At 39.2% G+C, this 57,671-nt stretch carries 57 protein-coding genes and 1 pseudogene (1 of these 58 running past the window's edge); 9 read left to right on the plus strand and 49 right to left on the minus strand.

The genetic code is table 11. The features are described 5' to 3' along the window. Positions 1 to 161 precede the first annotated feature (161 nt). From LRL21_RS34045 to LRL21_RS34080, 8 genes are all read right to left on the minus strand, one after another. Positions 162 to 833 (minus strand): RHS repeat-associated core domain-containing protein, encoded by a 672-nt coding sequence (locus tag LRL21_RS34045; protein WP_240420264.1) that lies wholly within the window; start codon positions 831 to 833, stop codon positions 162 to 164. 53 nt (positions 834 to 886) lie between these two features. Continuing rightward, positions 887 to 1,915, minus strand: a complete 1,029-nt coding sequence (locus tag LRL21_RS34050; protein WP_240420265.1) for a hypothetical protein — start codon at positions 1,913 to 1,915, stop codon at positions 887 to 889. A 36-nt stretch (positions 1,916 to 1,951) separates the two neighbouring features. Next, complete coding sequence (locus LRL21_RS34055; RefSeq protein ID WP_240420266.1) at positions 1,952 to 2,653, minus strand: transposase; 702 nt, start codon at positions 2,651 to 2,653, stop codon at positions 1,952 to 1,954. A 92-nt stretch (positions 2,654 to 2,745) separates the two neighbouring features. After that, positions 2,746 to 3,003 (minus strand): hypothetical protein, encoded by a 258-nt coding sequence (locus LRL21_RS34060; RefSeq protein WP_240420267.1) that lies wholly within the window; start codon positions 3,001 to 3,003, stop codon positions 2,746 to 2,748. 515 nt (positions 3,004 to 3,518) lie between these two features. Beyond that, on the minus strand, positions 3,519 to 4,439 hold the full coding sequence (locus LRL21_RS34065; protein WP_240420268.1) for a hypothetical protein: 921 nt from the start codon (positions 4,437 to 4,439) through the stop codon (positions 3,519 to 3,521). Between the two features lie 498 nt (positions 4,440 to 4,937). Next, positions 4,938 to 5,885 carry a MerR family transcriptional regulator gene (locus LRL21_RS34070; protein ID WP_240420269.1) on the minus strand — a complete coding sequence of 316 codons (948 nt, stop codon included), beginning with the start codon at positions 5,883 to 5,885 and terminating at the stop codon, positions 4,938 to 4,940. Positions 5,886 to 6,052: 167 nt separating this feature from the next. After that, positions 6,053 to 7,360, minus strand: a complete 1,308-nt coding sequence (locus LRL21_RS34075) for a copper amine oxidase N-terminal domain-containing protein (protein ID WP_240420270.1) — start codon at positions 7,358 to 7,360, stop codon at positions 6,053 to 6,055. Between the two features lie 236 nt (positions 7,361 to 7,596). Further along, complete coding sequence (locus tag LRL21_RS34080) at positions 7,597 to 8,712, minus strand: GGDEF domain-containing protein (protein ID WP_240420271.1); 1,116 nt, start codon at positions 8,710 to 8,712, stop codon at positions 7,597 to 7,599. Between the two features lie 274 nt (positions 8,713 to 8,986). Between LRL21_RS34080 and LRL21_RS34085 the strand changes: the two genes are divergently transcribed. Further along, positions 8,987 to 9,196: a hypothetical protein gene (locus LRL21_RS34085; protein WP_240420272.1), complete on the plus strand. Its 210-nt coding sequence runs from the start codon at positions 8,987 to 8,989 to the stop codon at positions 9,194 to 9,196. A gap of 441 nt (positions 9,197 to 9,637) precedes the next feature. Here LRL21_RS34085 and LRL21_RS34090 read toward each other — a convergent pair whose 3' ends face one another. Both LRL21_RS34090 and LRL21_RS34095 read right to left on the minus strand, forming a co-directional pair. Continuing rightward, a complete protein-coding gene (locus LRL21_RS34090) occupies positions 9,638 to 9,919 on the minus strand; it encodes a hypothetical protein (protein WP_240420273.1) in 282 nt (93 codons plus the stop codon). A 443-nt stretch (positions 9,920 to 10,362) separates the two neighbouring features. Next, positions 10,363 to 10,635, minus strand: a complete 273-nt coding sequence (locus LRL21_RS34095; RefSeq protein WP_240420274.1) for a hypothetical protein — start codon at positions 10,633 to 10,635, stop codon at positions 10,363 to 10,365. A gap of 157 nt (positions 10,636 to 10,792) precedes the next feature. Between LRL21_RS34095 and LRL21_RS34100 the strand changes: the two genes are divergently transcribed. Beyond that, a complete protein-coding gene (locus LRL21_RS34100; RefSeq protein ID WP_240420275.1) occupies positions 10,793 to 11,518 on the plus strand; it encodes a geobacillin-26 family protein in 726 nt (241 codons plus the stop codon). Between the two features lie 225 nt (positions 11,519 to 11,743). Here LRL21_RS34100 and LRL21_RS34105 read toward each other — a convergent pair whose 3' ends face one another. Next, a complete protein-coding gene (locus tag LRL21_RS34105; RefSeq protein ID WP_240420276.1) occupies positions 11,744 to 12,226 on the minus strand; it encodes a YhjD family protein in 483 nt (160 codons plus the stop codon). Then, positions 12,223 to 12,474: pseudogene (polYB, locus tag LRL21_RS34110) on the minus strand (DNA polymerase IV); the annotation flags it as partial. The gene LRL21_RS34105 and the pseudogene polYB, both read right to left, overlap by 4 nt. 70 nt (positions 12,475 to 12,544) lie before the next feature. Between polYB and LRL21_RS34115 the strand changes: the two are divergent. Together LRL21_RS34115 and LRL21_RS34120 are read left to right on the plus strand one after the other, a co-directional pair. Next, positions 12,545 to 12,748 (plus strand): hypothetical protein, encoded by a 204-nt coding sequence (locus LRL21_RS34115; protein ID WP_240420277.1) that lies wholly within the window; start codon positions 12,545 to 12,547, stop codon positions 12,746 to 12,748. Between the two features lie 105 nt (positions 12,749 to 12,853). Beyond that, positions 12,854 to 13,234 (plus strand): HIT family protein, encoded by a 381-nt coding sequence (locus LRL21_RS34120; RefSeq protein WP_240420278.1) that lies wholly within the window; start codon positions 12,854 to 12,856, stop codon positions 13,232 to 13,234. 88 nt (positions 13,235 to 13,322) lie between these two features. Here LRL21_RS34120 and LRL21_RS34125 read toward each other — a convergent pair whose 3' ends face one another. The 4 genes from LRL21_RS34125 to LRL21_RS34135 all read right to left on the minus strand — a co-directional run bounded on the left by LRL21_RS34125 (position 13,323) and on the right by LRL21_RS34135 (position 16,744). Then, the gene (locus LRL21_RS34125) at positions 13,323 to 13,958 is read right to left on the minus strand and encodes a phospholipase D family nuclease (protein ID WP_240420279.1); all 636 of its coding nucleotides are present in this window, start codon (positions 13,956 to 13,958) and stop codon (positions 13,323 to 13,325) included. 583 nt (positions 13,959 to 14,541) lie between these two features. Next, positions 14,542 to 15,345 (minus strand): IS4 family transposase, encoded by an 804-nt coding sequence (locus LRL21_RS34130; protein ID WP_240420280.1) that lies wholly within the window; start codon positions 15,343 to 15,345, stop codon positions 14,542 to 14,544. Positions 15,346 to 15,580: 235 nt separating this feature from the next. Continuing rightward, positions 15,581 to 15,934 carry a zinc-ribbon domain-containing protein gene (locus LRL21_RS46990; RefSeq protein WP_420832524.1) on the minus strand — a complete coding sequence of 118 codons (354 nt, stop codon included), beginning with the start codon at positions 15,932 to 15,934 and terminating at the stop codon, positions 15,581 to 15,583. 84 nt (positions 15,935 to 16,018) lie between these two features. Continuing rightward, a complete protein-coding gene (locus LRL21_RS34135) occupies positions 16,019 to 16,744 on the minus strand; it encodes a restriction endonuclease (RefSeq protein WP_240420281.1) in 726 nt (241 codons plus the stop codon). A gap of 164 nt (positions 16,745 to 16,908) precedes the next feature. On the opposite strand from LRL21_RS34135, the gene LRL21_RS34140 reads away from it, so the two are divergent. Further along, positions 16,909 to 18,183 carry a WG repeat-containing protein gene (locus LRL21_RS34140; RefSeq protein WP_240420282.1) on the plus strand — a complete coding sequence of 425 codons (1,275 nt, stop codon included), beginning with the start codon at positions 16,909 to 16,911 and terminating at the stop codon, positions 18,181 to 18,183. 390 nt (positions 18,184 to 18,573) lie between these two features. On the opposite strand, the gene LRL21_RS34145 is transcribed toward LRL21_RS34140, so the two are convergent. After that, positions 18,574 to 19,389: a helix-turn-helix transcriptional regulator gene (locus LRL21_RS34145; protein WP_240420283.1), complete on the minus strand. Its 816-nt coding sequence runs from the start codon at positions 19,387 to 19,389 to the stop codon at positions 18,574 to 18,576. Positions 19,390 to 19,652: 263 nt separating this feature from the next. Between LRL21_RS34145 and LRL21_RS34150 the strand changes: the two genes are divergently transcribed. Continuing rightward, positions 19,653 to 20,390 (plus strand): SDR family oxidoreductase, encoded by a 738-nt coding sequence (locus tag LRL21_RS34150; RefSeq protein ID WP_240420391.1) that lies wholly within the window; start codon positions 19,653 to 19,655, stop codon positions 20,388 to 20,390. Here LRL21_RS34150 and LRL21_RS34155 read toward each other — a convergent pair. Together LRL21_RS34155 and LRL21_RS34160 are read right to left on the minus strand one after the other, a co-directional pair. Further along, on the minus strand, positions 20,325 to 21,191 hold the full coding sequence (locus LRL21_RS34155) for a hypothetical protein (RefSeq protein ID WP_240420284.1): 867 nt from the start codon (positions 21,189 to 21,191) through the stop codon (positions 20,325 to 20,327). The two genes, LRL21_RS34150 and LRL21_RS34155, sit on opposite strands and share 66 nt — an antisense overlap. A 414-nt stretch (positions 21,192 to 21,605) precedes the next feature. Next, positions 21,606 to 21,902, minus strand: a complete 297-nt coding sequence (locus LRL21_RS34160; RefSeq protein WP_240420285.1) for a type II toxin-antitoxin system RelE family toxin — start codon at positions 21,900 to 21,902, stop codon at positions 21,606 to 21,608. Positions 21,903 to 22,192: 290 nt separating this feature from the next. Between LRL21_RS34160 and LRL21_RS34165 the strand changes: the two genes are divergently transcribed. Continuing rightward, complete coding sequence (locus LRL21_RS34165; RefSeq protein WP_240420286.1) at positions 22,193 to 23,227, plus strand: tyrosine-type recombinase/integrase; 1,035 nt, start codon at positions 22,193 to 22,195, stop codon at positions 23,225 to 23,227. 610 nt (positions 23,228 to 23,837) lie between these two features. Here LRL21_RS34165 and LRL21_RS34170 read toward each other — a convergent pair. Beyond that, a complete protein-coding gene (locus LRL21_RS34170) occupies positions 23,838 to 24,668 on the minus strand; it encodes a stalk domain-containing protein (RefSeq protein WP_240420287.1) in 831 nt (276 codons plus the stop codon). Between the two features lie 120 nt (positions 24,669 to 24,788). Then, entirely contained in the window at positions 24,789 to 25,019 is a 231-nt protein-coding gene (locus LRL21_RS34175) for a hypothetical protein (RefSeq protein ID WP_240420288.1), read from the minus strand. A gap of 489 nt (positions 25,020 to 25,508) precedes the next feature. On the opposite strand from LRL21_RS34175, the gene LRL21_RS34180 reads away from it, so the two are divergent. Then, positions 25,509 to 25,766, plus strand: coding sequence for a hypothetical protein (locus LRL21_RS34180; RefSeq protein ID WP_240420289.1), 258 nt, complete (start codon positions 25,509 to 25,511; stop codon positions 25,764 to 25,766). Between the two features lie 60 nt (positions 25,767 to 25,826). Here the strand turns inward: LRL21_RS34180 and LRL21_RS34185 are convergent, their stop codons facing one another. The 28 genes from LRL21_RS34185 to LRL21_RS34320 all read right to left on the minus strand — a co-directional run bounded on the left by LRL21_RS34185 (position 25,827) and on the right by LRL21_RS34320 (position 56,799). Continuing rightward, positions 25,827 to 26,147: a hypothetical protein gene (locus tag LRL21_RS34185; protein WP_240420290.1), complete on the minus strand. Its 321-nt coding sequence runs from the start codon at positions 26,145 to 26,147 to the stop codon at positions 25,827 to 25,829. 153 nt (positions 26,148 to 26,300) lie between these two features. Continuing rightward, entirely contained in the window at positions 26,301 to 26,564 is a 264-nt protein-coding gene (locus tag LRL21_RS34190) for a DUF6440 family protein (RefSeq protein ID WP_240420291.1), read from the minus strand. 687 nt (positions 26,565 to 27,251) lie between these two features. Continuing rightward, entirely contained in the window at positions 27,252 to 27,911 is a 660-nt protein-coding gene (locus LRL21_RS34195) for an RloB domain-containing protein (protein ID WP_240420292.1), read from the minus strand. Next, positions 27,889 to 29,226 (minus strand): AAA family ATPase, encoded by a 1,338-nt coding sequence (locus tag LRL21_RS34200; protein ID WP_240420293.1) that lies wholly within the window; start codon positions 29,224 to 29,226, stop codon positions 27,889 to 27,891. The genes LRL21_RS34195 and LRL21_RS34200 overlap by 23 nt, the downstream gene beginning before the upstream one ends. A gap of 138 nt (positions 29,227 to 29,364) precedes the next feature. Beyond that, complete coding sequence (locus LRL21_RS34205) at positions 29,365 to 30,033, minus strand: class B sortase (RefSeq protein WP_240420294.1); 669 nt, start codon at positions 30,031 to 30,033, stop codon at positions 29,365 to 29,367. Positions 30,034 to 30,106: 73 nt separating this feature from the next. Beyond that, positions 30,107 to 30,967, minus strand: coding sequence for a hypothetical protein (locus LRL21_RS34210; protein WP_240420295.1), 861 nt, complete (start codon positions 30,965 to 30,967; stop codon positions 30,107 to 30,109). Positions 30,968 to 31,061: 94 nt separating this feature from the next. Next, positions 31,062 to 31,553 carry a hypothetical protein gene (locus LRL21_RS34215; protein ID WP_240420296.1) on the minus strand — a complete coding sequence of 164 codons (492 nt, stop codon included), beginning with the start codon at positions 31,551 to 31,553 and terminating at the stop codon, positions 31,062 to 31,064. Positions 31,554 to 31,893: 340 nt separating this feature from the next. Next, complete coding sequence (locus tag LRL21_RS34220) at positions 31,894 to 32,274, minus strand: hypothetical protein (RefSeq protein ID WP_240420297.1); 381 nt, start codon at positions 32,272 to 32,274, stop codon at positions 31,894 to 31,896. 254 nt (positions 32,275 to 32,528) lie between these two features. Next, positions 32,529 to 33,221 (minus strand): hypothetical protein, encoded by a 693-nt coding sequence (locus LRL21_RS34225; RefSeq protein WP_240420298.1) that lies wholly within the window; start codon positions 33,219 to 33,221, stop codon positions 32,529 to 32,531. A gap of 501 nt (positions 33,222 to 33,722) precedes the next feature. Then, complete coding sequence (locus tag LRL21_RS34230; protein ID WP_240420299.1) at positions 33,723 to 34,481, minus strand: hypothetical protein; 759 nt, start codon at positions 34,479 to 34,481, stop codon at positions 33,723 to 33,725. A gap of 576 nt (positions 34,482 to 35,057) precedes the next feature. Continuing rightward, positions 35,058 to 35,630, minus strand: a complete 573-nt coding sequence (locus tag LRL21_RS34235) for a YodL domain-containing protein (RefSeq protein ID WP_240420300.1) — start codon at positions 35,628 to 35,630, stop codon at positions 35,058 to 35,060. Between the two features lie 164 nt (positions 35,631 to 35,794). Beyond that, positions 35,795 to 36,109 carry a hypothetical protein gene (locus LRL21_RS34240; protein WP_240420301.1) on the minus strand — a complete coding sequence of 105 codons (315 nt, stop codon included), beginning with the start codon at positions 36,107 to 36,109 and terminating at the stop codon, positions 35,795 to 35,797. Further along, the gene (locus tag LRL21_RS34245; RefSeq protein WP_240420302.1) at positions 36,102 to 36,974 is read right to left on the minus strand and encodes a ThiF family adenylyltransferase; all 873 of its coding nucleotides are present in this window, start codon (positions 36,972 to 36,974) and stop codon (positions 36,102 to 36,104) included. The genes LRL21_RS34240 and LRL21_RS34245 overlap by 8 nt, the downstream gene beginning before the upstream one ends. A 308-nt stretch (positions 36,975 to 37,282) precedes the next feature. After that, complete coding sequence (locus tag LRL21_RS34250; RefSeq protein WP_240420303.1) at positions 37,283 to 37,954, minus strand: Mov34/MPN/PAD-1 family protein; 672 nt, start codon at positions 37,952 to 37,954, stop codon at positions 37,283 to 37,285. Beyond that, positions 37,951 to 38,502 (minus strand): hypothetical protein, encoded by a 552-nt coding sequence (locus LRL21_RS34255; RefSeq protein ID WP_240420304.1) that lies wholly within the window; start codon positions 38,500 to 38,502, stop codon positions 37,951 to 37,953. Before LRL21_RS34255 ends, LRL21_RS34250 begins: the two co-directional genes overlap by 4 nt. 18 nt (positions 38,503 to 38,520) lie before the next feature. Beyond that, positions 38,521 to 39,669 carry a prokaryotic E2 ligase family D protein gene (locus LRL21_RS34260; protein WP_240420392.1) on the minus strand — a complete coding sequence of 383 codons (1,149 nt, stop codon included), beginning with the start codon at positions 39,667 to 39,669 and terminating at the stop codon, positions 38,521 to 38,523. Next, positions 39,599 to 40,180, minus strand: a complete 582-nt coding sequence (locus LRL21_RS34265; RefSeq protein ID WP_240420305.1) for a hypothetical protein — start codon at positions 40,178 to 40,180, stop codon at positions 39,599 to 39,601. The genes LRL21_RS34260 and LRL21_RS34265 overlap by 71 nt, the downstream gene beginning before the upstream one ends. After that, positions 40,180 to 40,557, minus strand: coding sequence for a hypothetical protein (locus LRL21_RS34270; protein ID WP_240420306.1), 378 nt, complete (start codon positions 40,555 to 40,557; stop codon positions 40,180 to 40,182). Before LRL21_RS34270 ends, LRL21_RS34265 begins: the two co-directional genes overlap by 1 nt. An 824-nt stretch (positions 40,558 to 41,381) precedes the next feature. Continuing rightward, positions 41,382 to 43,727, minus strand: coding sequence for a P-loop ATPase, Sll1717 family (locus tag LRL21_RS34275; RefSeq protein WP_240420307.1), 2,346 nt, complete (start codon positions 43,725 to 43,727; stop codon positions 41,382 to 41,384). Positions 43,728 to 44,779: 1,052 nt separating this feature from the next. Next, complete coding sequence (gene yfbR, locus LRL21_RS34280) at positions 44,780 to 45,601, minus strand: 5'-deoxynucleotidase (RefSeq protein ID WP_240420308.1); 822 nt, start codon at positions 45,599 to 45,601, stop codon at positions 44,780 to 44,782. Between the two features lie 93 nt (positions 45,602 to 45,694). Continuing rightward, positions 45,695 to 46,093 (minus strand): hypothetical protein, encoded by a 399-nt coding sequence (locus tag LRL21_RS34285; protein WP_240420309.1) that lies wholly within the window; start codon positions 46,091 to 46,093, stop codon positions 45,695 to 45,697. Further along, the gene (locus LRL21_RS34290) at positions 46,090 to 46,542 is read right to left on the minus strand and encodes a hypothetical protein (RefSeq protein WP_240420310.1); all 453 of its coding nucleotides are present in this window, start codon (positions 46,540 to 46,542) and stop codon (positions 46,090 to 46,092) included. Before LRL21_RS34290 ends, LRL21_RS34285 begins: the two co-directional genes overlap by 4 nt. 59 nt (positions 46,543 to 46,601) lie before the next feature. After that, positions 46,602 to 49,601, minus strand: coding sequence for a DEAD/DEAH box helicase (locus tag LRL21_RS34295; RefSeq protein ID WP_240420311.1), 3,000 nt, complete (start codon positions 49,599 to 49,601; stop codon positions 46,602 to 46,604). A 400-nt stretch (positions 49,602 to 50,001) separates the two neighbouring features. Then, on the minus strand, positions 50,002 to 50,718 hold the full coding sequence (locus LRL21_RS34300) for a DUF6094 domain-containing protein (RefSeq protein WP_240420312.1): 717 nt from the start codon (positions 50,716 to 50,718) through the stop codon (positions 50,002 to 50,004). An 81-nt stretch (positions 50,719 to 50,799) separates the two neighbouring features. Further along, positions 50,800 to 52,695 carry a group II intron reverse transcriptase/maturase gene (ltrA, locus tag LRL21_RS34305; RefSeq protein WP_240420313.1) on the minus strand — a complete coding sequence of 632 codons (1,896 nt, stop codon included), beginning with the start codon at positions 52,693 to 52,695 and terminating at the stop codon, positions 50,800 to 50,802. A 673-nt stretch (positions 52,696 to 53,368) separates the two neighbouring features. Then, a complete protein-coding gene (locus LRL21_RS34310; RefSeq protein ID WP_240420314.1) occupies positions 53,369 to 53,620 on the minus strand; it encodes a DUF6094 domain-containing protein in 252 nt (83 codons plus the stop codon). Between the two features lie 206 nt (positions 53,621 to 53,826). Beyond that, a complete protein-coding gene (gene ltrA, locus LRL21_RS34315; RefSeq protein ID WP_240420315.1) occupies positions 53,827 to 55,710 on the minus strand; it encodes a group II intron reverse transcriptase/maturase in 1,884 nt (627 codons plus the stop codon). Positions 55,711 to 56,394: 684 nt separating this feature from the next. Next, positions 56,395 to 56,799 (minus strand): hypothetical protein, encoded by a 405-nt coding sequence (locus tag LRL21_RS34320; RefSeq protein ID WP_240420316.1) that lies wholly within the window; start codon positions 56,797 to 56,799, stop codon positions 56,395 to 56,397. Between the two features lie 663 nt (positions 56,800 to 57,462). Here LRL21_RS34320 and LRL21_RS34325 point away from each other — a divergent pair. Then, positions 57,463 to 57,671, plus strand: the 5' portion of a protein-coding gene (locus LRL21_RS34325; protein ID WP_240420317.1) for a hypothetical protein. It continues 52 nt past the right edge of the window; only the first 209 of its 261 coding nucleotides appear in the window; it begins with the start codon at positions 57,463 to 57,465; the stop codon falls past the right edge of the window.

Raw genomic sequence — 57,671 nt, forward strand, 5'->3', positions numbered from 1 at the left:
TCTTTTTTGAAAAATTCTATAAGATTAAGCTTCATGTAAGCCAATTTATGAAGCGAATCAATCAGCACCCGCTGGATACCGTTGATCGCCTGCTTGTTAGGTTATGATCTTAATTGCGGTCTATATAGTTACTATTTTTTCTAAAATAAATTCTTGCCAGATCATTTGTTCAACGCCCTCCAAACTGTAAGTGCCGCCTCGCTCGCCTCATTAGTAATCTCCATATTTTTAAGAATTTCTGTCGTTTTATCAGAAACACCAAACGTATTATATACACCAAGTGCCTTGTAACTTCCACGATCAAGTTGATGAAAGCCTTCTCCAGAAACAGGATACAAAACATTGTCATGATAGCCATACGTTCGTCCATCAACTGTAAATGTTTCCCCTGATTTTAATGCTTGTCCAGCATTAATTACAGCAACGTCCTGCCCCATATTTACCCATGGTTCAGCAACAGTATTAGTCTCTTTTGCTACTGATTTCTGATTAACTTTAGCTGCAAGATGTCTTTGTCCTGGGCCTTTAAATGAATAATTTTGCAATACAGTTGCATCATTTTGAGCTGTAGGCTCCTGTTGAATAACTGTTAAACTCATTTCTTCTGACACTTGCGAAAATACCGTCATTTGTTGTTGATCAAGCTTCCATTGTTCCGTAAAACCTTCTGATAGCTCTGAATCTGGGTGTTTCTGAGGAATAAAAGGTACTCCATTGGTTCCTGGAACAGTTGGGAAAGGATACACACGTCCTTTTGGGATTACTACACCAATGTGACCAGAAGGATCAACGCATCCCAAAGGTGAATTATTACAATACATATACCCATTCAAACTCAGCGGATTCGTAATATCCCCTTCATACGTATCCTAGTTAATAAAGCGCTCTAATGTTCCGGTAATTGGTTATACCTAAAACAACGATCAATATTAATAATCAAATTAATTTGATTTACTTGTTCAAGAAACATTTCATTAATGAACAATGTCTTTGAATATGAACTGACAGGTGATTTCTCTCTTCTTCGTAAAGCTATAACTCCTACAACATGATTCCTATACTCAGAATTATAAAAAAAGCCCGTTTCATCTCTACTCCATGACCTCTTACCATTAGAGTAATAATGAAATCGTTCTACACCAAACACTGATTCTGAAATATCAATATCATAGTGGTTATCTGCTTCCATAACAATAAAATTTAATTTGTTTGCTGATGCCATCCAAGTAAATGATTTGGCTGCTTTTAAGAGACTATTATAAATTTGCTTCCGATCCTCTCCCGATACGTTAACCATGTTCAAATCACTAGTTGTACCAATTTTCAAGTGTTCAAACACTGATATATTAGGGCTAAGAAAACTATACAAAGCCCTAACCATCTCTTCGTTAGGGTAGTAATTGTTCGTATTATCTTGAAAAGAGTTCCTCTGTTTAATAGTTTCTATGAATGGCTGGACATCTGCTTCAATGAAATTTTCTGAAAACTGAATGCAAATAAACTTCCCCACTTTAATTTTCATTAATTCCTTTTTTATCGTTTCTATAGTTTTCTTCCGCCTGTTTTGACGCTCAGAATCTGATAAATTTTTCACCTGTAAGTAGTATTCGGTTTTATCTCCAGTTAAAACAAAGTCTACAGTACCGTCTAAATAGTCCGGCTCATACTCAATTGTTATACTCTTGTCAATTGTTTTCAAAACCTCAACCGCCAAGTTATGTTCGTCCAAAAAATCCCAGATATTCCGCGAACTATTCTTACAGTTTTCAATGAGTTTCCTATTGACCTTCTCTAATCCATGTTCATAAAGTAGAACCATATTATTTCTAAGCATTTCTATATCCTGTTGCGAATCATTATAGATAGTACGTTCAAACACTAATTGAGCATCTTTCAAAAAAAATTCATCCGTCATTAAATCATCTACACCCCTACTCTTATAAAAATTGAATTATCCAACTTGTGTATCTGGCTTTACATATCCCGTTTTATTCCTCATCATAGCATAAACCACATTAACCAGCTTCCTCATGATACAAATAATCGATTGCTTCTTGGTCTTTCCTGCTGCCAGTTTTGCTTGATAATACTCATAGTAATAAGGATGGTTTGGCTCCCTACTGCCCCGTTTGGCTCCAATCTGGCGGCATGCCAGCCGATAAAACAACTCATGCAGTTCCCTATTCCCCTGCTTGCATTTATAGTGCCTATGGCTATCACCTGAACCGACAAGAATAGGTGCAATACCTGCAAAACACGCAAGACTATCGGCATGTTTGAATCTTCCAATATGACCAATCTCAGCAACAAATGAAGCTGCTGTCACCACATCAATACCATACATCGTTTCAAGTCGATATCCGGTTTCTTTCATCACCACAGCCAATCGTCCCTCGATGGCCTCTAATTCGGTTTTACAGCTTCGGATACGTCTAATATGACTTTGAATGATGAAATCTCGTTCCTCCTGATACTCTCGCTTCGTGGCACCATCTTCATGAATCAACCGCAATATTTTCTCTGCACTTTTCATCGAACATGCGTAATTGCTCGGTTTCTGTAAAAACTCCCTTAACTCCTGAACGGTATAATCAGCCAAGTGATGGGGAGCAGGGAATTGTTCAAAAAAGGCCAATGCTGTTTTACCGTCCAATTCGCTGAAAACTTCCTGTAACTCGGATAATGATGCGCTAATTGTGCATGTAACTGGTTGAGTAACACGGAATGCGTATGGGATACAGCCTTTCATGTTGTCACCAGTTGACCCATTACCCAAATCTGATCAATAGGATTCGCATCAGGTAGACTCTCCAATTTATCTACCAATACATGAGCCACACATTCGGCATCCCATGAGTCCGATTTTTGAACGATTGGATTCGCCTTTCTTACCGCGTTGGGTCTTAAAGGAAAGGCTGATGCAGGCTTGCTTCTTCCGGCATCACTTGAGATTGCGGTAACTTCTTCCTTAAAGCCTTCGACCAAAAATAGAGAAGAACTCATCTTTCACATCGCGCGCGCTCTTTCAAAAAAGTTTACATTCGGTTTTTAGGTGCACGGTGCACCTATGAACAAGAGAAAATGAAGTATGATCTATTGTAGAAAATGATGAAAAGACCAAGACGCCACAAAGTGGTGAACATTGGTCTTTTCTCAACTATCCGCCTCTAGTGCCCTTTAAGAGGTTCAGCCAACATTTTAACGGAATTATACGCTAAAGGCTTTATCGATCGTTAAGTATATAATGATAATTGAATAGGAGGTGCTGTATCTAAGTGGAATTTATAGAAATAGGAATAAAACTATTTGTGTTAATAATATTTGTTTCACTACTCTTTAGTTTGGTAGGGTTCTTAGTCCAAAAATATCTAAGTGACTTCTTTCAAGGTTCTTCTAAAACAATAATAAAAATATTTAGTTTACTTAAAGGAATTTTCCGCTAATGCTTAGCGAATAAAAACGTCAAATTGTTTGCGATACACCTCTTAAAACTAAGTAGTTAATTGAAAAATAGCAATTCAATATTTTCCTTCACCGATTAAGGATACGTTGAACTGATCCTGGATAAAGGGATTCGGATCAAGCCAAGGTTGTATTTTTAGATAAGTGGACTCCTCCGGATAACGTGATATTTTATTGAACACATGGAATGTCATAAGGTTGAAATAGGTGAAGACTGGTTTTTGTTTATACGCATCCAAAACAATAATTCCTTCATGAGCTAAGGAATCTGTTAAAGATTGAAATGCTTCAGCTAATTTTTGTTCTTTGACACTATTCCAAAGAAATCCTTTGAAATCCCAAATAATATGAGCCTCTTGGAGTCCATTTAGTCGCAATGTGTTCTTCAGATGTAGTGCATTTACTGGCTGATTATGATATGTAAGGTTTAATTGATCCTTCTGAATATCTTGGACACGATCATTAGGCGGGTACAAGTCACTCAGTAAGCAAACGATATTATTGTACCTGTTATCATGAAGTATACTGTAACAGAGATCTCTTTCATAACGTCCCTTGCTTGCAGACGGCCCTGCTATCACTAGCTTTTCTTCTGCAGGAGGCATCATGCCACTTTGTTTGACTAGCTCCCAAAGTGTCGGTATGTATTCATTTCGATGATTAAATTGATAAGTAACGTCACTCCACAGAAATAAGGGACCCTCCGGTCCATACCTTAATTGTATTTCTCTTTCTCTATGGTTTTTAAGTTCTTTCTGTATTTTTCGGCCTTTTATTACGTCAATAACCATAATGGAAATAAGAATAAAACATGTTACCAATAGGATTGCTGCAACTGGCATAAATCCCACTAACTCACCAATTGCTACTAAAATGATTGAATAAAATGCTACAACAATACCGATCAAACAGTGAATGGATCTATTCTCTTTTCTAAAGTGACTTTTTATGTTCTCGTCTGTATTTATACTCTTCAAAATATAATCCCCTTAAGGTCATGTCAGTAATTGGTTACTATTAGTTGATGTAACATAGAAGATAAAGATCACAACGGTTCCACAGCGATACCTCGGACAGTGTTCATATATTGCACAATAGGTGGCTGGACCGGGCTCCTGCTGCTGCTCACTAGGATTCAATCATCCACCGTATGTACTCCCCAAAACACCTGCAAATTTACACCCAGAATAATAGTGACAGCTTTCGTGGGAATGTCAGCAGTAGAGATCGCAACTGCCGGAGGCCATGTCCTGATTCTCGCGATCTATCGTTTGGGAGCAAGTGCAACCAAGAAGAGGCGCCGTAGTTGGTGCCCCTGACAGTATATACGTCGCATACGCGTGCAGCCGCCGGGCCACTTCCTCCCAGTCGCCTATATACACTACATGAGCATAGTGGTCGTCTGATAGAGTTCATGTCCGCTGTGATCTCTAATGTACGAGCATTAATTTCGTATATTTCAAAATTCCTAACCCTTATTGAAGCTCGCTTTTCGAAAGAAGATAGTTAATCGCTTGATCGAACGTTAACTTTTTATCAGATGCATATGTCTCAATCTGTTTATAGAGCTTCTTATTATAGTTGGTCCGTTTGCTTATTACTTCACCATCTAATTCAATGTTACCCCCAATTAAAGATAAGTGTCCCTCTAATATAAATTTGTTAAGCAATATCAAATCTTCATTGTTTCCTTCAAATTTCCCTTTCCTACATCGGACAAAGTATGTTTCTTCCTTTTCGAATATTCGAATGTTTTTGGTACCAAGACATCTTACCATTTGTGATAATACATCATTGATCTTTGAAAAAACATCTAATGGCTTTGGAAATGAAAATATTATCGTTCCAATCCTTCTCTCGTATGGTAGATCCAGACATGGTTTTGAAATTGGAAGGTATCCATTCGGTTCCATAATAATATAATTTTCAGTAAGCAATTGAATTGGGTTAACTGAGACTACAACAACTTTCTTATCTTCAAACGTAAATGAATCAAATAGTCGCAAGTTATTTTTATATAATTCGAGTTCCCTCCCTCCTTCTCTTGTAAACTGGGTATGCTCCCTTTTACTAAGGGCCATTTTTAATGCTATGCAATCCGCTCTTCGGAATATACGCCGTTGTTGCTTCCCATATGGGATCCACTGACTAGGTATTCCAGGCGGGTCTGCTTTAGCTAGCAAACCCAAATATTGCTTTGAAATTCCAATAATTTCTGCTGCCTCACTTTGGAAAAGCGAATCAGATCCAAACAACTGATTTAATCTTTCATATTCCTCTTCTGTAAATCGATAACCTCCATCGCTCCTATGAGTATCCGGATTCACGGAATTGAGCATTCCTTTCTCAACCCACAACCTAATAGTATTACTCGATTTTTTAAACTTTTGAGCCATCTCTTTTTGTGATAAATAATTTGACATTTTACTTTACCTCGCAACGAAATGCCTATTTTATGGGTAAATTGACCTAATGAAGATAAGAATAACATATTTAGAAGAGAACTGAATATATAATATTTCCCAATTAATCTAAAATGTAATACCATCTAGATAATTATAAGAGATAGCTTCAATTCAGATTTGGTAAGTTATTTTATGATCTTTGTTAAATCTATTGATGGGCGACGATTAAACTCTGTATTTCTCCATAAATGAAGCTCATTTTCATTAACAGTCAATTTGTAATCGCTTAATGCTGAAGATAGTTTTATATCTACTAGCCCAACCATTTCGTTTAAACCCTTCTCTGTTATAGTACCAAGCTTAATTCTACTATCTTGTCCTTCTTGAAATAGATAATAGAGTTTTCCACTATAATAAAAGGGCTGAGTATATGAGGATCCCTTTAGCTTTTCAATTTTATCTTTCCCATTTTCATAAAAGATATCACCCGATTCATAATTTAAAGTTTTTATAGTATTATTGGAAAAAATTCTTAATTTCTTACTGGACTGATCTATTGATAAATGAACATTTGAACTATAACCCAAAAGAATATTGTTTAGATCTGAAATTTGAAAGAGCCCGTTTGGAACTTCCTCAGTGTAAAGGAAATAAGAATCTTTAACTCCGGAAATCAATCCCAATTTCCCATCGAATCGAGCTACGGCAATAAATTCTTTTTCTTTTGGTGCTGATTTTCTAGCTACATATACTTCTTGAGTCACTGTTTTTCCTCTCTCAAATGAAGATTTTAATATCCCATCAGCAGAACGCCAGTAAAGAGATTCATCATAAAAGAAGTATTGAAAATAAGGATTATCTTTTTTAATATTTTTGAACTGTTGATTCTGGTAAATCCACTTACCAGTATTCAAATCTGCAATAGAATAATAAACGTTCAAAAAAGAACCTACTTGTGAATTTTCGGTCCACAGTAAATAAAAGTAACCATCCTTCTCGTACATATATGGATTAACTCTTCCTGATTTATTGGATAGATTAGAAGGATAATAACTATCATCACCAAAGTTATTTTTAGTAGGCATTACCTCCATTTGATTACTAATAAGAACAGTTTCTGTAGCAGGATCCCAACTCACCTTTTTTCCCGTTGATTCTGAAACAAAACGAAGAGGTATCATAGTGACCCCATTTATTATTTTGGGTTCTGATTCTAGTTCTGATTGTACATTGTTTACGAGCACCGATTTCTTTCCAATGGTCATAACTATCTTCACAAATTCATTAGTACCCGTCACACGTTTACTATTAGGTTCCCAACCCACTTTAAGTCCAAGAGTTTCAAATATTCCTCGAAATGGAACAAGCACGCTTCCGATATCCATAATTGGCGCCTCTTCAAAAACAATAGGGATACCTTGATACTTCACTGTTATTTCACTATCGGCCCATATTGTTTGGCTAAATGATAAGAATAGAAATACTGATAACATTATGCTAATTCGATTTTTCAATATAATACCTACTTTCTTTAATTAGAGAGTTACATCGAAGTTATTATTCACACAATTCCACACTATTTTTTATCCATAGTTTAAGGAATATCAATAAGATCACCTTTAACCCAACTAGACTATCTATTAGTAATATTAATTCCTATAGAACTTCCATTCAAATATCTAATTACCCATAAATCCGAAGCCTTTTCAAACAAATAACACAACAACACTTAAGTGATTACCGGTGTTGCTATATAACGAACAACTTTATTTTTCCCAGTTGTCTTGGCTTGATACATAGCTTTATCTGCTTGTGTAATTAATTCATCATGAGAAATACCATCCTCTCTGTAGCTGTAACCTATACTGGCCGTAACACCTGGATTTGTTTCTTTTTCAATTCTGAAACGAATACGTTCCGTAAGCTGTTTCATCTCAATTTTTTTATCTCGTATGAGTGCTACCATTTCTTCTCCACCATATCTTGCAGCTATTCCTATTCCATCTACTTCCTCTCTAAAAATAGAGGCAACTTGCTTTAATACTTCATCACCTGCCTTATGCCCTTTTGTATCATTAAGTTTTTTAAAATTATCTATATCAATAAATATAATAGATACTGATTGGCCGGCTTTAACTGACTTTTCAACGTTCTCATATAGATGTCGACGATTAAATAGCCCTGTAAGGGCATCGGTTATAGATTGCATATACGATTTCTGCATAACTTCAATTACTCTCTCCAATAAAATAAAGAACAGGATGGAATAGGATAGTACTGGAAGTACTTTCACTAGAAAAGATACCCATAATGAATTTTCATGTTGTTTATATTCGCTCCAAACTTGTAGTCCTTCTATTACAAAAAAGGTAAAAATAGCCCACCGAAATTTATGATCGGAACCTATATGTCTGCCAAATATAAACCAAATAGTCAAGAGAAATGCCATCACGAATCCAATTTGTACCCAATCATTCAGAAAAACTATTCCAAAAGCAGCAGCGCATAATGTGTAAAAGATCCATTGGATATGCGCTACATTAGTATGGTATAGCTGATATAGTCCTAGTATAAGCAGAAAAAACGCACAATCTCCTAAAGCTGTTATACTCCTTTCAATCCAGATCAGATATGAACTTTCAGAAGTCATAAATGAATGAGAGATAGAGATACCATGATCTATCAATGTTAGAACTAAAGCAATTGAAAGCGTTAAGTATGACTTCTTTCGTCGTCGTTTGAATAAATTAATGGAAATTAACAACATTAACAAAAAGATCGGCAGTAATATCAATGAAGATATTACTGTACCCTGAAGACCAAAAAAAAGTTCTAAAAACTTCATATCAATCACCTCAACTGATTAATGACCCCTATAGCTGACTCATACTTCCTCTTCACGATAAAATCGAACAAAAAAAGGGCACACCAATATTCTGGCGTGCCCTTGAGTCATTCTCCCAAGGCATTAGATTTATCATAATTATAGTTGAAGGCTTATCATATTGGCAATAACTTAGTTTACCATTTCAAAAATTTTATTATATTTTCTTCCATATTTTCTAGAGTTATATATACAAGAAACAGTCGTTCGCATCAATAACTAATTGTCGAGCCCTATGAAGAAAGGGCCGAAGTTTTGCTTTAATGAGCAATCGGTTGTGCTAACCTCCACAATTCATCTTCAGAGCTATCATAGCACCGGCTTTCTTCAGGATCTACGGGACCAGCGTAGGTCACTAATCGATGCCCTGCCGTCGGTTAAACTGGCTGAGGCACATCAAGCCTGCTTCCAGATTGCTTTGGCAGCCGCTGCCTTAATGGACTGAAGTTCATTGATCTCCCAAAGAATTTAATCTAATGCTGGGTTCTATATTACTTTTAGATATCTTAGATATTAAAGATATCTAAGCTAATTATAATAAAAATTGATATCTATTTAATTCTTTTTCTTATATCTACCTTCGCTTGTGGAAGGACATGCAGCGCGTGCTGCAGCATCCCGATCCGCCATTTTCGTCGTGCTCCGACGCCTTGCCGTCGGTTGACTGGCTGAGCAACATCAAACGAGATTGCTTTGGACATCGTTGCCTTAACGGACTGAAAGCACAGTGAACACCCCAAGATTTCTACTTAATGGGAGTATCCATTTACATTAGATATCTAAGATATTTTGAATATCTAATAATACAATCATCAATATAGATATCTATTTAATTCTTTTGCTTACGACTGCCTTCGCTTGTGGAAGGACCAAACGTATGCGGCGGTTACCTGCCTGATCCACCGTTTCCGTCGTGCTCCCGATCGATTGCGGTGGCTGCATCCGGATGAATCGGGAGAGCGCGCTGCTGCTCCTTCCGCCAGTGCGACCGATTGCACAGCCCGCTTCCGGATTGAACCAGAAATGTGTGCGGCGGCGGACCCCTCTTCCACTGCCGGTTGCGTGCCCCGGTCAATTGACGCGGCTCGCTTCTGGAAGAACCACGAGCAAGCTGCTGCTTCTCCATACGCCGCTGCCGATCGATTCCGTCTATACTCTTCCAAAACAACGCAGTTCCTCTTCCGCCGCGGTCTCTGAATTACTCCGATCAATTGAACTCCTCTATACGCTCGCTACTGCCGGCGGGCTCTGATAAGTCTTTTGTGAAAACAGAAAACGAAAAGAGCCGATCCATTGATAGGGATCGGCTCTTTTCGATATCATGTTAATCTCGCTTCCATTTTATACAACATATTTAAAGTAGAGCTTTGAATACTTTGTATGATGCCCTATTACTCCTGATCCGATAGTTTTTACTCATTGATTATAACTGGCTCTTTGGCTCAAGTTCAGATATAATTGCTTTTGCCATATTGAGCAAATGCCTTTCTTTATCATTCCATCCTCTATTTCATCCCTCCTTCAAAAATGGTTATCTGCATATTTTGCTGCGCTTTAACTACTCGTGTTCTTTATGTTCTACTCTCCTATAGTCATAACCTTTATCTATTATCAAAGTGAATTAATATAATCTTCTGCTTCATGAGGTGTAAATCCATATATTTTCTGAGCTATTTTAATTGCTTTCATTTTCTTGCCTTGTGCAAGGAAACTCCGAATCTCACTATCTATAGGGTTTTTTAGGTCCATCTCTTTAACAATAAGATGTAACATATCAATTGTGTATTTTTGTCGCATTAATACGATTCTGAAAAATACTGTCATTGAAATGATTATGATAATACTCCACATCATAATTAATAAATTAATCGAAAGATTGGACATAAAACTTCCTCCTAGTAATTCGATTTACTTGATAATAACACATTAATAAATATTTAGTAAATATAGTCAATTATACCTATACCTATATACAACTAAGTTAATCTATGTAAATATTAACAATGTAATTAAAATATGGTTATATATGGAGGTTAAGGAAATGAAGAAAAGTAAAAAAATCTTATCTACTACGTTGTTGTCCTCAGTGTTAGTATTAAGTATGCTAACAGCACCAGTTGCATATGCTGCTTCTGCACCGATTGACTCTCCACAATCTATAACAACTAAAGAAGGGGTTACAGTTACAACCTCGATTCTGAAAGAAACTGCAGATGAAAGAACTGTAAAAGTCATATACGGAAATGAAGTTTCTGTTGTGACTTACGACAAAGTTAAAAATATATTCACTGTACAGGAGAATAATAACCCGATTGTTAGCTTCACTGGGAAATCACCGCAAAACATTAATCCATCCATAACTCCATTCGCATTTGGGGATTTAATATCTTCAGGTTTTGAAAATTGGTGGGGATCCAGTTATAAGGTATTTGATCAAAGTCCTCAGTGGTCAAACTTATGGGATATCAGTATATCTTCCTCGCCAGTATATTCAGTTGACGAAACATCCGCTAATTTCAGTAATTTAAGTTATTTTAGAACAGCAGTAGATGCTACAAAAACTGCCGAAATTTCAGCAATTGCAGCTTTAGGTATAGGTGGAACAGCTGTTATTGCAGGCGTAGTGGCCGCCCCTGCAACATCAGGGGCATCAACCATTATTGGAATTGCAATTGCTGCTGGAGCCTCAATAACTGCTGGTACTTATTGCTGGAATGCATTCTCAGCGCATAATGATGCGAAATATTACATCTCATATGTAATCTAAGACATAACCATGTATAAAATTCTTTTTAATATGTACAAGCCATTTTCATAGCGTGATTTGATGGAGAAAAATAAGTAACAAGAAGACCGCTATCTTATCTAGATAGCGGTCTTCTTGTTACCCTCAATAATACAGAAACCCCAGTTAAAATGAGGAGTATCTTTACACCGTGGTTCATATATGGCTTCTACATTGGCATATAACTATATTTCGTTAATACTAGAATCACTCTTTCATTTTAATCAATAATCCCGTTATGTACTCTCCCATCATAATGCTGATTCGTGATCGCACTACATCTCTCATTATAGCGAAAGGATATTCATAGCCGCGGCACAAATATTTATAGTGCAGGTCCTCATCAGGACGAACATCTTCGAAAACCTTGATTTTTCTTGCCTTCAGCTCATTTTTGTTCTTCACCATTTCTGTATGGATGCGATTCATGAGAATTTGCGTGGCTGCTATGTAATATTTGCGCAGCATGTTCGTTGATACTTCAAACTCTTTCCCGTTCTTCTCTACCATAGTAAGCATCATAGGCAGCAAAATCGAATTGAGTATCATTTCATGTTCTTCAGCTGTTGGCTTTTGTACCTGCTTTACTTCCGGCTCTGGATTTTGTCGTGCAATTAAGGCTTCCTTATGCTGCGGAAGCATCATCCTAGAAGACTCCCATCTACCGTTACCCTCCAGTTTTTTACTCATTTGTAGTGGCCTCCTATTCTCAGCGCTCTATGCTGTGCTTGCCCTGCTTTGCTAAACGATGAAGCTCGTGCAATTGCCGCACTACCGAATCGATCTTTTATTAAATCAGTAGCTTTCTCCAGCGCCCGCTGCCTCTCCTGATCCTCGAACATGGTGATCTGGTACTCTTCATCTTTGACCAGACCGCTTATTGTCACCCCTGCTCTGCGAACGGGCATGCCGTCCCAAAACTGATAGAATAGTTGTTGTGGTTCTTTTTACCTATATTTGTTATATTTGGATTCTAAACAAATTAAATCAACTATTGGAGGCTACTCAATGAAATTCGGTAAAATACTTATCTTATCTGCAATCATTGCTGCTTTAGTGGTACCGACATCCGTATCGGCCAAGAAATACAATCCCAACCATGGACCTACACATACAGTCAGCGGTTACACCAAGAAGGACGGCACCAAAGTTCAGTCGTATCAGCGCACAAAAGCAAATAACACGAAATCAGACAATCTGTACATTGACTAGTTAAGGCCCTTCGGGGCTTTTATATTTTGTGTATTAGTAACTGGGTAAGATTGTTGTAATTAACGGATATATATTGAATACGTCTGATAAAAAAGAGGAATTGAGATGAAATGTATCGGTTGCCAGCTTGCTAATAAAGTAATTGATGCCAACATTATTTACGAAAATGGGTTAGTGACTTCTATCTTGGATATTGCACCCTTAAATGAAGGCCATATTTTAATACTTCCAAAAAAACATTATCATGATGTCGATGATTTGGACGAAAGCACCGCTAATGAGATAATGAAAACATCAGCAATGTTAGCAAGAGTATTAAAGAAACAGTTTCAACCTGATGGAGTAACCATTATTCAGAATGGTGGTAAATTCAATGATTTAACTCATTATCACATGCATGTCTTTCCACGTTATGTTTCAGATGGATTTGCATGGGTGGAACCATTGGACTCTACAAATGCAAAAGTAATCAATCAACAGTTGTAACGCGAAAAACCTCGAAAATTTAATTAAGTAGGATGTTCTATCCAAACAAATACCCTCAATCTAAAGAAAGAGGGTTTTAGTCATGTGGCTATTGCGCAATCTTCTTCTCGATCGTTTCAAATCCCTTAGTGTCATTCCACATCTTTTCAAATTGTTCCGTAAACGACTTAGCTACCTCTTCGCCTCGCATGACCATCAGAACCTCATCATTCGTCGTACTTGCTGCTTTGGAATAGTTGAACGAGCCCGAGGTTGCGACCTTCTTATCAACAATTGTGATCTTCAAATGCATCAAGCCACTATGTTTATTGATTTTCATCGGAATCCCCGCACTACCTAATATTTTTGCCGCCTCACCTTGCGATTTGCCGTCGACTTGCGACTTGTCCGTGATAAGACGAACACTTACACCGCGCTTCTTGGCCTCCTTGATCGCCGCTACGATATCCGGATGAGTTAAGCTGTAGATCGCAATATCCAGCGTTTGAGTTGCTGAGTTGATCACATTGACCAGTGCCTTTTCTGGATGCTGCCCGGACCGAGTAAAGTAGTATTCATTCACCTGCTGTCCTGCTACTATAGTTGCCGGTTGCGATTGAGTTATTTCCTGAGATGCTTTGGCTAAGTCTATGTCAGACTCATCTGTTTCATTAGTCTTTTTCGAAGAGCAGCCTGCCAGCATAATGATGATTGCCAATGAAATAAGTCCTATTAATCTTTTCATAGTACACCCCTTGGAAGTTTATAGAGTTATTATTACACGAACATACATTTGCGTGCAAACAAAAAAAAGCCCTCGATCCCGAAGGATGAGGGCTAACTGACCTAATCATTATTTATGTTATTATTCAGTCGGTGGTTGATTTTACGAAGCTCCAACTCGATATTCTCAAGAGACTTCTTATTGTGGTTTGAGTTTTTCACTAATACTACTGCTACATAAATAATAAAAACCCATAATGCCAACATTAATATTAGGATAATCGCATTAATAAATGAAAATACTGCCAATTGTGAGCACACTCCTTTATTCAGTTATTATCACTAGCGTTGCATAAACCTACGAAGCAAGAGATAAACAACTCATATCGATGTTATCGAAAATATTCTGAATTTAATAATTTACCTCTAGAACCAAAGAGTTGATCTCCCATTAAAGGTAGCTCTGTCCATTTGGTAATTATATGGAAATTAATATTAACGACGCTTTTGCCTACCTTGAGAAGTACGACTAGGTTGCCTTTTAATGTGATCTAGCCATTTACTTGATGGCTTCCAAAGCAATGCTTTTAGCCAGCGGTACAAAGTTAACAGTGTGTGCGTTGTTCCTGTTTCTTGTTTGATGAATACAAGCAAGCAAAATGCGATAAGCTGATCCAGACTTGATTCATGACAGCTTGTTCACTGGTTCCGTAAAACGACTTGATTCGGATATGTTGCTTCATCCATTTGAAGAAGGTCTCTATAGCCCAACGTTTACGGTACATGTCACCGATTTCATCTGCTTCGAGGTCGAATCGATTCGTAACAATTGAGAGTAGGTTTCCTTCTGAATCTGTCGTATGAACCAAGCGCACGACATTCTCCATCCGTTTCTGTGGCGTGCCCACGTAGACCATTTGATCAGATATAACCTTGCTTTCTACGGGTAGTTTGAAGGCGTGAATAGGCCGTATACCGGCATTTTTCTTGAGCCTGGAAACGAAGAAAACACCCGTGTCGCAGTAACGATCAAACGCCGCGTAATCGACATATCCACGGTCGAAAACGTAAGTAGCTCCGACCTCATCAATGAGTGCATCCATCTGGGTGCGATCATTTTTTTTAGCTGGCGTTACAACCGCTTCTTCGGGAATAACATCATTTTCGCTAATAAAGACCAGGCGCAAGTGCACCTTGATCCCTGCCTTTGTCTTTCGAAAGACGGCCCATTTATACTTTTGCAAACAAAGTCCGATGGTGGTTGAATCAATGATTTTGAAGTCATTCCGGTGCTTTGTGGAACTTGCATCTTTTAAAATCCGGGCAACAAGATCTGCAAAAATCTGCTCTAGCAACGAAGAATCGACCTGATTATGTTTACGACATAATTGTGCAGCTGATATCGCCATTGTAAAGGATTTTTTTGTACTTGAAATTAATAAAGACAGAAGATTATGAACATTCAGAGAAAATTAATGCAACGCTAGTGAGTTATTATACATAGTTAAATCCTGGAAAACAAAAAAGCCTTCGATCCCTAACTCCCATGGCTTTCTACTTTCCAAATATCGAGGAACGGTATTTTAGTCGCATTTCCATATCTACTTATATGTACTATCCTTGTTCGGGCATCCATAATTGTGATCAGTCCACGCACTTATTATGTAGCTGCCCATAGTCAGCAGTACTTCTTGGTTTTCTCGCTGGGCCTCTATCAACTTCACTCCAAGCTCTTCTAATTCGAATTCTCCCCGTTTCGAGTCCGGCTTGGGTAGTCTTTACAGGAGAAGCCGATTCAATAATATCGGGTGCAATTTTGTTAACTGGACTGTCACTTTCTAAAGAGGATTTTTTGCTCCCACACATATTGCAGAATAAACTTCCATCTGGCATTTCATTGCCGCAATTCCTGCACGTAATCTTTATTTTGCTCCCGCACATATTACAGAATAAACTACCATCTGGTAATTCATTGTGGTAATTTCTGCACGAAATCACTATTTGGACCTCCCTATATCTTCCGTTAGTTTAGTATTCGGCCAATCTACTGCTTTGTTGTAGGGAAAGAGGGCTTGAATACTTTTACATTGCTTTGGCATGCCTACATTTGGGGAATGAGCTACACCCCAAAAACTCACCTTTCGGGCCCTTGCGTAAAACCATTGCACTCCCACATTTGGAACATGTTATTCCTGCAGGCGTTATTTCCTGATCGATTTTCAAAGTAATCGGTGTGCCAGCAGTTGGATTCATTTTCAAAACGAACTCGATTAATCCCTCGCGGCTGATCAGCCTGACGTTGTTAGATTTAGCCAGCACTTGAGCAGCATCAGTGTAGTCGCTGTTGGTAATGACCCAAGCCTCAGAAGCCTTGTAATGAGCTATAGCACCAACAACCTCTTGCACTGCTTTAATACCGACATTACTTTTAAAACGTTTAGCTTGGACAACAATTAATTTGCCTGCTTTGGCAATCACAAGATCGGCTCCATAATCTCCACTAGCTTGAGTCACCTTTACTTCATAGTTATGCTTTTTGAACAGTTCACCCAGGTACAACTCAAATTCCCGACCATCCATCTTGTCAATATCGGCAATTCCAGAACGTCGGAGTTTTTCCTTATAGTCCATCTTCCTGATAATCATTGCAACTGTTACGGCGACAAAAGCCACGGCCGCAACACCAAAAGAGGTGGATAGCGATTTAGTTAAGTAATAGGTTCCGAAAAATGACCCAAAAGTGAATAACCCGAAAACCCCATTAATAAATTCATCTTCTTGCTTTGCTTTACTTTTTCGTCTAGCCATACAATGTTTCCTTTCTTATTTCAGATATTCCATATTTCGACAATGTGATATAAATCCCCTTCTTTATCCAGTTATGAAAAGTTATCTTAACGAGGTATGGTACTATATTCCTATATTTGGTATAGTTGGGTTTGATATATTAAAACAAAGAGGAGTTTAAAAAATTGCGAAAACGTGTGAGATTTTTAGTTGTGATTATCATGATAATTTCGTTTATACCCACAGTTCATGCTGAGACGAATCCTGACTATGAAATAAATGTCATTGAACTAGATTACGAATCATACAACTTTAACGGTTTCAGTGAAGGACTTGCCGCGGTTAGAAAATCTGACAAATGGGGGTTTATTGACAAAAGTGGCAAAGAAGTTATTAAATTTAGTGACTATGATCAAGTTGGAGATTTTAATGATGGACTTGCTGGGGTATGGAAAAATAAGAAATGGGGATTTATTGATAAGACTGGGAAGGAAGTTATAGTCCCTCAATATGAAGCATACAAGAAAGTTAATGACGAAAGCTTTATAAGGGTTAAGATGAATAACAAATGGGGGTATATTGATAAGACAGGTTATGAAGTCGTAACCCCACAGTATGATGAAATTACCGATATTACCATTGGGGGTTCTGAGTCTCTAAGAGCGGCATACCTAAATAGGGTCAAAAAAGATGGTAAATGGGGGTATATTGATAAGACGGGTTATGAAGTGATACCGCCCCAATATGATGATGCCAGATTTTTCAGTAATGGTTATTCCGTGGTTCGAAAAGACGATAGCTGGCTATTAATAGATAATGTAGGAAATGAGATTATGGAGTTACCGCTATATGATGATTACAGGAATTTTAACGAAGATCGACTTGCCTTTCAGAAAGACGAGAAATGGGGATACCTGGATGGATTGGGTAAAGAAGTTATAAAACCTCAATATGATGTTGCAGACGATTTCGAGGGTGGAATTGCAAGAGTTGTAAAAGGTCCGGGTCAAATTGGCTTTATCGATAAATCAAATCATGTTGTCATTAAGCTGCAACATGCTAATATCACAGATAACAGTGAAGGTATTGTTGCATTATTTACATATACTACAATGGGTCTGTTTAATACAAAAGAGCCAGAAAAAAAAGTTGTTATGGTTCCGTATAAGGGCTTAGGTGGCGATATGCATGATGGCCTTATTATAGTAGTGAAGGATAATAAAAGAGGTCTTATTAACAGAGAAGGAATTGAAATTATTCCACCTCAATATGATGGTTTTTGGGAATTCAGTGATGGTCTTGCAAGAGTACAGAAAGATAATAAATATGGTTTGGTCGACAAGACAGGAAATGAAGTCGTAGAGTTGAAATACGATAGGGTAACACCATTCCATGAAGGCGTCGCTTTTGCCAGAGAAGGAAAAAAAATGTACCTAATAAATATTAACTTTCTTAATTGAATTAAATAGAACCATGATCAATGTTTTAGGACTGGTTTTTTTAAAACAATCATTAAGCCCTCTTTCCTCCCGGATCGAGGGCTATGTTATTTAAACCTCAAACCCCGATCTCCCCTACCTTCCAGCACCGTATTCAGAAACGCCAACTCTGAAGGCGTCAGTGTCTTATCTACGATCTTTTGCATCCAGTCCTATAACAGATAAATAGACGGCGCACCGAATGCTACCGTCTTACCTCAAAATATGGCTAGAAATATCTTCGATAAATTCTTCTTTGTTAATACCCAGCATATTCACTCTCTTTTCGTTTTCAATTGATTTATCCTAGGTAGTTCAGCGCGCCGGTGAGAGTCTATAACTTTATTTTCCCAGTCTAAATACTTTTTTTTCCTAATCTACAACTATATTTTTATTTTCTTCTGACACTGGCGTGAACACCCTCATTGCAAAATCGCTGCTCTCAGAGATTTTAAAAGTATGGTATCGGAAAGTCAGCAGCTCAGTTTCGGGAAGACGGATTATTTGTTCACCTTCCAAAGTATCGGAAACATCATGTCGTTCCCATAGCGTCCTGAATTCTTCGCTCCTGTCACATAACTTGTCGACCAGTTCTTGATACCACGAATCGTTCATGTAAAAGGCAAACCGGCTTCTGAAATGGGCCACCATCGTAGAGGCGACATTCTCCCAATTCACAATGCGAAACTTGCTATCCTCCACCGCGAAGACACGCCAAAGAATATTTCTTCCGAGCTCCGGGTCTCGACTGAAGTCTCTACACAACGTATCCGATATTTGGTTCAATGCGATAACGTTCCAGCGTCTATCAATAATGTACGCCGGATAAGTTCCCATCCTGTCCAGAATCTTCTGCAGGGAAGGAGGAACGGCATCATCCGCTTTTGACTGCGGAAGCGGGGAATGATTGGCCAATACGAAAAGATGGTTGCGTTCGTCGCTGTTAAGACGTAATGTTCGTACCAAGCTTTCCAGGACTTGCTCCGACACATGAATGTCCCGGCCCTGCTCCAGTGCTGTATACCACGGCAAGGAAATACCCGATAAGCTTGACACTTCTTCCCGTCTCAAGCCTTTCGTGCGGCGGCGTGACGTTTTAACCTGCAAACCCATCTCTCCTGGGGATATACGCGAGCGACGTGACCGGAGAAAATCAGCCAATTGTTTACGTCTTCTTTCATCATTCATAAATATGTTACCTCCTCTCCATTTGGTGATAGTATTTATACTAGTATTCGTGCCAATAGTATCCGGAAAAGTACTATAAATGCACACCTGTGTATCGGTTCTATGACTGATTATAATCGTGTTATCGTCCGTTGTTAAGGAGGAGCCGGAGATTAAACAAGCTGTACCGAATTTCCCATTGATCGGCTGTTCGCGGCTGATGAGAATCGTTAGGCAAGGTCTAGCCAAATATCGAATACGAAGGAGATTTTTTTGTGAAAACAATGCAGATCGAACAAGGTCATAGTTTCAAAGGCAAACGTGTTGTTATTCTTGGAGGAACGTCCGGAATCGGGTTTGCGACTGCCGAAGCCTCCGCTCGGGAAGGGGCATACCTAGTCGTCGTGTCCAGTAAAAAAGAAAAAGTTGATCGTGCAGTTTCGCGTTTGCCCGAAGGTACCGAGGGGTATGCGGTTGATTTGACGAATGAGGAACAGGTTAAAAAATTTTTTAGTAATATCGGGGAATTCGATCACTTGGTTTTCACTGCCGGCGACCCAGTGATGATCGAAAATCTCGATACCACCGACGTCGAGACAGCGCAGCAATTGTTTAACTTGCGATACTGGGGAGCGTTTATGGCTGCCAAATATGGCAGTCGAAACATCCGACGGGGTGGTTCGATCACGTTGACTTCCGGCGTTGCCGGAGCTCGTCCACAGAAGGGAGTTACTGTTGCAGCCAGCATATGCGGTGCTGTCGAGTCGCTCACCAGAGCGTTGGCCGTCGAGTTGAGCCCGCTTCGCGTCAACACCGTTTGCTTCGGTATTATGCGTACCGAGTTTTGGAATGACGTTCCTGAGGAACACCGGAACACCATGTATGAAAATGTAGGGGAATCACTTCCAGTTGGGCGAATCGGCGAACCGGAGGATGGTGCCGAAGCATTTTTATACTTAATGCGGGAGAACTATTCTACCGGTCAGATCGTTGTCGTGGACGGCGGTTCTACTCTCGTTTAAGCTTCTTGTAGGTGTATGGGGAAAATCAGGTTTTAAAAAATAAGTTTTAGACTGTGACATCGACGATTTTGCAAGTGATTTTAAAGTAGCTATTTCTAGCTCTACATTGCGGATATCCGCTTCGATATCCGAAAATATTCTCTTTTGTCCAAGTAGTTTCTTAGTACTTGCAGGAGGAACACCTCCTATTATTAACCCTCCTATATTGACTAAATCCCCCTGCAATGTAACTACATGGTAATGGTTTTGGAACCTCGCAGAAATTCGGATTGCGTCTTCCATGGTTTCCACAACGATGGCATTTCCAAGTAGGTAAGTAAATATCTCTCCATATTTGGCATCAAAGGAAACAAGATCGACGGCTATCCCTATAACCCCCTTTGATTGAGACACACTAGCTTGATCACTCAATGGGATTGTGGTTCCTCGGATCAGATCCAAGGGGAGAAACGCGGCGCGGCCAAGTTGTCGCGGCATTAGATAATTGATTGCCTCCTGTGCATTCCCAGTAGTCTGTACAATAATATGTTGAACGGCACTTCCAAGCAAATTCTCGATCGCAATTTCGTATTGTTCAGGGACATGTAACAACTCGGCTACCACTCCGTGAATACCAGTGAGAATATTACGGTTTTTGGCCCTAAGAACCTCCCTGACTCCTTGCAAATACTCCTGGTACTCCTCCGCAATCTCAAGCCTTGTATCCCTCCGGGATTTAAGTGCGGCTAGCATTCTCTCACATTTGATTAACTTCGATTCAACATCTTCAAAATGTTCTTGCTTATCAATCGAGTCGCTCAAGAACTACTCCCCCTTAATAAGAACGGACACAACGTATTATTCATCGAAGTACAGCCCGAATATATCCTCGCCCTAATTTAATAGTTTGTTGGTCAATATCTCTTCGAATGATGTATTCTATAAACGCACCATTATGCCGGCTTTCAATTACTTCTCCAGTCCAGTCATCTAGCTGTTCCGGAGCATTATTTCCATCCCAAACAGTGAACCGAACCCGTTGCTTTTCTTTTGTACGTACACCCTTGTAATTAATAATTTTTGATTGAAAGTCAATACCATTTGATTACTACTATGTATACCCGATTCGGAAAACCAGCAGATTTGCTTAAATATCTTATTCAAATCTCTCAAATGGCATTTTCCTTTCCATATAATAGTGCTATTCATTCAGATCTTCACTAAGCACTTTGCGAACTAGCTTGCAGTAAACCATGTTCGTATATTTTTCCCATAACAATGGGAATCTCTGTTATCTATTTTCCCAATATAAATTATCCCCTTCTTATCGTCAATTGTATAGAACATTCTAATTCGCTTCGCTTTAATTCGCTTTACCTCTGAACATCGATTAACGGATCCATAGTCAAGATGAAGCGGCCTCGGATTGTTAGTTAATATCTCTAATACATTTTGGATTGTAATTATTTCCTCTTTCCTAAAACCATTCATTTCTTTCTCAACCCTCTTTGAAACAAATTCGATTGTAAACATAAAATCATCCCCTAATCATTATTGCTTCTACACTTAAAAGCGTTAATTCGCTAATACATTTCATATTACCACCATAATTTTCCATAGTCAATATCGTAAACAAATGTGGTTTATTTATATATTCCGTTTTGAGTTTTAAACTAACCAAATATTCAATTTTTCTATATTAATTAGATTATGCTATACTTATATGTGCGATTTAAATTTTACGATTTGTCGGAGGACAAGAAATTGACCCCTATTCCAATTTTTTCAAAACGATTTAAAATTGGTGAAAGAGGAAGATCCTAATGCTAATTAGACAGACCGAAATGGCCGTTTCAAAAAATTGGTTAGACTCCAGTCTTTTTTTCAAGATCTCGAGTGAACACTTTAAAAACACAGACTGGTCCAATCTTCCGGATCTGTTGTTGATGTATGTATTCCTCCATGATGAGCCTACATATGGAAAAAAAAGATCCGAAGGTACGAAGACCGAATATTTGAGAGATATTCTAGATTTCCTAAAATTCACTGAATCTTTAGGTGGAATTCGCCAGCTATCTCCTGAGGATCTCCTTGTATACCAGGACTCTCTAGCCTCCCGATATGCAAACACTTCAAATCGGAAAAAAATTACAGTGGTAAAACAATTTCTAAGATACATTTATTCCAAGCAAGCTATTGACAGTGATCTTACTCGATTAATTAAAAAGGTTGCACAGCCTGCAGATGAGTTGGTTAATCGGGATCTATATGAACATGAGGTTCAAACCCTTCTCGCACATTTTAAGAAGGGAAATTTTATTATGTATACTTTCTTTCTCATTTTGATCAGCACAGGTCTTCGAATAAACGAATTGGCCACAGCTCAATGGAAAAACCTTTACTATGTACCCCATCTTGGGTTTCATTTCCTTGATGTAATCGGTAAGGGTGGTAAGCCGCGTGAGGTATTAATATTTAATGACACTTTTGAAGTAATCGGTGAATTTCGAAAAAGAAGGGGGCTAGGCTCTGATGTTAATCCTGGTTGTCCTTCACCCTTTTTTCCAAAGGGTAACGGTTCTGCCTATAATACAAAGTATCTATCCAATATGTTTACAAAAGAAATTATTAAAACACAACTTAATATGATTAAACATAGAAAGGATTTCATTACTCCTCATACTTGCCGGCATTATTATGCCACTTTTCTAACAACTGAGGGCGCTAATATTGACGCAGTAAAGGATGCACTTGGCCACTCCAGTATAATAACCACACAGCGTTATCTATTAAAAAGACGAAGGCAAGAAAACCATGCAGCTATCAAGGTCGGCAGAAACTCATTCAACCGAATATAATGCAATTTCTCATAAGTGAACAACTGCAATTCTTCTTCTCTTTCAAAAAAACCTTTAATGACAAGAGCAATACAGTGCTCTTGTCATTAAAGGTTTTTTCTGTAAATTTAATTTCTCGATAAAATCCATGAACTTCCTTATGCATCTGCATTCTCATCATCGATCCCTCCGGATCATACCAGTACACGAGGTCTAGCGGCGGTTTAGCCGTTTCATTCAGCTGCAGAAAACCAGAGGGAATAATGTATCAGACGCCGATACCATATTTGCGCTGTATGAACCATCGCAGCTTGGGGTTCTAGTCTACATTTCAAGAACTTGGAGTTAGGAGTTTCAGTGATTGAAAGCCATCGCCTTCGTGCCGTACGACGAAATAATATTGTAGACTGAGATATACACGGTTGCAGCGCAATCCTGGTGGCTCGACATACCGGGGCTGATAGCCCTTTCTCTTTTTGTTGTTTAAGATTCATTAATGAATGAACCACTACCCACACAAGACCCAACCCACGTACTCTCATCACTTTTATGCTCCTATATTCTTTGGATGCCATAGCATTGAGCGGTTTATTTTCGTGAATCAATGATACATGCTAATCACCAACTATACTTATTTAATCAAAGTGGGGTTTATTAGGTCTATATAAGCAGGGAACTCACCCCCTGATGACTTAGCGATCTTCACATGTAAAGAGAGGACACCTTTAACACTAATATTTAACTCTTGAACGGATCCAGGTCCAATAGTCCGTTCTTCCAAAACCTTTCCATCTTGATCTATGAAGCTTATATGACGGGCAGCGGCGTAATTCGCTCCTTCATCATCAAAACCCAGTGTAAGCGATAAATTTGAGAATTGTGCATTCAAAGGGAATTTAGCAACGGTTTCGTATGACATATTCTTTAAAGTAAATCCAATCTTGCCATAATCCTTTTTATTAACTTTCATTGGCTGATTTTGTTTTAAATCTAGATAAGAACTGTTACCTTTGACATAATCCGGTCCACTTAATTCATATGATGATGGTGCTGGAAGAATAAAGCTGTTTAACTGTTGACCTATAATAACAGCATTATTTTCTCCATCCCATTTTACGGGTACCCCTAAAATGTCGCTAATAGCTTTTAATGGAACGTATGTAGAACCATTTGCAATAAATGGTTTTTGATCTGGATCCGTTGGTGTTTGATCAATTCCATTATGAATTAATTTCACTCCAAAGATTGCTTCTAGACTAATTCTTTCTGAGGCTGAGGCAGCATAAGAAACTCCTCCAAAAAACATGGCTCCTAAAACAAACCCACTCATTACTAATTTTGCTTTATTGCTCTTTCCCAATCTAATTCCCCCTAAGTGATTTGCTGTATTTTGATTTTGTAGTATTTCTTTTTGTAGTTCATAATCATAACGCAGCGTTCCCTTTAAGGTCAATATTTTCAAGCATTTCGATAAGTATTTTTTCCTTTAAGCAGACCGGTATTTTTCATTTTATTGTTGGCTAATAATGTAAGGTAAATTCCCCTGTATGTTCAAAGACAACTAAATCCCCCTTGTACAGTTTCACGGTCGTAATCGAATATCCGCCTGATGTACAATAATAACCAAATTAACGCCCGATCGATTGCGACGGTACGCTTCCGTTAGAACAAGAAGCGCGTGCTGCAGATCCCCGTTCCACCCACGGGCTACGGTGTGCCGATCGAAGTCTGCTTCCGGAAGAACCGGGAGCACGTGCTGTAATTTGCTAAATCCGTCAGCGGTCGCGTGCTCGTTCCGATAAATTGCAGCCATATGCTTCCGAAAGAAACGAAGCACTTGCTGCAAATCCCCGTTCCGTTAGTGGGCGCCGGTGTTCCGATCATTACATCTACCCTCATCTGGAAGATCCCAGAGCAGGTAATGCAACCGTTCGATCCGTTGCTGTCGTCGTACTCCGGTCGAATCGCTAGTATAAAGATAAAGCTTTAGCTTTACTATATCTGAACACCCTGTACCAGAGGACATCAATCGTTCCGCAGACGATATCCGGAAGAAAAAGCAATACTGAACAGTTTTCTGATAGCTGTCCTCAACACTACACCCAGTTGTACCCTGAAAGACAGTAAACTGAGTTGCAGTTGTTCATTCATGCTCTTTATTGTTTTAAAAGAACACGACTCTGGTAAGCAATAGCAATATGTTTTTCTTCATTAAAGACCTATATTATGATAGTATTGAACTAGAGTCACATGTTTTGATTTACTTTTATCTGTGAGATTATAGAATGGGGGAGTGTATATCGTGCATTTGGACAACCTTATTAAAAGAAATCAATGTATGATCAAAGTCGGACAGCCAATTGAAATTGAAAGTTTAGATGGTACAGTAAAACGTGGAGAATATTTTAGACGCTGGCATAAATTTGATGGAAAAATACATATAGTTATCATTGAAAGAAAAAGTGAGACCCATGAACAAATGCACTATATCGAGGAAAAAGAAATTGCTGATATTCGTATACTTGGCCCATTCGGCAAACCATTATTATATTTAGTTTGAATAATCACTTGAATTTGCAAGCGCCTTCTCAATCTATGTAAAGAAGTGAGTTAAGCTACATTAAGAATAAAGTACACCCTCTTGAGCGGGTAATAATGCTTTATGGCCAATCATCAATTGCTGGTTATGCACTGACTTAAATTCAGATTCAATCAGCACATAATTAACTAAATATTTTCTATTTCTGTAGATTATTCTTTCCAATACTTCTGTTGTTGAGTTATCGGAATCTTTGATTTGCTCCAAGAGAACATTAAAAAAATGCATATTTGATAGAAATGACTTACCCATGCCTGTTTGATTTAATGGATTTTGTGGAAGGCTTCTCAATTCTTCAATTTCTGCTTTAATATCAATAGTGAAATTATTTTTTTCTTCCATGTTACTCTCTCCCCAATTTCAGTTCCAAATCTCTCGCACATATAAGTTTCATACCTGTTGTCCACTTATCTTGTGCCAGTTCCTCTTGTAGGTGGATCATCCTTCCAGTATCGATACTACTATTTTAAATCATCCGTCCTATTCCCTCCATTTTCATTTTGATTCCTCAGAACAATATGGCTTGCCATCCGCATTAAGAATTAATTCAAATCCAGAATGAAAGTCACCCTTAGTTATATATTGGCAACCTGTAAAACGATCAACATAAATAGCATAACGATTGTCAAACGGACCTCCAGTTTCTACCTCATAAAAGCGGTCTGACTTGACTTCAGACTGGACAGAACTAGACTTCTGAGCAGGCTTTGCTATCGGGAAAGGCTGACATCCGGAAAGAAAAACGAAAATTGCCAGCATACCTAACCTTCTATTCCCAAACCTCAAGTCACCACACCCTATTCCATATGTATATTAAACTTACAAACTGGTAATAATAGACTTAGAACTTGACGAACGACAACCAAATGGATGCTCATGGACAATCGCTGAATCAGTTGTATACCCGGGAGAAGCGGCGGGACTGTCCAGAACCGAAATAGGGCCGAAAAGTGTTTGGTCTGAAGGTTCAACAAATATACGCGCGCGCACAAGTGGTCCATATTGTTTATCTATATCACCTTGTCCACTTGGCTCGGAGGAGGTCACCCCTACCGAGCTATCTAATGTATTCTTCTGAAGGGTTACGTCAGGACTCGAATGACGCGTTCCTTCTATTATTATAGAAGGAACACGTTCGAGCAGCTGCATCTTAGCAGGTGCGTGAAACACATTATAATAGAGGAAACTCGTTCAGGGAGCCATGAAGCTAACACACAAACGAAATGTGTAACGACTTGTGTGAGATCAAACGGGTATTGGGCGACAAGGCAAATAATTTAATCGTTTTGTCAGGCTCGATGGTGGAATTTTTACCGCTGAGCCAATAGCGACTAAAACAAATTACCGTCCTGCATTCTTTAGGTGAAAGTTTTCAAGTAATCTGCAGATATACCAAGACGCACGAAAGGCGACCTGCTTAGGTCGCCTTCTTGAATAGGTATGATGTTATAGAAGTCCGCAATCCTTCAAAATCCGTTCCACTGATTCGTGGATTGTGAGTGAAGGATTGTCTCGATAATACTTGAAGCCGCAATGCTCGTATAATTGCAAGCTATTTTGCTGATTTTGCTGCATTATATACTTGGCTCGGTCAATTGCTGCCTTTACATCGTTTATAGTTAACTTACGCAGGCATCGTTTGAAGTTAGCCTCTGCCTTGTATGTGTTCAGGTTAGGGAAGTCTTCAGTAAAAGCACTGTTGACATGTCGGATGTAATGGTCTCTATGAGTGACGTGACCGTTGCAATTTTGTTTGTGCAATACCATCCATAGCTCAAAGGTCAGATTACTATACCCCAACAAGTACTTGATTTGCTTAATGCGGTTAGCTTCTTTTAGCAAAGCCAATGTTTCAAGGAACTGCGTAACATGCACTTGATCATTACTTTCGTAATCGAACCAATGAGTGACCACTGTTTTAGAGATAATATTTAAACTCTTTGCATACGATATCGGATTCTTTTCCACCTTGGATCTTATTACTGCCGTTTTTGTAGCCGCGGGATGAGCGTTGATTTCATCTTGAAGCCAATCAAGATACCACTTCTCTGTTTCGCCCTCTACGCTGAAATAATGCTGCGATTTATTCTTTAGTTGTGGCGACATCTTCGTTCAATTCACCTCTACCTTCCAACAATTCTTTGATCACAGAGGTGAAATCAATGTCCTTGATAGCCCCATACTGATTGATGAAGTAATTCTTCATGTATTCTGAGCGATTTCTTACACCTCTTTCGCCTGCAGTTCCAAAGTCGGACAGTGAATAATGGTTGCTGCTGAAGGTGTTTTCATCACGCTCTACAAATTTAATTTCATCTCGTCTGAACAAGTTTGAATTCAAGAAAATTGGGTTATGAGTGTTGAAAATTAGTTGCGCCTTTTTCTTGTTTAATTCATCGTTATGAAAAAGGTTCACGATGGACATCAATGCCATTGGATGAAGGGAAGCATCATATTCGTCGATTACTAGTGTGCCTCCGGTGAGCAAAGCTCTTAGTATTAAAGGGAAACTATAGACAAAGCGAATCGTGCCGTAAGATTCAAACATTTCTGCAGGAATTGCAATCTTCTCATTAATAAGAGAAATCAGTTTTGGTTCAGGATCATCGTCAGATGTATGGTAACCTAAAGCATTAGAGTTTACCCCGAATAGGCGAGCTGCATCATTGACTGTTCTGTCTATCAAGACCGTGTCCTTCTTAGAATTTGAGGGCATTACCATTAAGGCATCGGCTCGACAAAAGACCATGAACTTATCTTCAAACCAATTACTAATGATACTTACCAACTTCGAACCAAACATTGCCTTGAACCCGTTCATTAAGAACAGATCATCATCCTCAAGATTGCCCTTCGCTAGTTTCAATGCAGTTTTGATCTCACTTTTCTCAAAATCACTTGCTGAATATTTTTTGATAACATCTATGTTTAGGTCATCTATAGACTTACTTCGAGAAAAAACCACACTGTCGTTTACATACAGGATCTCCGACTTAACGCGGCGAGAGTAATCCTCATCTAAAAACTTACCAAGATCGATCGATAATTTGTACTCAAACAAAACACCACTGTCGATGAACTTAATTGAAAAGTCTACTGGAGTTCCTTCTGTATCAGATTTATTAGGGATCAATTCCAACTGGCTAGCGGCAGGATTCGACCTAGATTTGTTATCTGAATTTCTAATATTTCCTCTTAAAACGATGTGCTGTAAAATATCCATTGCAGAAATAATGTTGGTCTTCCCACTTGCGTTTGGTCCGTAAATTACTGCGGAACTTAATCCTTTATATACCTTTGTGCCGATCTTTTCATTAAGGATACTGTAGTCCAAACCCTTTTGTTTAGGTGCCGGTGTCATTGAGAAAACTAACTCATCTTGAAAAGATTTAAAGTTTTTCGCCCTAAATTCTAGAATCATAAAATTACCTCCATTTTGCATTATTTTCGCAAAATCATACTTATAATATATGCTTTATCATAGCCATTAGTCAATAAATTTATACGATTTTGCACAAATAATGCAAAATAATTTTAATTGGGGAGTGGTTACCCCAGGCTAGCCGTTAAGGGCTACTTGTTTAGCTACAACCACCAATCGTTTCGTTGTGCCAGCTGAACCATAACAGGTCGAAAGGGTTAGAAACTTATCGAAGGTCGAAAGATCACTTCTATTGAATGACTTTACCTCGTTCCGCTCAAGTAGGCGGTCAATGAACTGCTGCCGATCAGCATCGGCGGCGAATACCTGCTTGGTATAGAGCAGGTCGGTTTCATCGATCACGTAAACGGAAACGACCTCGAACAGCATCTGGCGGCTCGGGGTTGAGAACTGAATGACTGGGGAGTCGGGCTTCTCCTCTTCGGTATGATCGAACAATCCCTTCAAGGAGCCAAACATAACCCCGCTCAATGCATTGTGACCATACAAGACAGTGTTGAAGTTGAGATGCTCTGTATTAGATCGCGGATCTGCAAAGACCCAACCTAAAGAATTTGGTTTCTTGTCGAGATCGTGATCAAGATAAAAGTCATTGTTGGTGGTTTGGACGATGGGCATGTCGAAGTTGACAGAGCCGATCTTTAGCCAAGCGATGATATCGCTATTACGCTTTTTCAAATCGGTGAAGTCTACCTTGAGGAACGGCGATGGCTGCGCTGCAGGAGCCGAAGTCTCATCGAGAGGATCGGGCTGAGCTGCTGAAGCTACTGGCTCTATAATTTTCATCCAGTCGGGGTGGTTATCCATTTTGTATAGCTTTCAATTTACCCATAGGCAACCCTTAATTACTCGTATATAATTATTCTTCTCTTTTCTTACGCTTTAAAAATTCAATGTATTTGTCGCTCTTAATTACAATCTCTGTGGTATTTCTTTCTTGATAATCATTTTTTCGGAGAATCCCATAAATGAGTACATCCTTTTCTATCAATTTATCTTCAGAAATCTTAAAAAACTTGAAATGTTTCTCGAAAATAACGATTGTAAATGGAATATCGTTAACTTTCTCAAGACTAATATACATAACTTTTTCACGCTTTTTGATTTCACTAATGCGACCATAGACGAAATAACCAATCTCGCGAAATATTTCATCTGACCAAAGCAACTGGTGAGCACGTTCTTGGCTTAATATCATATTGGAAAGTGGTATTTTTCGACCCGAACCAATGTTAAAAAAGATTGTCGAGAGTAGATCAGGTTCATATTGAACCATCAGTTTTACTACACTTTTTAAAGAACTTATAGAGCTAAGGTTTTCTGACTTTTCTTTTATTTTGATATTGTCAGAATCTTTTTCATTATCAAGTTGTTCCTTGTCCGTTTTTGCAGGCTCGTGCTCCGGATCTAGCCGACGCATGTTTAATGAAATTATAGTCTTCTTTATGGATGACGCCTGGATAATATCACTTTGATACTCAGTTACTTTTTCTATTGATTCCACGATATCCAGAGGCTGATAAAAACCGCATGTGGCGGAATGTTTAGATTCCGAATTTTTCCCAATTGTCTTAAAATGTGAGCTTGCTTTCTCACTCTTGGGCACGTAGATAAGTGGAGCCTTGCATGATTTATCCAGGCAAAGAATATTTACATGTATGGATTCATTATAATCGTCTGCATGAATTAATGTACCATCAGTCAATAGAGCAGTCCGCATAGCTTATACCTCCATTTAATCCAGCTTCAATGTAACTAAGTCAGTTAAAACCAGAAAAAAAATGGCAATCATGAAGGCAGCTTTGAAAAGCTGTTCACGAATTGCCGGGGTTATTATGATCTCTCCAGTGGTCCGGTCTTGGATGCGGAACCCACAATTCTCCTTTGTTTGTTACTAGTCCATACTGCCCGTAGCCACCCTCATCGACGATCCACGTCACATGATGACGCATTGCTTTTTGAGTTAAATTAAGTGGTTCATGTACGGGGGCAACCGATTTGCGTACAAAAGGGCTCCAACCCCAAATTAGTTCTGTGCTTTCCACGATGGGCATATTACTCTTATTAATTAGCCAAGTTCCATAATTGAATTTGTAATTTACATACCACACCATATCGCCACGGGGAGCAGTGCATGCCATTACATTAGGATAACCGTCATACAGAGTCATCGGTTTAACTTCATGTTGCCAATTATCACTTTGTTTAAAGTAGTTGTAATAATCCTCCACGTCCTCAGAGAAAAAAAGTTCGTGTAGGCTTAATGTTCTTTTTTGTTTTGATGGAAAGGGATATATTTTTGCCAAGAGTTACACCTCTTTCATGCTATTATTCATTAATAAAAACTTAATACAATATACGGCAACACGATAAATATTATTGTTAATATTACCATCCCCCAAGAAGTTACCATCCAAAATTTCGCAAAAACTTGGTTTTTTCTGATTTTAGAAATCTTATAAAAAAAGTAAAACATGATAATACATGTTATTGTGCAAAGTACCCCGTATTTTTGGAGAATACTTATCCAGTTCATAAGCGACTCTTCTATAGCTGCAGGACTGGGCGCTTGCCCGAACCAATCCTCACCACCTGAAGCGGGGAGCTGTTGATTAACCAAGAATATATTTAGCTTTTGGCCCATCATCATATATCACCGAACATCATGGAACTTTTTGTTTCAATATCTGAGATCATACCGCCCGAAAAATGAAACCATATACTTCCTGATACCATACGTTTTTGGTTTTGATGCAATTTGGATTCAATTACATCGAGAGCAAATAGAAGATTATCTTCATCACATACTTGACTGGTTCTATCTAAATAAACACGGCCTTTCTCATATCGTGGTCGTTCTGTTGTTACACGTTCAACGCGTGGTAAATCGTGTCTCGGTGTAAAGTATAGGATGACTATCCCCTTATTTCCCTCCCCGGATTGTGTGTGTGTGATGAATGGACATTCTGTTTCAATTAACTTTTTAACCATATGTACAGTTTGGTCAATAGACTCGTGCGGTAGCATTGTGCTATCCCCTTTCAAAACCTCTATTAATTTCGGAAATTAATACGTACTATTATTTTCCGTTTTTAAATAAACCGACTATGTTACAATATTAGGTTAATGCCCCGTTCCTTGTCAATAACAATTTTGGTAAATATGGGCTATATATTTTACAGAATTCTTGGAATTCTGATATTTTTCGCGTACATTAGACATGGGTAAGAAGAATCAAAACAGACAGGTTGCTCGGAAATATGGTCCGAACAACCTATATGTTATGCAGAAACAGCAATTTCATTTGGTTCCCATAACATGAGTACTTCTCTGACTCCTGCTTCAGCAACCAAAACTTGCAAACAAACATTGTCACCATTTTGAAAGTATTGTAATTTATTATGGGACAGATGGTACTGATATGTTCCATTCGAAATTAAAGCAAAATCTTCGCTGAACTTTTGAAGGATGTTTCCTTCCCAGTAGTGTAATCCAGCATTTTCTAACGATGGTACGGAAGAGATATGAGCAACTTCAATCTCTTCAAAAAAATTGATTTGCTCCAGTGAATCAATTTCTTCTTGCTCCGCTGCAATTTCTGCTTCGAATGTTTTAATTCCCACCTTCGCAAGAAATGCCATAGTAACATTCCCAAGTTCAACATTCTCCAGGTCCCTCGGTCGTTGATAGTCTACATGATGATATAAATCCGATGATGTTTCTTCTGGAGGAATCAAACTATCCGATTCGTGTAATTCGGGTCCAATTGATGTTGAAACAGGATGCCTATATGAATGGTGAGAGGCATGAACAAGTTGCATTTTGAGATCGTCGATTTGGTTAATCAATCGCTTTTCCCTATCTAGAAAATCTAAAGCCTTCCCTTCTAAAAAAGAAACATCACCTTTTGCTTTTATCAAAACTGTCAATAAAATTAATGACAATCCAATAAAACTTAACAAAGCAATAATCATAAAATTCCCTCCTCCTAATAAATATCTATAACATAAAAAGCCCTATTGAATGGCTTTTCCTCTATAATGCTGACTAATTTAACCGATTAGGAAAAATGGTCAGAACTATTTTAGGAAATATACCACCCTATAGGGCTTATCTCTTCAATCCAGGCTACTGCTTGCTTATATAGAAATATAGGTCAAGTGAGCAATTAGAACTAAGTTACATCCACAGTATAGCATATGTTTTTGTGATGGACAATCCGTAAACGCAAACCGTTGCAAATCATTATTCGACATATTATGACTTATTTCACGAATCATAATATGCTTGTTCAAACTCAAATTTTTCCATGGGAGTCGTCACAAATATCTTAATTCTTTGTCTATATATAATAGGAAGATATTCGCTCAAAAAAGCATTTTTTCATTGTACATTATATTTTTTTCAATCCAGTATTAAATATTTTAAAATGCATTGTTCGACATTGTGCGACAAAAAAAGCGCTATACTTAGCGCTAAAATAATTGTAACGGTTCTGGTATTCCAAGAGGAGGAATTAACAGTTTTCGATAGTGAATGTGGTTATAATTCTCTTCTTGTGATATAAAGATTTCTAGTCCATAACCAATTCCTTGTTCTACAGTCCATCCAACAGGCAATGGAATTTGTCCATCGTATGTATTTAACTTGCCATATTTTCTCGGGGAAAATACACCTGTCCCATCACAACTATGCCAATCATAATTAAACAGATCTTCATTGCTGACTCCAAGCCCATGAAATAGTTGGTTGGGAAACTGCTGAAACAAATTGTTCAGTCTGCCCTTTCGTTTTTGCCTCTCACAAAATAATAACCCACCTACTCCAATTATGGCAGGATCGTGCTTTTGTATTAATTTTTGCAAATTGATGAAGCTATTATTTATATTCCAAATTGGAATTAATTCTTCCCCAAGGCCCTGTTCCATCATGTAGTCGGTATTCGCATCCGTTAACTGAGGATCATCGACTTTATCGAGGCTAAACCATCCACAAAACATGTTGGTACCCCCATGGTGCTTTATAAAATCGCAATAATCTTCAACCTTGATATCGGGCACGATTTTACCATTCAGTTTTGCTTTATGAAGCGAAAATCCCCCTGAGTCTAGCAATATTCTCCCTTTAAAGCCTAACCTCCACACATGATTCCGCCAATTATTGTTCTTATCTTCACGTAAATGATAATATGATAGAAGCAACCATTGCCCATTATAGAATTTAACTATCTCCATGTCCCTTGGCGATCGGCTGCAGCCGGCAGTGAACCATCGAGTTCCCTTAAGTGATAACCTCAAGAGACCACTCATTGTAGTACCAATACGAGCCATACCTTGTTCCCCAAAGACTCTAAGCAATAGGCCAAGCAAGGCTGAACTATATTTTGAAAATCTCTCTAATTGCTTCCTGGTTGTAGTACGTATGTAAAACAAAAATGTACATGCTTTCTCCATCTTTTCACGACTTATTTGAAACTGCATTCTATCAGTGCTTGTCTGAACAAAGATACTGCACTTGTCTACCAAAACGATAGTATTTTTATTTCCAGCCCCTGTTTGAAAGGACGTCCCTTGTTTATACTTCCTGTAGAAACTACGGAGCAGCTGCTTAGTACGGTTCTCATACGTGGTTTTGATAATAGCGCCTCCTAAAATAAAAGAAGCGGAATCTTACCGCTTCTTTTCTATGATCAGATCCAATTGGTTTTCTATTTCTAATTACTTATAGACCCGCCATCCACAAGAAATCATTTAGAAACTACCCAGAAAAAGGTGCTCGGAGATAATCTATCATGGTCCAGCTGCGTCTGCTCAAAGTTTTATCCGTCTAAACCCAAATTGATTCACATAGAAAAACATTTTTCTTATTTGGATAATGTCTCCCACTTGAATCAAGATGCCTAAACACTGGGATGGCCTCAAAAAGTTAAAGGTATGGTATACGTCCTTAACTATCTTATTTTCCTTTATCTGACTCTCTATGTTTAGTCCTGCTAATGTTCCTCCATAAACGCGCTTATGGCGTGACAGATCTATTTTTCCATATGTCTGAATACTAGCATCCAATGGAAGATTCTTTATGTAAAACTCATCAATCTGCCAAATGCAAACTTCATTGACAGATTGATAGGCCTTTTCTATCTCGTGTACAAAGAAACGCTTTTCGTTAAAATCGAAGTTCAATACTGAGATTCGGTTGATAATGAAATCTAAATATTCGGATTTAGGAGTAACCATCGTAATACTTACCATTGTTCTCCGTCCTTCCTTCTTAATCTCCGTATTGGATGCAATTTGTATGATATCCTGCATAACATTCAGGAAAAATTCCACCTTTTTCTTAGTCATGAAAACATTGATTTGCGAGACTATTAATGTACTCATTGCATATCCTCCTAAAATCCGTTTAGATGCAGAGAAACTTTCCTGATAGCTAGTTGTCAAATATTCTGTTTTCATCGTCAATGGATATAAATAGTGAAAACAACCATCTACATCTTCCTCCATTTAAAGAGATTATTAAAGGAGAGGATTGTCCCTCTCCAACCTTAGAAAATCTGTAATTGTTGACCCTCTAACGCCTTTTTCTTGGTAATTAGGTGTAAAGGGGCCCCCCTCTTTAACAAGTCTCTCACAGTTGAAAAGTAAGCGGGATTACGAGCAGGATTGTTGGCCATTAGAATTAATTGAAGTTGTAGTATGAGTTCTGCATCAGTGGACATTAACAACTCACTACGCGGGACTTCTAACGTTCTGTCATCAGCTCTACGGATCTTAACTATGGGACCAAAAGGCGACATGGTTTTAACGAAGAGGATATCTACTTTCTCCGATTGAGGTAACCAGGTAGCTTGCTCAATCATGGTCCAGTTCCCCCTTAAGCAAGTCAAACTGCTCACGGATCTCCTTTTTTATCAATACGGGGCTGCATCCACCAAACTGCGCGTTAAAATTTATAAGATGCTGGTAAATAGAAGCCGAATGCAATAAATTGTTTACGATGTTATTTACCAGCTGCGCGGCTGTCTTATTCGTTGCAGAACGCTGAGGAAGAGATGGGATCTGTACTCCGCACCCTGGAAAGTCGTCAATTTCATCTGCTTCTAAAATATTTGAGTATATGTCCCCTACCGGCTCTAAAATGACATGACCATGGTATTTAAATCCAATAACTACCTGGCCGCCAAAACCTGATTGTTGGATATTTCTGGTATTATCTTTGTTTGCTACACCTTCAACACCCGTATCAATATAGATGATATTCTTTATGTCGTCTTGATAAAAATAATTATGCATAAGTCTTCTGGTTGCGTTATTATCCACCATTCCAATCAAGACAGGCATAAATACATAGTGCCTATCACTATATTCAGGTATGCCATTCAAATTGTTCATTGTTTCCAATTCTTTTACATATTCTGCATACCTCGAAATAGGAAGATCATAATGTTCCCCATAACGCTCCGCTAATGAAATTACTTTATGTTCACCGATATCATCCCGATCAAACAATTGGTTTCCAAGATTTTTGGCCTCTACCTTGTCTCCATCAACCAATAAAACTCTTCCAAGTCTAAAAGAGGGATCTCTATCAAAATCCGGCTTACTCAGGTAAGTACGTAGATCTTGGCATAATCCCCGAAAAAAATGACTTCCCGTAGCCCCTGTACCAATGAGTGTAAAGCTATAATATGGTTTTTTAGATTCGCTTAAAACTAATGAATTCATAGTGAACCTCCTCTTTAATTTCTTCATTGCATCAAAAAAGGAGACGGACACCATACCCGTCTCCCTACATTTATGTTTTACCTACTCAATAGTGGACCGTATACATTCTTTTCTTTCAATAATTGGAGACGGTAAATTTTAGATGCCAAGATCACCAAATCACGTTTTTTCATATATATATTCCTCCTGAAATATTATTGGGTGTTTACCTTATATTCATTCACAAAAAAAAGAAGCCTAAAAAACGGCATCCTCAATTTCTATTAAATTCCATCGGTTATTTTCACCGTTGAATCAATAGGATATTATCATATGTTTCTTCTTTCGAATGCTTCTGTTTGAGTCCGGACTCGGGTCAACCATTCCTTTGGAAATTGGTTTGTCGTCTTGACTCCTTCAAAATCAAACAATTCAGTAACAGCCAGATAAAATTCCGAATCATTATAACGAGCACGAAATCGAAACTCTGCTCTCTGTTCATGAAGTTTTCCTATGATTCCGTATACCTTAAATCCTCGGTCATTGCTGTCATCACCTGGCGAAAACACAGCTGCCATTTCGTGATGTGAATGAATGGCCACCACAAGTTCCTTATCATCGTTTGAAATGCTTTCTATGAAAGTCTGAACCTGATAAATGCTGACCACTTGTTCAGGGCATACCAGTTCATAGGCTCTAGTCTTACGATTCCAATATATATGAATAGCTGCTTCAACCTTTTTCCTACTAAAATAGCGGAAGAAAGCTATGATAGTAGACAAGTAGCTTCCAGGTATTTTAGGTGCTTTCATAAAGACACCTTCTTGTACTGGTTCGAGTTCATGGATTTCATCTTTCTTTACAACCATACGCATAAAATCATTTTCACGTATTTCATAAAGGTTCCCATCGCGTGAAGCTACCACAGAAATAGGGGCTGGCTCATGTGAACAAAGGTAATCCGACAACTTCCAAAAGAAGGTTCTCAATTTAATTTTCATAAGCAATTATTTTTCTCCCCAACAATGATTGGGATTAGCTTCTTTTGATCCAAGTCATAGTCCCATTTTGTTCGGGATTCAGAAAAATCCCAATATTCTTTAAACAAACCTTCCCGAATCATATTAAGATGCACTTTCCCTGATTCAGGAATTTCTTCAATCAGTTCCTCGACTCGAAAGGTCCGCATGGCGTAGTGAACAGTAAAGTCAATACCCACTTCTACGTTTTGATCTTTCCATCCTCTTTTTGAGGCGGTACTTGCAGTTGTAGCAGCCGTAGAAACAGTGACTGCCTTGCTACTGCTTACCTCACCTTTCGGTTTCGCCCTTTGTTGTGGAGTAGCCGATTCTATCAGTTCCCCGAACAAATCCCTTGGAGCATCATTATCGTCCCTTTGATCAGTTTTGACTCCAGCACCATTAGTAGGGTTATCTGATCTATCCCTATCAAATTGATGAACCTTATGAATGGTTTCTTCTTGATTACCAGTATTAGTATTTGAATCTCCGTTTGTTTTTGGACCGCACAATTCATTAAACATATCCATGATAATTCCTCCAGTATATTAATTTTTGAGAATAATACTTCCTACCGTATGGTTTGTTGGTTCTAATGTCATGTCATCAAATGGCTGATGCTGCAAGGATATTAATAAATCCCTCAAATTGATCACTTGTGAATTCCTGTATAAATCAGTGTTCTTCGTCGCCCCTAAAAAGAGTGAAGGAAGGATTTCAAGCTGACGGACTTCCTTAATGGTATGTTCATTTAGAGTGCTCCAGCAGATTTGCCCGCTCCCATATACATTTGAATAGGGAAAATGGAACAACTGTGTATCACTTTTAATGATCGTATCTTTGACTGCTGCGACATGAGCATTTGCCTTCCCGTTTCTCAAAGAAAACCAAAACAACATTTTAGGGTAGCCAACTTGCTCATAAACAACTTGTCCTATATCACCAAAAATGACGTCATGCTGACCTTTTTCTACTTCTATTCCAATGATAACAGTACCATCGCCACGCTCTTGATAAAACACACAATTCTTTGGGAGAATGGGAGTAGAAAGCTTATGATTTGCCATGTGAGGTTTGGCTGCTTTGATTAATGTTTTAGGAGAAGTCTTCTTCGCAAGGGCCATATACATCTCATTTATTTGTTCAACATGTTCTACAGCCTTTGCATGCTCTAAAAAATCTGAAATTACCTTTGATAAGAGCGATGCTTCGGGTTGATCAAACAAATGAATCCTTCTTAGGAGTTCCAAATACATCTGCTCCAAAATGGCCTTGTTCGTCATTTTTCCTGAACTTTTTAGTATCGCTTGAAATACATTAAGTAATTGATCCTCGTTTAAGGCTGCCAAATTATAAGACGATCCGATAGCATTGAAAATAGCCGTTATTACAGCAGTTTCGCTCGGTTCTTCATATGCGCACTCAAGTACCTGTTTAAACAGTCCATCAAGTTTATGAGGCTCATGCTCGCGAATATATGAGAGCAAGGTCGTAAACAACCCCTCCATCTCTCCATGACGCAGTAAATAATCCAATAGCAGATGCTCATCCAGTTGATCCAACAGTGAGAGAATCAAATCCCCAATCAGCACTTTTTTTGAATCCACAACAACACCATTGAGGCAATCAAGCACACTGGCTAATTTCGTATGTTGTTTCGGAAGAATGATTCTCCATTCCGCTATCGATGCTTCCATTTTCTTCAAACTCCTTTCTCCTCCAAAAAAATAATGCTTCAGTCCACATATCTTTTAATGTCAAGAAATCATCGATAAGAGTATGACAATATGAAGTCTCATAAACGTCTTCAATAGCAATACCCTTTTCTTGAAAATGAATGCTTAATTGGATTCCCGTATAATCACAATCAAAAGATAGGGAACACATTTCCACTTCAGTTTCTGACATCTCCGGATACTTTTCTTTGAGTCGAATCCAATCATCATACCCATCGATCGATAAGACCATCAAACGATCCTGATAGACCTTATTAGATGTCGTCCTGGTGACTTCAATTTCTTCCGGCAAGCATCCGAAGATTGTGTTAAGAGCCATCACTAACATATGATCGCCCCAACAGCCGGCTTCAAAAGGTAGTTTTTCCGGTATCTCATATCCACTCTCATCCAGTATTTTCAGCACAAGAAGGTTATCAAGCGTCTGCAAGTCCCTGGTCAGGGTGTCGGATGTAAGAAATATACTTTTCACTAAATAAACCTCCTATTTTTCTTAGGTAAGCCTCTTGGTTTGAATTTCTCGAAATGAATGTCCATTCCCGCTATTCGGTTAATCTCCACAATAGTCTGACCCTCATTACAAAGGTCAGTGTCGTCTTCACCGTGCTCATCGGATTGGTACATCTGCAATTCCTCAAAGGTTTCCTCCAAAATTTTTCTATTTAACTCTTTCAAGTTGACATCGCAAACTCTTATCTTGCCGGAATAACAGACCAGTTCGATAATTTCAAGCATTTTTTCTTGTTGTTCCGCTTTTTGATTGTCGAGTGCACAATCCTTTAATGATTGGGCAAAACGATTGGAATCAAAGCTAACATTGTTTTCTGGCGATTCTAAAAAAACAACCATTCATTAAACCTCCTCCTTTCAAATAAAAAAACCCGAAAAACCAAGGAAATTCCCTGAATTCTTCGAGTTGCATAGACCGCTCCAAACAAAAAAAGCCCTAGAAGCGAGTATCCTCAAAAATACAGATAGGTAGACCTACTCTGTAAATGATTCATACCGCCACTAGGGCATATTTTCTCCGGAGTCAAGCTCAATTAAGAGCAAATAGTAAATGTACATATATATTTTAACACGCAATTAGAAATAAGCGCAAGAAAAAAATCCCATGCGCTATCTTAGACCTATGAGAAAAGACGTGTTCAGGACTACAATCAGAGTATTTACGACCTGTCGCCCTACGAATATATCGATGCATTGAAAAAGGATCTATTAAAACCTAAGCCTATCAAAATGTAAAACGCAAAAACGAAGAGAACAAGAGCATTTTCAAGAAATTCTCTGAGATCGTTTGGTTCAGAGATGCAGCGTCCAGTATAAGGGTGTTCAACTAGTATTGAGCACCGACCTTACGTGGAGTGTAGCTTGGAGTCCAGTTAATCTGGTAAGGACAGTCGGTTGTTGATCGATAATAACCGCTGTGACCGTTCCATCATGCCGTTCGTGATTGCCGGAAAATTGGAGGGCTTGCGAGCCCCTCGCGGTGCTGCGGACCTCTCAATGATCTATAGACCCTCGAAACGGTAAAGAAAACGGGTTGCACCCGTTGCCTTTAGACACATCTGATTGAGTAGTTGTCGGGCGGACCGATCAAAAAGATCCGCTCGCATTAGATACCCTCTCCTTTGGCCACTTACATTCACGCAGAGTGCCGCTACCGCAAGAACCTATTTTTCAATCCCAAGATATGCATGAAAAGCTGGATTAATCTCGTACCTCTTAGAACGACCATTTTTTTCTGCTAATCGCTGAGCCAACTTATTAGTAATCTGAGGCGGTTTTTTATCGCTATAATACTCAAATTTATCAGGTTGAACTTCTAATCCAAGAAAAGTCATTTCGCATAAAATTGTTACTAATTGGTGTGCTTCAATTTCTTTATTTATTTTTAGAGAATCTTCTAGTTCTTCTTGGTTGATAATAGAGCGCTGTCCTGCAAACTCATAAAGTATTGATTCCAAGTCCTTAACTCGATTGCCATTCTCCGGAAATAATGATTGCAGAGCATACTCTGAATAAGAATATTCTGCGGATTTAAAATCTTCTTCTTCCACTTTCTTATGATTTCGATTTACAGCTTCCTGAAGTGCCATTTTAAATAGAAATATGATATCCCGAGGCCGCGGTATTATTAAATTTTCAATATACGTTTTTAATGGAAGTCCATCCACTTGTTCACAAAAATAATCATTCCAAAGCGCTTCTGGACTGGTTACTCCGTTGCTACTATAATCAATTCTTTTTTCAATAACTCGAAATAATAAATGAGGATCGGACCAATTTAAATACTTAGTTGCTATTTTATCTCTCTCTGGTGCATGGCTCATAATCCTAGAGAATATATCACTCCTTAAAAATACGACCAATGATAAATTCACTTTGGTATATTTATAAGAATTATGTTGAAAATCATCAGTAATTCTATGCACTACATTTAACAATCCAAATAGAAGATCGCTTAAATTACCCAAGTCAGCATTATCATTCCAGCCTTTATCTAAATTATCAATAAGAATTTTAACATCTTCTCTTTTGGCAAGAACTTTTCCAAGATACCCTCTTAGATGATGAATCATATTTGAATGCAGATATTCGCTAACTTTAAGTCGCTGTTGTTCTATCGTATCTGATTTTTCAAGTGCTTTAAGATCGTTAATTACATTTTCTAATCTCAAAGTAAAGTCAGCATCAATAAGCCGCTGGTTATCTGAAACAAACCGTTCAAAAGATTTCTCATCCTCTGTTTTTTGAAAATGAAGTGGTTGGTTCTCTAAATATTCATAGTATTTCCTTGCCATTTCTGTATAAATTAAATATTTCCATATACTTTCAATGAAATGACCTTGTTCTGAATTATTAATAAGCTTAGACAATATATCTAGTACACCTTCAAATTCGTGTCCTTGTGGTTGGATTGGAATAACAAAATTTCTTTTGTCAGAAGCCATTTGGGTTTTTAACTTCATTAAATTTGCTGTTTTCCCCGTACCTTTTCTCCCCACAAATAGCACTTGTTGCGCTTTTAAAGCTTCATTGTATTCAGCAGTTTCCAAAAAATATTCCATCAAATCGTGACTTTCATTTTCTGCAACATAATCACCCATGATAAGGCTTGATATCTTACCCATTGCTTTTTGGTCTGCCTTGTATTCTCGGTGATCTTCTTCCAAATCACGATATTTCTCCGAAATGGGATCGAGCCATGCTTTAATAAAGGGTTCACATTGAGCTGCAGTAGAGTGTATTTTTAATTCATCGTGATAATCTAAGGGTGCATAAAATGGGGCATGTGCAAGTAGTAAAGTTTTTAGACCTAATCCTTTAGATAAGCCTGCAATTAAAGCCTTTCTAGCAACATCAACAGAGCTCTCCTTATTACTATCAATTGTGTGAAAGTGGATGATCACACCAAAAGCGTTAGGGAGAAATTCTAAATACCAACTTAATGGTTCATGCCCCTCATAAGGGTCCTCCTGTTTTGTTGGAATTTGATATTTAGTTAAGGTGTTCTCTAAGGTACTGGAAGCGTTCGTATGGGCCTCACACTTTAGGTAGACTAAATTTCGAGTTATTCCTCCCTGACTAATCCTTATATCAGGTGCATCCGTATACTCATAGGGAACGTCCGAGTAAAATTTTTCTACCAGTTCTTTAGAGTTTTGATATCCTGCATAACCTATAGTTGTCAATGGGGATAAACTCTTATAATTAGCCGAGGCTTTGGAGTGAGAACTATTGAGTGTAATCCATATCTTCTTTTCTTTTGATATAGCATATCCTAATTCATATAGGACATTATAATTAAGATAAGTGAGGTCACAAATGAATAAATCACATTGTTCAATTGCATTTAGTATTCCGGTGACTATATATTTACCACTAACAGCGAGGTCTTCCCATGTAGTAATCAATACATTATTGTTTTCATTGATAAGCTTTACGGCGGTTCTAATATCTTCTAACAAATCCCGCCTTTGACTTGAATAAGCATAGAAAGCTTTTTTAATATTCATTTTCAGCACCCCTAGAATTAGTATTGTATTAGTTCCGTTATCCAAATTATGATTGTTTAAAAGTTGTAGTAAGTACTGATTACTGATTCTGAGGTTGAGCCAACATTCTATTAACATAATTTATTGATATTCGACAACAGACAACAATCATGTTAATAGTATCCAATTTTCCGAGACTAAAGTCTAGTATAAAGTTTAGACCTACGACCATTTTTAAATTAAGCATCAAGAAGCATAATAAGTTTAAAGAGGAAAGGGTGAGAACAATGTAATTGCTGAACTTAATCATTTTGTAGTCGAATAAAAAATAAGAAAAATCCTCATATTGTGTTTACTATAATGCATCAGCTGCTGTGTAACAATGTCGGCAAATCTAGCACGATCTGGGCCTGACAAGCGCTTGGCCATGTGCTTCTGCGAGATCCGCGCTGCGTGCATTCAGAAGAAGCAGCAGTCAGATTTGATCGCAGCCTGATATGCTGCAGGCGCTTGGCCATAAGTTACTGCATCTACCAACAATGGTATTCGGGGTAGTACCAGCGAAGCTGTCATTAGGGGTAAAGTAAGCTATCTTCTATCAGGGTTCCGCCAACATTTCGCAAAAACGTACACTAAACTTCCAGAAATCAAAAAGAAGGAAAAGAAGCTGCCTAGACGGCTCCTTTTCCTTCTTTTATATGCTTACGCGCCATCATCGTGAGATCACCCGATAATACGACACCTTGAAAGTAACTTGGAAACAGATTAAGAACACCCTACCGCAGCAAACAATTGCGATCACGCTGCGATGCAAACAAGCTGTTCTGGTTTGATCTGATGGAATCGAACCAGATGGCCGTCGCCGGCGCGTGTTGATGATGGGACACCTGGGTTGTGACCGGAATTCGAAGAAAGGATCTTCTGACGCCACTAGGCACCAATCGTGCAATGACCGGGTACAACCCGGAGTCAGAAGGATCCGTTGTAGCTTAACTGCACACCTTCATTTACCATGCTTTTCCTCCTTAGAAAATAAGTAAGGCGTGGAGCGACTGCCCCAACGCCTCTTATTGCTACTCAATCAGTTCAATTTGAATTTCGTCACCTTTTGTGACCACCATATGTCGGATGCCCCGCTCATTCAAAAATCTTTGCACACCGTCAAGAACATCTGTAGTAAGCTCATCCTGGCTATACAGCGTTACTTGCCTATCCTCGCACAGATCATGGAGAGCAATTATAGTTTCATTCTCAGCATTTATTTCATAGAGGCCATTGTCTATGATTGGAATCATTTCTGTTGTAAGCCTCTCGCTGCTAGTGGAAATTTCATCAAAGGTTTGTTCAAAAGATGGTGCGAAAACATCAAGAAAATAATCGATCTCAGGCATATTCAATTTATTAATCGCCAACTGAATCTGCCGTTCTACTGAAGCAAACTCCTTGTTACCACTTGTAAGCTCGTATTTACATTTCAAATAAGCATCACAGATGTCAGCCGCCTTGATCCATTGCTGAATCTCTTCATTATCCTGAATAAACATATTTGCATAAATAGCTTGTAATTCACCCGGAACCATCCCCATAAGACGCTTCGTTACCAGATCCTCTAGGTGACGAAACTGTGTTGATATATCCTCATTATGATATTTAACAGGAGTCGGAATATCACCCGTAAATAACTGTGTCGCATCGTGCCCTAATGCTGCAAATATCACTTTCTCCGTATCTACGTTCTTCCCGAATATGACATTAGCAATGGAACACAAGGCATGTACAATAAAGCAAACATTCAGAGTATGTTCAGCAACATTTTCTTGTTCCAGGCTCTTCATTAAACTCCATCGGTTAATATGCCGCAATCTAAATAGATGGGCGAATAAATGACTTTTCATTTGATTTTTCCTCCTATGGCTTCGTAGAAATGGTGTCTTATCCGTTATTGATACAAATTTTATATATTGTCGTTATGTGTCTGAAATCAACAATTAGTAACCCATTGCAAGTTGGTAATTACTATCCTCTGGCTTCAGAATGAAGGCTCCTGCAGGCGTAAATAACAGCCCGCCATCGCCCTCTGAAACATTAAAAAACATTTGCTTCTTATCGTATTTTAGCTTGCTAATGATTCGGTCTTGCATCCGATTTAACAATTCCTCGTTAACAAGCAGCTTGGCGTCCTCTGAACAAAAATATGTCGTCTGGAACGATCGTGCCGTAACCCATCCGCGGGGATTGCTTGGACGCAATGGTTTTACCTCCGTTTGCCATGGACCTTCTATAATCACAAATTCTCCCGTATAGCAGCAGGAGTTGTAATGAATGCTCCAACATGCTTTTGCTAAATAATAATGGACAATGGCTTTGTAGCCCTGTTGTTTTGTCATAATTCACGCATCCCTTTAATAAACTCTGGCTCAATACCCGAATCTACCGGGCAACCTATAATCAATCGATTTGGTTGTATAGCGATCTTTGGTATGAGTACAAACCCAGCAATATCAGAAAAGCCTCCGTCATTTTCCTCACCGTACAAGTAAGGACCGGTATATTCTATATAGAGTGGATGAATGAGATCTCTTGCCAATTGGGAAGTGTGCTCTTTATGAGGGAGAAAATTGCTCACTTTCAACCAGTCAATCTCATCACACAAAAATTTGACAATTTCTTCTCGTGTCGTTAGATCAACCGCTTTGCAGCAATAGATCCCTCGCCCCATCAGACCGTCTGCAGACTGCCTTAATCCTAGCTTTTGTATATTGGTGATATTCCACATGTAAGTATAATGTATAAATAATTCGTTGTTCGCTTCAAAACGGCCAATTTTATAATTCATTGTATCGTCCTCCAATAAAAGCGGAGACCAATAGCTTCTGGTCTCCGCTTCCAAATTTTTTAGAAATTCCAACATAATTGATTTTCTGCCGGTGCTTTCTTTCCACGTTGTTTTTTGTACTTGGTTATGGCAACCACTATTTCAGGATCGTAGTGAGCTTCCATTTTCGCGTCTTTTACCAGATCCGATCCTGGAAATGCACTTTCAATTGCGAATGATTCAAAGTCAAAATCGAACAAGGATGACCCGGACTGCTCTTCGACTACGGAAGTATCTTCTGGAGCTGTTGCAAACAAAGCTTCAGCATGCCGAAGCTCTTTTGCTGCTCGGAAAGCTCCAATATCCACGACCCCGCACAGACGAAGTGTCTCATCGCCCAATGCCCGCATACGCTCGGTGAGGACTTCCTTAAACATGCCTTCTTCAACCATTTCGATATCAGCCAGATCTTTTGCTGCAAGGCTCGTCCAGGATTGAGCTACATCACTAGTTGCAAAGCAACTCGCCAAATCGCTTGCAAGCGCAGATTGTGAATCGCGTGAGTATTGGGCCAGCTCAGAGCTGTCCAACCTACCTTCCACCATAAGAGCATGTCCTCGTCCATTCATGATGTGGATGAATTGCTTCATCTGTTGAGTACCGTTATAAATCAGGTAGTACACGCGGCATTCCCGATCCTGTCCGATCCTCCAAGCACGTCGTGAAGATTGCCTGACCGTAGAAACCTCATAGTTGAGTTGATAATAAATGATTGTCGGCCAATACATCATATCTAGTCCGACCTCAACCAGCTTCATATTGGTTATGATGACGGGAATTTCATCCGCTTCTAATTCAGCAAGCCGTTCCTGTCTCAAGTCCGTATTCGATTCATCCAGTATCTTGCACCTAATGCCATTGTCGGCTAAAATATCTCGCACTCGCTCGTTCATGCCGTAATTTCCAGTATAATTATTAAAAATGGTGCAACGCCGCTTTTCAGCCAGTTCTTTCTTCACGGTATCAACGAGCCATCGCTCTTTGGCATGAAGCTGATTGCCTGCCTCATATAACTTTGGTGCAGCAATGATGTCCGATTCAAAAGCAACACGTGCACCAAGGTCCGGGCGGTCACCATAATTAATAGTTGCCGGATTAAATTTCGACCAAACTCCTGAAGCACCACTTACCCGAGAGATTTGTGCACATGTATCAAAAAGATTTTTATGAAAGCGGGCATAATTAGCAGCGTGTTCTGGATCCATATCCAAAAATATTGGGATTTCTTTAAGTTCAACAAGAGGTAATCCCAAATCTTTGAGTTCAATAAATCCGCTTTTATGAAGTAAGAACTGTGCTGTCAATTGCGGAGCAATTCCAGGAGCCTCTTTGACTTGCGCGCCTGTTTTTTTTCGGCGAGTAATGACACCATCGTCGCCTTCCTCTACCTGTACGACTTTTTCCAATTTTCCAAAGCGGGATGCCCATTCAATTAAGCCAGATTGATGCGTAAAACCCGCATCCAAAAGGGATTTAGGATCCGTACGCCAAAGTAGCTCTTTAATGGATGTGCTTTTCCCATTTGTTAATGTTCCCGTGAGCATGAGTACCCTTTTGGCAGATTTGACCATTTGGGCAAATGCATCCCCTCGGCCCGAATCTCCCGCTTTGCATTGGTGCGCTTCGTCGCAAATGTAGAGGTCAAAATACTTTTTTGTGCGTTTCAGAACCTGTGAAATATTAACGCGTGGGCGAATCTTCGTTTCTCCCCTCGTTTTTAATGCAGGTCTCCATAATTTAGCCTCACAATTAGTCGGTTGTTGCTCCACATCCGTCTTTCCCTTTTCTTCATTGTGTAATCCTGCGCAGCAGTTCACCATACGATTTTTTCGTTTCCAGGTAACTTTAAACCCAGCGGGCAAACCATTGGCCAACAGCTTTTTATTTTCTCTGGCTTGTTGAATTTGGCCATCTGAAGGTTCCCAACCCTCTGCAATATCTTCCCAGACGGAAGGCACATAATCATCAGCATCATTTTTGACCAATAAAGGTTCAAAGCAATCGGGGCAATGCCATGCAAAAGTGCCGCGACCATCTTCCTTCGTTCCTCTCATGCGCTTCCATATACCTGAAAAGTATCCCTCGGAACCAAGTTTAGCTCGATCAATACCTACTAAGGTGTATTCAAGGCCGGTTGGTCGATATCCATTTCGGATTTCTCTAAGCAACCTCAGTGCGTCGTTACCACTTCTCAAAATATTCACTTTCACATCAGGGATTGTCGCCTCGATTTCTTTATGTTTCCATTTTGGCAATGTTATGCCTGGTGCAGACAAAAGAACGGCCGTTCCCCTCTTACTGCCTCTACGCTTTTTTCGTTCATGAAGAACGTGGGTAACACCGCAAGCAACAATTGATTTCCCGGTACCCATGTCGCCCCCACAAGCTGGATTTTCATCTTCCAAGGTGGTTACAACAGATTGGATCATATGGGCTTGAGTCGGGAATGGAATTCGCTTGAGATCCGCTATGGAAGAATCAATGGGTTCGTTCATCGAATGCCTTGGAGCTTTCTCTTCCAATTTCTTTGCCATGTGCACCGCATTATTAAGCATATAATCTTTCATCGACCACGCAGGATCAAAAACGCCTTGAACCTCACTTGGTGGAATAATTAGTTCTCTCCGCTTTAATGATCCTCGAATCGTTTCAATAACCGATGACTCAGAGCCTGTGAATACCACTGCCTGAATCTTACTCCACATCGGAAAAACCGGATTGTGAATGATTTGAAGCGGTATCAGGTTGTCTTTGAAAATCTCCGGATATTGTTCCTCCCATTCTCTTGGGAGACCAAAACGCTCGATCAAGTGCTTTGAGAGTACTTGATCGATATTGCCATCCGGAGCCATAAGGTATGCACGATCCAACTTTTGCGAGTCCGGAAATGCTTCTATTCCTTCAATGGTCATGAGGCTATTGAATACGGAGCCATGAGCTACATCGCCCATCCCAATCGGCCGCTCGATGCGTTTGTAGGGATCATCCATGCGTTCAAATTGAATGTGGCCATAATGCAACACTCGCCCCTCCAAAAAGGAAGCTGTCACAGCTTGTACCGCTTCGGGAATACCGATAAAAGACGCGAATATCAAATCCTTATCCTTCGACCCGTCTTCAAAAATCAGAACATGCGGATCTACTGTAAAATGCCTCTCCCTATCTGTCACTGTGAGCATTTGTCTTCTTAATGTCATTGACTATGTTCCTCCTAAATGTCTTAAATCTTATGTCCTAGAACCATAAGCAATAATTTCACAATTTAATTTTTCATCCCAGTTTTCCACATATGGTTGAGTGAACTTGCGTGTTCTTACCAAAGCATCACACACACATCTTCCGGCAGTTCCTTATTATCAAAGTTCATGGTACCCTCCTAGGAAAATAAATAGGAAGGAAGCTAAGCTTCCTTCCCTGCTCTCATTCCACATCGTGTATATCGTCCGGAGTGAATACGCGGACAATACTCTGGAAAAACTCGGTTACCTTCTCACCGGTTCTTCTTCCTTCGTCATCATGAATCTCGGTGATATCCTTCCTTCTCTTTGTTATCCCAGCGACAATATGTGTTCCCAGGTTTCCCCCAACAGCACCGCTAGCAATAGCGATACCCATATGTGCTGGCTTCAAGGGAAGCATTGGTCGCTTCATATTAGCAGCAAGATTCTTCGGTTCAAGCCTCTTTATTAATTCCTCGAACAATGGAGAATTAGCAAGATCCTGTGCTAATTCTTTAGGATTCATTTTTCCTGCTCTGAAAAAACCGAGCTCGCCTTCAGAAACCCTAACATCAATTTCATCAGTGATTTCAGCAAGTGTAGGCAGCATATCCTTTTCGCCTTCGCCGATTGACCGCAACCATTTATAATTTTTTTTACTGTCTTCCCCGCTGATCTTGCCCAAGGTAGCAATGACCACAACTTGTTTAAACACGTCATACGTGACATCCGTAAATCGATAAACCCTAAAATTTCGAAATCTACCGCTCAATACGCTTGCCGTATCCTTAAGCACATACTGCGGGATGCAGAACATCAACAAACCTTCTTTTTGCAAAATCCCATTCTTTGCACCAGTGAGTGTCCGCAGAAACGTAAGCTCCGTACGTTCACTAAAATAGTGATAGGTAAATGTCATCCTTGTTCAAAGAACGTAGGACCACACTTTTCCCCCACCTCACACGGAACGTGATAGTTTCCCATCATTCCGCGTTCCATCCTAAGTTAAGTCAGTGACCTCTAATTTTTCTCTGAAATACAGAATTTTTGTCCAAATCTTTTTAGATAAATTCGAGTAGTCCTTAATTTCATGTATCATATCATGGCAATAATTGTGGAGAGTCGCTAACTCTTTAACCCTGTTTACCATATACAATGGTAATTTAGGTTTAACGTGATGAATCTCAACGTCATGAGAAGCAACTTCAAGTCCGCATACCCTACATTTTCCCCGATCTCGGTTAAAGGCATAGGCTCTGTTTAGGAAATACTCAAAATTGTATTTATTGTCAGGTTGGTTGTAAGCTAGTACCGCTGATAGATGCTCAGAGAGCAGATCATCAGCCCTAGCCGCTAGAGGCTTTTTGTTGCACCTGTTCATATACAATTTTCTGCCTTCCACTGAATAAGGAGTTTCTTCCTGATTTTTCAGAGGCGCCAATTTCCATCTGCAGAAACTGAGTTGGGTCAGACCAATCTTCATACCGTCCAAAACAACAGTTAGAATCTTTGTTGTATACTGGCTATGAACAGAAATAAGATTATGAACCTCATTTGCCGGAATATATACGGCAATTCGCTTCCCTTTTCCCCTTGATCTTCTTCGTTGAAGGGCACTGATAGCAGCATCATTCAATCGTTTTTGATATTTTTGGAATGACACATTAACCGTATTTGCTGGTTGGTAGTATTCAATCAATCCTCTAATAATTGAATTAATCAGATTGATTTGATGACCGATATGTCTTTCCGTGTATCTCAGATTGTTGATGGCCTGCCTGACTTTTTCCACTTTAGATTTGATACGTTCATTGTTTGGACTAACTCTAGAAATATATCCAGATTTAGATTTTCCTCTGGTAAGCTTGAATTCAAATCCGACAAACTTAATGGATTTCTTTCTGATATTTGTGATCAATGTTTTCTCATCCGATAAACGGAGCTTTAACATTTCCTTCAAATAATTTGAGATTCTCCATCTCCACTTTTCTGCATTTCTTCGGGAGTCTGTAATCAGGACCCAATCATCGGCGTACCTTATCAGGTATGCCTCTTTGAGATTAACTGATTTTCGGAGAGCTTGGAATTTGTTGTTATTCGCTGAATATTTGTGAATCGTCTTCTTTTCTTCCCATTCCCTTACAATCCACTGGTCCATTGCATCCAGATAGACATTGGCAAGTAAAGGGGAGATGATACCACCTTGGGGCGTACCTAAAACATTAGTATCTGACTCATTCATAATTCCAGCTTTCAACATAGCCTTAATTATCATCAGTACTCTTCTGTCGTGTATACCCATATGCCAAAGTCTTTTCAGCAAAATGTTGTGGTTTACATTATCAAAGAATTTACTGATGTCGCCCTCCACGATCCAGTGGAATCCTGTTTTATAGACAACATCTTTGACTCTTTCCAAAGCCATATGAGCGTCCCTCATTGGTCGAAAACCATAGGAGTGTTTAAAGAATTGCGCTTCGAGAATAGGCTCGATAACAAGTCTTACACATTCCTGTACAATGCGATCAATGATGGTAGGAATACCAAGTGGTCGTTTTTCCGTTTTACCAGGTTTAGGAATAAGCACTCTACGGACTGGTAGAGCCTTATAGTTTTTAAAGCTCATCTGAACCCTTTCAATAACGGATAAATATTCTTTTTCAAGAATAAACTCCCTTATGTTTTCCCCATCACTGCCCGGAGTCTGACTTCCCTTGTTTGCTTTAATATTGTGGATGGCTGTCAAGATTGTAGCTTCGGAAGAAATAATCTCCAGTAATCCCTTGAAATTAGGTTTGATTCCCATTTCAATGGCTTTATAAGTTTGAGCGTATAGCTCATCCTGTATGTTTCGGAGACTTGTTTCTGATTTCGGATAGTCAAATTTTTGTACCATTGCAAACACCTCCTTTGAGGATATTTGCCGCATGGCTTTAGTCAGGTTTGCACAACGGCTTCCTTGACGATTAGAGATATAACTAATTTCCTTAGGACTATGCCCCTTCGCTCCATGCCCATTACAGCATTTCGACACTACTACGGGCTGCTGCCCCTTAACTTTAACAGTCATTTCCTACTGTTTAGAGACATTAGACTATACTGCCTTTAGCATTCTCTGTTAAGGTTCCTTTGTTCCTTGTATCCTAGCTTTCCATATTACCGTAGCCTCTCTCTTTGACCCGTCAACCATTCCTTTGTCCATTGTTGGAGGACTCGGAACATCTATCCTCTTTGGGAAAGATACAGTTTATCGCAAAGGTAACGATAAACCGCGATTGAACTCCGCTAAGGAGCCAATGCCTTCATTTCGGCAAAGTATATCTTACGAGCCTTTATCGACGAGAGTTCCTTGCGTAGGCATAGTAATTTTATAACCCCTAGCGTACTTGCAACCATCTCAGATTGTCTTTTTCCGCTGCTTTATCGAGCTTCATACAGTCAGGCAGTATATCCTTACTGCATGTCGAAGTCTCAGGGACAAGGTCGCCAACATTCAACCCGGGTGAGATCTACCCTCACCGAATCGGATACAAAGTTAGAGCAAACTGCTCCTCCAGTTTTGTTGTACATCACTGTACAGGTTGTCTGGAAACAAAGCGCACACCGTCTTGATAAGGAGGATTTAGCCAAAGCAATGAAAACATAGGTTGAGTCCTAAGGTTCTCATAACCGTCATGAATCACATGATCCAAAACCTGCTTAGCTTCCTCATACCTTGATTCTTCCAGCTCTACAGCATAACTTTTTACGTTACCTCCTTGTTCCCTCAGCGTATCAGACAGCATTTCTAATGCTATTCCTTCGCCGGAACACGGATCCATGATTCTTATTTCTCCATCTTTAGCAGGGTCTTCTTCCTCATAACGTAATCGGATCTTATTGCATAGATATCGCATTTCCTCAACAGGAGTTGATAGCGATAGGTAAGCCTTTGAAATTATCTCCGGCTTTTCCCCCGCTTTGGACCCAACGTGCGACTTTCACCGCATTAGGCCCGCCATCGTTAAGTCAATCACGACAAAGCAATTTATTTGCTTTCTTTAACAAGGTGTTTTCGGAAGTATGTTACCTTCTTCTTAATTTTTGATTCTTCAGGAATCTCTTTACCGTGAATGTAATTGATATGGCAATCCTCACACATCCAAGCCAGGTTATTGACCTTATTCACTTCAACAAAATCCAAATGTGGATTAATATGATGACAGTTGCTGGTTTTGTACCATAGGCTGTCTCCACAGATTCTGCAACATCCTTTATCCCGATTGAAACTATACTCCCGATTCATATAGTATTCGAAGTTGTACTTTCTTCCTTCGTTAAACTTAATGCGGTCGGTTAGATCAGTTCCATAAAGTGGTGGTCGGATGAGCGGATTATTCTTTCCTCTTTTGGATGCATATAATGTTCGTCCTTTATCTGTGTAAGGAATCATTTCAGGATCAAACGGCCTACACCAATTAGATGGAGTAATCTTCATCTTGGTTATACCGATTTTCATAGAGTTTCGTGAACTGATAATAGCCCACGATTCCATCAAATAATTGCTGTGTCTATTGGGTCTGTTAGTAAACTCCTTAACTGGTATAAGGAAGCTTCGAAAACTTTTCTTAAACATGCGTTTCCATGTAAAGTAACATCTTTGGTGAAGCACATTATCTATTCTGCCAAAGGTTTGTTTACAAAGCCCCTTACTCCAGTATTCTGCTATCCCAATAATTTTTGCATTTATCTTCTCTATGTGAGCCATCTTGAAATCAATCCCTTTAATTTCGGGAATTTCTCTGATTTCCTTACATAGTGCATGAGTTTGATTTTTGACTTTCTCGGGATTTGGAAATATTTTAGCTACTAAATGATTAGGGTCATACACCTTTCCCTTTATGGGGAGCGCTGGTTCTGCTTTGATACAAAATCCAAGAAATTTCATTGATTTCTTACGAATGTCTGTAATAACTGTTTTCTCCTCTGATAACTCTAAACAAAGTTTATGTTTAAAGTACTTTCTTAGCCATCTTAATTTCCTATGTGCTAATTGCTCGCTATCAGTCAGGACAACCCAATCGTCAGCATATCTAACAAGATACATAGGGCGAAAACCTATCTGTCTTAAGTTACGCATCGCGTTGAACTTCTTGGTGAACTGCTTAAGATTGTATGGATTTTCATAAGATGACTCCAGTGTTTTATCAAAGGAATGCAGGTAGGCATTAGCAAGCAGCGGTGAAAGTATCCCTCCCTGAGGAGTTCCCAAGTTCGAGTCCGTAATAATCGAATTTTCCATTATGCCTGCTTTTAACATAGCCTTAATAATGGATATAACACGCTTATCCGTAACCCCCATCTCCCACAATTTCTTTAAAAGCAATCTGTGGTTAATGTTATCAAAGTAGCCTTTAATATCTCCTTCTATGACATGGAAGACTTTGGACTTAATCAAGTGCTGTAATCTTCCTAGTGCATGACCTGTTTCCCGATATGGTCGAAAAGCATAACTATGTTTAAAGAACTTGGCCTCCAAGATAGGCTCAAGAATAATCCTAAAACATTCCTGAATGATCCTGTCGATCATAGCGGGAATTCCTAAAGGTCGCATTTTGTCGCTATTAGACTTAGGAATGTAAACCCGCCGTACCGGGAAAGGATTATAGTTAAGGATGTTTTGTTGGATAAGTGAAATGGTCTCGTCATAATCCATTAGCAAGAAGTCATTGATTGTCTTGTTGTCTAATCCTAATGTTTTTGACCCTTTATTGGATTTAATGTTATGAATCGCTGAAACAATAACTTCACGATTAGTTATAAGCTCCAATAATCCAGTAAATGACTTATTAATAGAACTGCTTTGATAAAGAAGGTCCAAAGTATTCCTTAAATCAGATTCGCACTGAATTGAGAGAGTGTCTGCCCTCATAGATATCACCATCCCATGAGTTTGTTTGTTACCCCTTGCGGGTTATCCGCTCTCCCTACTACACCTTGTTAAACTTAACGACTGGTCCCCTTCGCTCCACGGGAGTTACCCCGCTTCATAACTACTACAAGACCGCTGCCATTACGCATCTTCAATGGCCACTAGACCTCAGAATACGCAACTTCTCACGTTCCCTGATTGTTATCCTAATAAAGAACCCTTAGGCTACTGCTCTACCCCAGATACTATGTCACCGATTTGAGACCCACAAGTTGTATCGGTAACTCCTCCACCATTTAAGGAAGAGGAAGAACTAGCTATTTACGAGAGCCAATTCCTTGTATCAATTACCCTCTTTATACCGTCTTGAGGGGGGTGGTTACGAGGCTTACGCAGTTTCGTTTTCCTAGCCATAGGTTCAGGAGGCCCGCACCATATATTCCCCATGACGGCGGGGATTCAGGTTACGACTTCACCTAGCTTCGCACCCTAATCATCTAGCGTGATTAAAGCACGTAGGAGTATTAGCCCGGATACCATTGCAGAGGGTTCGGTATCGCTGCGGTACTTCCCCGCAGATTTCACAAACAGAGTTGTTGTTGCAAAAGCAACCCCACGTTTCCTAGCAGTTGCTAGTTATAGTGGAACGTGACGCACCGTAAAATCCACCCTTTGACTCTGATGCTAAACGTGCCATAGGTTATTCTCCTTAGCTTCGATTATTTCTTCTTCCCATATGTGACCACGGATAATAATCGGCAAGTATAAAGCTCCTAATCCAATGAAAATGACTGCTGCCAATGGGACAAAGATTTGATTATTAAAACTGATCAAGATCAGTCCCGCTGACAATACAGTAAACCATTTTTTCCTCAAACGACCTTTTTTGTAGGGCAGCACACTCACTACAATCCTCCTATTTGCATTTCGCAGCTTATAATTAAGTGCCAAAATAGGAGCTGCCATTCGTAAAATAAGAATAATCATGCAGGCCCCCACTATATTGCAAATTGTCTGGTTCAAACTCATTAGCCATCCCATTAAAAAGATCGCACCAACATAAAATGTTGTCTTTTTTATCATTCTCATTTCCATTCCTCCAATTTTTTATAAAATCCACTAATCACCTACGACATAGCCAATGTGCCGGCCATTGATTACAATCTTTCCAGATGTAACCGGATGCTCGGACTTTATTGGGATCATTTAGATCACCTCCTCCAAGTAATAAAAAAAGCCAGTTGTAAATAAACCTTGTGGGTTCATTCGCAACTGGCTTTATTGCCCTAAGAACGCAAAAAAGCTTGTTCTCACGGGATCCTCTTTTAAAATAGGCATGCCTATTTTAAAGAAATCATTATACCCAATAGGGTTTTCCGCTTCGAGAACAAGCTCTTAATAGAGCAATAATAAAAATTAACACTATTAATATAACATAAACTATTCATATTGCCTACTGGGGATCTGCCAACATTTAAAAGACAACTTACCTTCTGAGAGCCGGATCGATTCCAGAAGCAACCAGGAGCAACATCTACTGGTTGACGCGGCTTTACTGTCACATGCTGGCTTCCTGAACACACAGATCGATGTCTGGCCACTACGGTGGAACCAGGCAACTGGTACGTTTTGGAAGGTTCCGGGAACTTTCCGTGTTATTATTGTTTTTGACTTCCAGGCACTCACCGCTCTTCACCAGCCCGATCGTAACACCCTTTTACGTACTGAAACAACCAGGAGCGGACCTACTGGTTGAGGCGGAATTACCGCCACATACCGCCTATGCTGCCTGCGACGGGGGTGCTTGATCGATACCGGAGCCATTTCAGAGAAACCGAGTACGGTTCCGTAAATTTAAAAGTTTTGACTCCGGAGCTCGCCGCGCTACACCAGAGGCTGCAGATTGTTCTGCCCAGCAGCCGAGTCCGGAAGGACCAAGATACAGCATCGCTACTGCAGGA

The sequence above is a fragment of the Paenibacillus periandrae genome (genome assembly GCF_022458865.1).
Taxonomy (GTDB): domain Bacteria; phylum Bacillota; class Bacilli; order Paenibacillales; family NBRC-103111; genus Paenibacillus_S; species Paenibacillus_S periandrae.

Excerpts from the sequence above, each read along its gene's own strand:
- LRL21_RS34085 (WP_240420272.1), top strand. The coding sequence starts at position 8,987 with ATGAAGAAAGGGCCGAAGTTTTGCTTTAATGAGCAATCGGTTGTGCTA.
- ltrA (WP_240420313.1), bottom strand. The coding sequence starts at position 52,695 with ATGGTACAAAAATTTGACTATCCGAAATCAGAAACAAGTCTCCGAAAC.
- LRL21_RS34210 (WP_240420295.1), bottom strand. The coding sequence starts at position 30,967 with ATGCGGACTGCTCTATTGACTGATGGTACATTAATTCATGCAGACGAT.
- LRL21_RS34230 (WP_240420299.1), bottom strand. The coding sequence starts at position 34,481 with ATGGAGATAGTTAAATTCTATAATGGGCAATGGTTGCTTCTATCATAT.
- LRL21_RS34135 (WP_240420281.1), bottom strand. The coding sequence starts at position 16,744 with ATGGCTAGACGAAAAAGTAAAGCAAAGCAAGAAGATGAATTTATTAAT.
- LRL21_RS34240 (WP_240420301.1), bottom strand. The coding sequence starts at position 36,109 with ATGATTGAGCAAGCTACCTGGTTACCTCAATCGGAGAAAGTAGATATC.
- LRL21_RS34165 (WP_240420286.1), top strand. The coding sequence starts at position 22,193 with ATGCTAATTAGACAGACCGAAATGGCCGTTTCAAAAAATTGGTTAGAC.
- LRL21_RS34080 (WP_240420271.1), bottom strand. The coding sequence starts at position 8,712 with ATGAAGTTTTTAGAACTTTTTTTTGGTCTTCAGGGTACAGTAATATCT.
- LRL21_RS34285 (WP_240420309.1), bottom strand. The coding sequence starts at position 46,093 with ATGACAAAACAACAGGGCTACAAAGCCATTGTCCATTATTATTTAGCA.
- LRL21_RS34200 (WP_240420293.1), bottom strand. The coding sequence starts at position 29,226 with ATGATTCTAGAATTTAGGGCGAAAAACTTTAAATCTTTTCAAGATGAG.
- LRL21_RS34125 (WP_240420279.1), bottom strand. The coding sequence starts at position 13,958 with ATGAAAAGATTAATAGGACTTATTTCATTGGCAATCATCATTATGCTG.
- LRL21_RS34050 (WP_240420265.1), bottom strand. The coding sequence starts at position 1,915 with ATGACGGATGAATTTTTTTTGAAAGATGCTCAATTAGTGTTTGAACGT.
- LRL21_RS34290 (WP_240420310.1), bottom strand. The coding sequence starts at position 46,542 with ATGAATTATAAAATTGGCCGTTTTGAAGCGAACAACGAATTATTTATA.
- LRL21_RS34150 (WP_240420391.1), top strand. The coding sequence starts at position 19,653 with ATGCAGATCGAACAAGGTCATAGTTTCAAAGGCAAACGTGTTGTTATT.
- LRL21_RS34270 (WP_240420306.1), bottom strand. The coding sequence starts at position 40,557 with ATGGTTGTTTTTTTAGAATCGCCAGAAAACAATGTTAGCTTTGATTCC.
- LRL21_RS34060 (WP_240420267.1), bottom strand. The coding sequence starts at position 3,003 with ATGAGTTCTTCTCTATTTTTGGTCGAAGGCTTTAAGGAAGAAGTTACC.
- yfbR (WP_240420308.1), bottom strand. The coding sequence starts at position 45,601 with ATGAAAAGTCATTTATTCGCCCATCTATTTAGATTGCGGCATATTAAC.
- LRL21_RS34205 (WP_240420294.1), bottom strand. The coding sequence starts at position 30,033 with ATGAAAATTATAGAGCCAGTAGCTTCAGCAGCTCAGCCCGATCCTCTC.
- LRL21_RS34160 (WP_240420285.1), bottom strand. The coding sequence starts at position 21,902 with ATGTTTACAATCGAATTTGTTTCAAAGAGGGTTGAGAAAGAAATGAAT.
- LRL21_RS34095 (WP_240420274.1), bottom strand. The coding sequence starts at position 10,635 with ATGTCCAATCTTTCGATTAATTTATTAATTATGATGTGGAGTATTATC.
- ltrA (WP_240420315.1), bottom strand. The coding sequence starts at position 55,710 with ATGAGGGCAGACACTCTCTCAATTCAGTGCGAATCTGATTTAAGGAAT.
- LRL21_RS34075 (WP_240420270.1), bottom strand. The coding sequence starts at position 7,360 with ATGTTATCAGTATTTCTATTCTTATCATTTAGCCAAACAATATGGGCC.
- LRL21_RS34275 (WP_240420307.1), bottom strand. The coding sequence starts at position 43,727 with ATGAATATTAAAAAAGCTTTCTATGCTTATTCAAGTCAAAGGCGGGAT.
- LRL21_RS34145 (WP_240420283.1), bottom strand. The coding sequence starts at position 19,389 with ATGAATGATGAAAGAAGACGTAAACAATTGGCTGATTTTCTCCGGTCA.
- LRL21_RS34120 (WP_240420278.1), top strand. The coding sequence starts at position 12,854 with ATGAAATGTATCGGTTGCCAGCTTGCTAATAAAGTAATTGATGCCAAC.
- LRL21_RS34260 (WP_240420392.1), bottom strand. The coding sequence starts at position 39,669 with ATGGAAGCATCGATAGCGGAATGGAGAATCATTCTTCCGAAACAACAT.
- LRL21_RS34250 (WP_240420303.1), bottom strand. The coding sequence starts at position 37,954 with ATGAAAATTAAATTGAGAACCTTCTTTTGGAAGTTGTCGGATTACCTT.
- LRL21_RS34175 (WP_240420288.1), bottom strand. The coding sequence starts at position 25,019 with ATGGCTGCAATTTATCGGAACGAGCACGCGACCGCTGACGGATTTAGC.
- LRL21_RS34115 (WP_240420277.1), top strand. The coding sequence starts at position 12,545 with ATGAAATTCGGTAAAATACTTATCTTATCTGCAATCATTGCTGCTTTA.
- LRL21_RS34300 (WP_240420312.1), bottom strand. The coding sequence starts at position 50,718 with ATGACATTTACCTATCACTATTTTAGTGAACGTACGGAGCTTACGTTT.
- LRL21_RS34220 (WP_240420297.1), bottom strand. The coding sequence starts at position 32,274 with ATGCTACCGCACGAGTCTATTGACCAAACTGTACATATGGTTAAAAAG.
- LRL21_RS34130 (WP_240420280.1), bottom strand. The coding sequence starts at position 15,345 with ATGGCGATATCAGCTGCACAATTATGTCGTAAACATAATCAGGTCGAT.
- LRL21_RS34105 (WP_240420276.1), bottom strand. The coding sequence starts at position 12,226 with ATGAGTAAAAAACTGGAGGGTAACGGTAGATGGGAGTCTTCTAGGATG.
- LRL21_RS34195 (WP_240420292.1), bottom strand. The coding sequence starts at position 27,911 with ATGTCGCCACAACTAAAGAATAAATCGCAGCATTATTTCAGCGTAGAG.
- LRL21_RS34320 (WP_240420316.1), bottom strand. The coding sequence starts at position 56,799 with ATGAGAATGATAAAAAAGACAACATTTTATGTTGGTGCGATCTTTTTA.
- LRL21_RS34225 (WP_240420298.1), bottom strand. The coding sequence starts at position 33,221 with ATGATTATTGCTTTGTTAAGTTTTATTGGATTGTCATTAATTTTATTG.
- LRL21_RS34070 (WP_240420269.1), bottom strand. The coding sequence starts at position 5,885 with ATGTCAAATTATTTATCACAAAAAGAGATGGCTCAAAAGTTTAAAAAA.
- LRL21_RS34245 (WP_240420302.1), bottom strand. The coding sequence starts at position 36,974 with ATGAATTCATTAGTTTTAAGCGAATCTAAAAAACCATATTATAGCTTT.
- LRL21_RS34185 (WP_240420290.1), bottom strand. The coding sequence starts at position 26,147 with ATGGAAGAAAAAAATAATTTCACTATTGATATTAAAGCAGAAATTGAA.
- LRL21_RS34310 (WP_240420314.1), bottom strand. The coding sequence starts at position 53,620 with ATGGATCCGTGTTCCGGCGAAGGAATAGCATTAGAAATGCTGTCTGAT.
- LRL21_RS34255 (WP_240420304.1), bottom strand. The coding sequence starts at position 38,502 with ATGGATATGTTTAATGAATTGTGCGGTCCAAAAACAAACGGAGATTCA.
- LRL21_RS34235 (WP_240420300.1), bottom strand. The coding sequence starts at position 35,630 with ATGAGTACATTAATAGTCTCGCAAATCAATGTTTTCATGACTAAGAAA.
- LRL21_RS34190 (WP_240420291.1), bottom strand. The coding sequence starts at position 26,564 with ATGCTGGCAATTTTCGTTTTTCTTTCCGGATGTCAGCCTTTCCCGATA.
- LRL21_RS34100 (WP_240420275.1), top strand. The coding sequence starts at position 10,793 with ATGAAGAAAAGTAAAAAAATCTTATCTACTACGTTGTTGTCCTCAGTG.